This is a genomic window from Rhodopseudomonas pseudopalustris (genome assembly GCF_900110435.1).
Lineage (GTDB): Bacteria > Pseudomonadota > Alphaproteobacteria > Rhizobiales > Xanthobacteraceae > Rhodopseudomonas > Rhodopseudomonas pseudopalustris.
Genome location: NZ_FODT01000017.1, coordinates 1 through 55,723, shown reverse-complemented (window position 1 = coordinate 55,723; position 55,723 = coordinate 1). Strand labels below are relative to the sequence as shown.

The following is a 55,723-nucleotide window of genomic DNA, read 5'->3' as shown; positions in this document are numbered from 1 at the left end:
ATTGTGGTCGCGCCGATCCCTCGCTCGGCGTTATTCTTGGCCGGAAAAGCTTTTGTTCAGTATCGCCGGAGCGGCGGCGTCAAGACGCGCGTGCTTTCCGATTTCCTGATCGGCGCGCATGCGGCGACCGAGCATTTGTCTCTGTTGACCCGCGATGCTCGGCACTATCGCACTTACTTTCCAAACGTCGATTTGATCACGCCCGATCGCGGCTAGAGCTTTGGTACTGATTCAATCAGAACCGAAGCGATCCACTTCGCTCGAAAACGCTCTCGTGCGGAGCTAATGACTTCCTGATTCTCAGACCCGGACGCCCCGCCAAAAAGACAGGGGCCCCAGCTTGCGCTGGGACCCCTCGACGGTCCGGACATTGCCGGGGTATTTGCCCGGACCGTAGTTCCGGGCGCGGCCCCCCTGGAGGAAAAGGCCGCGCCCTTCGGGAGAGCTCACATGTTGTAGGCGCGCTCGGTGTGCTCGACGAGATCGAGGCCTTCGCGCTCGACTTCGACCGGGGCGCGCAGGCCGACGATGACGTCGACGACCTTGTAGAGGATCGCCGAGCCGATGCCGGACAGCAGCAGCGTGGTGCCGACCCCCCAGCTCTGCGAGATCATCTGGTTGACGAGGTCATATTCGGCGACCTTGCCCAGCGTGTAGTCGTACACGCCGGTGCCGCCGAGCGCCGGGTTCACCACGATGCCGGTGCCGAGCGCGCCGACGATGCCGCCGACGGCGTGGACGCCGAACACGTCGAGCGAGTCGTCATATTTCAGCGCGTTCTTGATCACGGTGCAGAAGAACAGGCAGACCACGCCGGCGACCAGGCCGAGCACGATCGCGCCCATCGGGCCGGAGTAGCCCGCCGCGGGGGTGACCGCGACCAGGCCCGCCACCGCACCGGACAGCGCGCCGAGCAGCGAGGGGTGGCCCTTGAAGATCCACTCCGCGAACATCCACGACAGCGCCGCCGCCGCGGTGGCGACGAAGGTGTTGGCCATCGCGAGCCCGGCGCCGCCGGAAGCTTCGAGCGCCGAACCGGCGTTGAAGCCGAACCAGCCGACCCACAGCAGCGAGGCGCCGATCATGGTCATGGTCAGCGAGTGCGGAGCCATCAGCTCCTTGCCGTAGCCGGTGCGACGGCCGACCAGCAGGGCGCCGACCAGGCCGGCGATGCCGGCGTTGATGTGCACCACGGTGCCGCCTGCGAAGTCGAGCGCGCCCTTCTTGAACAGGAAGCCGGCGTCGGCGTTGACCTCGTCGAGCTTGGCCTGCGCCGCAGCCTTGGTGGCTTCGTCGGTCGCAGCGGCGAGCGCCTTGACGGCGTCACTGATCGCGTCCGGACCGGCCCAGTACCAGACCATATGCGCCATCGGCAGGTAGATCAGGGTGATCCACAGCGGGATGAACAGCGCCACCGCGGCGAAGCGGGTGCGCTCGGCGAAGGCGCCGACGATCAGCGCCGGGGTGAGTGTGCAGAACGTCATCTGGAAGCAGACGTAGATCAGCTCCGAGATGTTGGCGTCGACCGAGAACGTGGCGGCCTTCGAATCGGGGGTGATGCCGGCGAGGAACGCCTTGGAGAAGCCACCGATGAAATCCGAGCCGCCGGTGAAGGCGAGGCTATAGCCGTACACCGCCCAGATGATGCTGCCGACGCAGACGGTGTAGAACACCTGCGCCAGCACCGAGAGCATGTTCTTGGAGCGAACCAGACCGCCGTAGAACAGCGCGAGGCCCGGGATGGTCATCAGCAGGACGAGAATCGTCGAGGTCATCATCCAGGCGTTGTCGCCCTTGTTGACGGTGGGCTCGGCGTAGGCGGCAGTCGCGGCGAACAGGCCGGCTGCGAGCACGGCCAATCCCGCGCCGTAGGGACGTTTGAACGTCATGTGTCGTCTCCTGAGTGAAGGAAGTGGGGTGAGCGCGAAATCAGAGAGCCGCAGCGTCGGCTTCGCCGGTGCGGATGCGCACCGCGTGGTCGAGGCCGAGGACGAAGATCTTGCCGTCGCCGATCTGGCCGGTCTTGGCGGCGGTGGTGATCGCCTCGATGGTCTTCTCGACCTGATCGGTCGCGATCGCGACCTCGATCTTGATCTTGGGCAGGAAGCTCACCGCGTATTCGGCGCCACGATAGATTTCCGTGTGGCCCTTCTGCCGGCCATATCCCTTGACTTCCGTCACCGTCAGACCGTGCACGCCAATGGCAGTCAGGGCGTCACGGACTTCTTCGAGTTTGAATGGCTTGATGATCGCCATAACAATTTTCATGGGTCTTATCCCCGCTAAGGGCCCGGCCAAACTGGCTGGGCTTGATCTCGACTGAAAATCCCCACGCGGAGGGCATCACTACGCGGGCACAGCCTCGCCCCTTAGAATCAAATGCCGTGCCAGTCGGGTGGCGCGCTGAAATCGTTCAGGAAATCGAAACCTTCGCGGAAAACCGCACTGCAGCACCGGCTGCGCTATTCGGTCGCGCCCAACACATGGGCAAATCGTGGGCAGGTCAGATCAAAAAGCGAGCACGACAGGGTGCGAACACAATCGTGCTCAGGAGGCGGGCGTGCGCTCGGTAATATAATAAGGTTGGTGGCTATTGGAGCGCCTCGCCATGCTGCGAAATGTCGAGACTCTTGATCTTGTGCTCGCGAAATACGCGCAGCGCGACGAACACACCAACCAGTTTCAGCGGCACATAGGCGGTCCCTGAAGGCCGCTGATCCACCCCGCCGGCATCGCCGTGAACCGCCCCCGGTTTGCCGGAGCTCCAACTCCTGAGAGGATGGAGCCATGACAAGCAAGACGACGAACAAGTTTTCACGCGAGGTCCAGGCCCGCGCGGTTCGGATGGTGCTGGATCACGCGAGTGAGCATCCGTCGCGCTGGGCGGCAGAGACGTCGAGCGCGGCCAAGATCGGCTGCACGCCGCAGACGCTGCATGACTGGGTCAAGAAGGCGGAAGTCGACAGCGGCACAAACAGGACCGCCAACCCGAGCGCCTTCAACGGGTGCGCCACTAGGGCATTTTCTGGAGGTGATATGACACCTGCAGGCATGAGCGCAGAGTGCGCGTGGCCGTCATGGTGCGCAAATCATCCTCGTGCCATTGTTGGGCTAACCGCCTGCCGGCCGCGGGAGAGATCGCGCCGGCAATGCAGGCCCATTTCGCCTTGCCCATAATTCCTTGGCAATGAAGAACGCGGAAGCGCTTCTCGATGGTTGCCAGGGACTGCTCTGCGAAGGGGTGCTCCCAGGCAGCATCGGTCTGGAAGGGGCGAAAGGCGGCCCTGAGTAGTCGAGCGCCCCACCACACCTTCACCGGGTCATAGGTGATCACCTGCCCGCCGGGGGCGAGCTTCCGCTCCACTACGTCAAGGAGGGCGTCGAGGTGTTTGAAATGGTGGAACACCGCCATAGCGTAGATCAGGTCGAACTTTTCCTCGGGAAACGCTTCTGCCGAAAGAAAGTCCGTCGCGTAGAGCTTGACGTTTTCAGCGGTCCCTACCTTCTTGCGCAGCTCGTCAATGCGGGACTGACTGAGGTCAATAGCAACGTATTCTCGCGCGCTGTGGGCCATCTCTCTCGAAAAAGGACTCCCGTTACCCACGCCCAGTTCCAGAACCTTCTTGCCGCTTAGGTCGCCCATCCACTGGCGGTGCAAGTCATCAATGGATTTGGCGACAGCCGTTCCATCGAACACGCCCAGAACTCTGCTTCTGAGACGCCGCCATGTATTTGTTGCGGCGCTGTTAACCTCGTGGGTGGAGCCGCCAGATGCTACCTCGTAGTAGTTCTTCTGGTCCTTGTTGATTTCCAGCATCTCGCTGATTTTTTGCGCTTCCAACGGATTGCCTCCCCGCAATTTAGGGCCGCAGTTGTCGCTTAGAAGGCGGCAAGTCTGCAAGGCTAAACTTGCGGTAGTGGCCATCATCCAGGCGGTGTCGGCGGCGCTGATGGCGGGCGCCGGCCCGTCCTGCGCCAGGGCGGGGGCCAACAAGCGCTCGCGCTCGCGCCGAGCGCCGGAAGGATGAAGCCAGGCGCGACCGGTGCCGAGGGGCGTGTCGCCCGGATCATGAGGCCTGCCCCGTCGTGTCGCGGCGCCCCGGCACCGCCGCTAGAGCTCCGGTTCTGATAGAATCAGAACCGGAGCTCTAACTTTCTGTTCTGACGCGTTTTCTTCACGCGAACCGGTTCCCACTTCGCTCGAAACGCTCCAGGATTGCGGTGATATGTGCTCAGAGCGCGTCGGCGTCCGTCTCTCCGGTGCGGATCCGCAGCGCATGGTCGAGCGGCGTGACGAAGATCTTGCCGTCGCCGATCTGGCCGGTGCGGGCGCTGCGGGTGATGACCTCGACCGCCTTTTCGGCGAGCGCGCTGTCGACGGCGATCTCGATCCGCAGCTTCGGCAGGAAATTCACGATGTATTCGGCGCCGCGATAGATTTCAGTGTGGCCGCGCTGGCGGCCGTAACCCTTGACCTCGGTCACGGTCATGCCGTGGACGCCGATCTCGGTCAGCGCCTGGCGCACCTCGTCGAGCTTGAAGGGTTTGATGATAGCGACGACGAGTTTCATACGGCAGCCCCAAATAATCGCGCAAACACAAGAAGCACCGCGAAGTATGGTGCTCCGCCCATGTATATGCCGGGTTTGTCGGCAGTGCGCGCAGAAAATAAGCTGATTGATTGCCCACGGAAACGTCTCTCTGCGGGCGTTCGGTCAAACCTACGAACTAGACCCGATGACGGATCTTGGAATCGTCATCCGGCTCTCACGTCATGCTTGAGCATGATGTCTTCCGAGAGCCGGCGTCGATTTGTCGGGCTCATGCCCGACAGGTAACAAGCCGCTCAATCCTTCGGCGTGTCGCGGCGCTGGCGGATCGAGCCTTCCTGGGCGACGGAGGCGACCAGGGTACCGTCGGGCTTGAAGATCTGCCCCCTCGTCAGGCCGCGGCCACCTTGGGCGGACGGGCTGTCCTGCGCGTAGAGCAGCCATTCGTCGGCCCGGAACGGGCGGTGAAACCACATCGCATGGTCGAGGCTCGCCGGCATCATCCGCTTGTCGAACAGGGTGCGGCCGTAGCGCGCCATCACCGCGTCGAGCAGCGAAAAGTCGGACGCGTAGGCCAGCGCGCACATATGCAGCGCCGGATCGTCCGGAAGCTTGGCCGCGGTGCGGATCCAGACGTGGATGCGGCCGTCCTCGATCTTCTTGCCGAAATAGCGCGACAGCTCGACCGGACGTAGCTCGATCGGCCGATCGGCTTCGTAGTAGCGCTTGATGAAGTCCGGCATCTCCTTGAAGAACGGCTGCTTGGAAATCTCCTCCGCGGTCAGCGCCTCCGGCGGCGGCACGTCGGGCATCTTGTCCTGGTGGTCGAACGCGGTCTCCTCGTCGTCGTGGAACGACATCATCACCGAGAAGATCGCCTGGCCGTGCTGGATCGCCGTCACCCTGCGGGTGGAGTAGCTCTTGCCGTCGCGCAGCCGCTCCACCTGATAGATGATCGGCACCTGCGGGTCGCCCGGCAAGATGAAATAGCAATGGATCGAATGCGGCAGCCGGTTCTCGACGGTGCGGCAGCCGGCGACCATCGCCTGGCCGATCACCTGGCCGCCGAACACCCGCTGCCAGCTCGTCTTCGGGCTGGTGCCGCGGAACAGGTTCACCTCGATCGGTTCGAGATCGAGAATCGAAATCAGGTCGATCAGGCTCTTGGACAACGGCATGGCGCTCCTTCAATTCGTTTTCAAGCGAAGCGGGTCGCGGTTCGCGTGATGAAAACGCGTAAAAACAAAATCCAGGGCTCCGGCTCTGGTTGGAACGGAGGCTGTCCGTCGGCGGCGGGTGATTTCCCACCGCCTTCGATGTCTGGTAGAACCGCGGCGGTAATCACCACGGCTGTTCCAGCCTGTTTCGCCCAGCTCCGGCATGGGCGCAAGAACTCTGGCGCAAGAGCGAGAAAAATGACGGCACCGCGAAGCATTGTCATCGGAGGCGGCGCATTCGCCGGGCTGGCGCTGGCGCTGGCGCTGCGCCAGGGGCTCGGCCCCGAGGTCCCGGTGATCGTCGCCGATCCGGCGCTGGCGCTGCGGCCGTCGCGCGATCCGCGCGCCACCGCGATCGTCGCCGCCTGCCGGCGGCTGTTCGAGGCGCTCGGCGTCTGGGACGAGGTCGCGCCGACGGCGCAGCCGATCATCGACATGGTGGTGACGGATTCGGCGCTCGAAGACGCGACGCGGCCGGTGTTCCTGACCTTTGCCGGCGAGGTGCAGCCGGGCGAGCCGTTCGCCCATATGGTCGAGAACAAATATCTGATCGAGGCGCTGGCCAAGCGCGCCGAGGCCGAGGGCGTCGAATTGCGCGCCACGCCGGTGACTTCGTACCAGTCTCGCGCCGAGGCCACGATGGTGACGCTCGGCGACGGCAGCGTGATCGAGGCGAGCCTGCTGGTCGCCGCCGACGGCGCCAAGTCGAAGCTGCGCGAACGCGCCGGCATCAGCACCTATGGCTGGGACTATGACCAGACCGGCATCGTCGTCACCGTCGCGCACGAGCGCGACCACAATGGCTGCGCCGAGGAGCACTTCCTGCCGGCGGGGCCGTTCGCGATCCTGCCGCTGACCGGCAAACGCTCCTCGCTGGTGTGGTCCGAGAGCCGCGCCGACGCTGCGAAGATCATGGCGCTGCCCGACGCGCAGTTCCAGGCCGAGCTGGAGAAGCGGTTCGGACTGCGGCTCGGCGAGGTCAAGCCGCTCGACAAGCCGAAGGCGTTTCCGCTCGGTTACTTCGTCGCGCAATCCTTCATCGCGCCGCGTCTGGCGCTGATCGGCGACGCCGCCCATGTGATCCACCCGATCGCCGGCCAGGGCCTCAATATGGGTCTGAAGGACGTCGCGGCGCTGGCCGAAGTGGTGGTTGATGCGGCGCGGCTCGGGATCGATCCCGGCCAGGTCGACGTGCTGGAGCGCTACCAGCGCTGGCGGCGGTTCGACACCATGGCGATGGGCGTCGCCACCAACGGGCTGAACCTGCTGTTCTCCAACAAGTCGCCGCTGCTGCGCAGCGTCCGCGACATCGGGCTCGGCATCGTGGACCGTCTGCCGCCGCTGAAAGAGGTCTTCATCCGCCAGGCCGCCGGTCTCGGCGGCGAAACCCCGCGGCTGCTGAAGGGCGAGGCGCTGTAGCCTGCAAAAGGTCGCCGCTGCTGTGCGCCAGATCGCAGCGCGCTCCCTCTCCCGCCTGCGGGAGAGGGCTGGGTGAGGGCGACGCAAGCACTGACTCGGCAAGCGCGGAGCGGAGTGCCCTCACCCGGATCGCTGCGCGATCCGACCTCTCCCGCGGGCGGGAGAGGTTACGCGGTGCTCGGGGGCAGGCTGCCGGTCCCTCGAGCGATCTTCCAGCTCACCCCAGCTTGCGGGCTTCTTCCGGGAGCATGATCGGGATGCCGTCGCGGATCGGGTAGGCCAGCTTGGCGCCGCGCGAGATCAGCTCCTGGCGGGCCGCGTCGAATTCCAGCGGCCCTTTGGTGACCGGGCAGACCAGGATTTCCAGCAGCTTGCGATCGACGCTGGTCTCGGGGCGCTCGGAGGATGTCGTCATGTTCCACGGACCGGATTGCAATTGAAGATGTCGCGGGATTGAAAGACCAGGTCGACGCCGTCGTCAACGCGGCTGCGCAAATCGCCCGAAGGCTCACTGCAACGGCGGATCGCCGCTGGTGCGCTTCTTGGCGAGGTCCATCTCGGTGACCGCGATCAGGATCTCGGCGCGGGTCTTGAGGTCGGGCGCTTCCAGCAACGCCTGCTTCTCCGGCGCGCCGTAGGGCGACATCATCGCCAGCGCGTTGACCAGCGCCTCGTTCGGCGCGGTTTCGACGCCGTCCCAATCGACCTTCAGATTGTTCGCCTTGAGGAAATCGGTCAGCACGGTCAGCAGCGCCTCGCGATCGACCTCGTCCTCGCCCTTGCGGGCGGTGAAATCGTCGAGATAGGGGAAGTAGTCGACCCTGCACTGCCGATACGGGGTCTTCACCGACAATTCCTCGACCAGCTTGAAGCGCGATACGCCGGTGAGTTCGAGGATGTAGCGACCGTCGCCGGATTCGGCGAGCTGGGTGATTCGGCCGACGCAGCCGACCTGAAACAGTTTGGGCGTCCCGTCCTTTTCCGAATGCGTCGCGTCGGGCTGGATCATTCCGATCAGCCGGTGGCCGTCGCGGAACGCGTCGTCGATCATCGCCAGATAGCGCGGCTCGAAGATATTGAGCGGCATCTGGCCGCGCGGCAGCAACAGCGCGCCCGGCAGCGGAAACAGCGCGATCACTTCGGGAAGATCCGCGGGTCCGCGATAGTCGGCATTGATCGGCATCGGCGGATCCCGCGATTAGAGGCGATTATTGCGTTGTCGAGCGAAGTGGATACCGGTTCGCATGAAAGAAAACGCGACAGAGTATCAAGTTAGAGCTTCGGTTCCGATGCAATCAGAACCGAAAAAGCTCTAGGCGAACAGGATGGTCGAGAGCCGCTTGCGGCCCTCGACGGTGGCGTCGTCGGTCGGACCCCAGGCCTCGAACAGCTGCACCAGCTGCTTGCGGGCGCCGTCCTCGTTCCATTTGCGGTCGCGCTTGACGATCTCCAGCAGATGCGCGGTCGCCTCGTCGCGCCGCCCCGCGGCATTAAGAGCGGTGGCGAGGTCGAAACGCGCCTGATGGTCGAGCGGGTCGGCGGCGACTTTCTGCTCCAGCTCGGCGATCGGCCCGAGCTGCTCGGCCTGCTCGGCCAGATCGATCATCGCCTGGACCGCCTTGACGGCGGCGTCCTCTCGACGGTTCTCCGGCACCTGGTCCAGCAACTGCTTGGCCTGATCGACCGCGCCGGACTGCATATAGCAGCGCGCCAGCCCCGCCATCGCCTCGACATTGGCGGCGTCGGCCTGCAGCACTTCGGCGTAGATCGCGCCCGCGGTCGCGGGATCGCCCTCGGCCAGAACCGCCTCGGCTTCCTGCAGCAATTCGGCTGCGCTCGGCGCTCCGCCGGGAACGCCGGCGGTCAATTTCTCGATGAAGGTGGCGACCTGGCTCTCCGGAACCGCGCCCATGAAGCCATCGGCCGGGCGGCCGTCGACAAAGGCGATCACCGCGGGGATCGACTGGATGCCCATCTGGCCGGGGATCGACGGATGCTCGTCGATATTCATCTTGACCAGCTTGACCTTGCCGCCGGCGGCGCGGACCGCCTTTTCCAGCATCGGCGTGAGCTGGCGGCACGGGCCGCACCACGGCGCCCAGAAGTCGATCAGCACCGGCTGGCGCTTGGATTCCTCGATCACGTCACGGACGAAACTCTGCGTCGTCGTGTCCTTGATCAGATCGGGCGCCGCCTGGGGGGCCGCAGCGCTGCCCTGCTCGATGATTGTCACGTGATCCTCGCCTGATGTCCGGAAGAGCGCTGTTCTAGCACCCCATGTAAATGGAGCGCGAAGTTTGGTTTTTCAACTGGAACCGGCCGCGATGTCGGCCGGCGGCGGCGGTCTTTTCGGGGCCTTTGCGCCAGTTTGCCAGCAGATGAAGCAGGATAGCGCGCGCGGCGCCGGGTCTCGGGGCGGCGCGGTCGTTTTGCCGCCCCCCCGCCAAACGGATGCATCAAAGCCGCCAACGGCTGTTGCATTCGCCTGCGGCATTTGGCATAGGTCTGCGCACACCGCGGCGTGAGCTTCGGTGTTTCTCGGATGCGGGTGTAGCTCAGGGGTAGAGCACAACCTTGCCAAGGTTGGGGTCGAGGGTTCGAATCCCTTCGCCCGCTCCAGAATTTTCCCGGTCGTGCAGGTTTCAACGCTGAGTTCGAGCTTGCCGCCCGCGAGGGCCTGACGGCTGTCAGGGCGACTGCGGTCCCGCCGTGACCGGGCTTGGTCCCAGGTGATCGTCCAGCTTTCCCGCCTGACGCTGAAGCTCCTCGACCAGCAGCCGGGCATGGGTCGTCAATTCTCCAAAGTCGGTCGCGCAAACCAGCAATTGGCGTTGCGACCAGGCGTCCGTTAGCGCAATTGCCGTGACGCCATCCGCGGGATGGCGGTCGATCGCGGACATCGGCAGGATCGCCAGGCCGACGCCCGCCTCGACCAGACGCGCAACGGCCTCGAAGCTGCTCAGGCGCACCCGGTAGGCGATGCGGCGGCCGAGCTGTGCGGCATGTTGTTGCAGATGGTCGTGGAGTGCTCCGGCGCCGAGCCCGACAAATCGCTCGTCGAGCAGTTCGGCAAAGCCGACCGCCTGGCGCGCCGCCAGCGGGTGAGCTCGCGCGGCGAGCACCGCCAGCCGGTCGACAATCAGCGTTCGAATGTCCAACGCGCCGGGATCGGCGGTGCCGGCGATCACGCCGAACTCCGCCTGCCCCTCCGCAACGGCCTGCACGATCTCCATGCTGGTCCGCTCCTCGAGATCGACATCGACATTCGGATGGGCGGTGAGAAACCTGCGCAGCGCGGCGGGCACCAGATCGACCAAGCCGGCCGTATTGGACAGCATTCGAACCTCGCCCCTCACTCCCGCAGAGAAGGCGCGCAAATCGCCGCGCATCCGCTCGATCTGCAGGGTGACGGATCTGGCATGATGCAGCAGCGCCCGGCCGGCCGCGGTCGGCGCGACTCCGCGGCGCTCGCGCCGCAGCAGCGGCGTCCCAAGCAGGCTCTCCATCCCGCTGACCCGCTCGCTCGCGGAGGCGAGCGCCATGTGAGAGGCTTCGGCGCCCCGGGTGATGCTGCCGGACTGGACGATGTTGACGAACAGCCGCAGGTCGATCAGGTCGAAGCGCATCGCTCGTCCTTTCGGGTTTTCCGAAAGCTAGCACCGAAGCTTCCGAATTGTCAGCGACCCGTGCGCGGCCCATCAAGGGCGATGAGCGAAGTATTCCTGCTGATAGGAGCCGGCGCGCTCGCCGGCGCCATGAATGCGACGGCCGGAGGCGGCAGCTTCGTCACTTTGCCGGCCCTGATCGGCGTCGGCGTGCCTTCGGTCTTGGCGAATGCATCCAGCACCATCGCGCTCTATCCGGGCGGTTTGGCGAGCGCCTGGGTGTATCGCGACGGCTTCAGCCGGGTCGCGGGTGTGCCGCTGGGAACGATGCTGCTCACCACCCTGTTCGGCGGCCTGATCGGCGCGCTGCTGCTGCTATGGACCCCGACGTCATTGTTCGACCGCGTGCTTCCCTGGCTGCTGCTGCTGGCCACGCTGGCGCTCGCCTTCGGCCGCAGGCTCGGGCCGGCCTTGCGGGCGCGCTTCCGCACGGGGATCGTCACGCTGCTGGTGATCCAGTTTCTGCTCGGCGTCTATGGCGGCTACTTTGGCGGAGCCGTCGGCTTGATGATGATGGCGGCGTGGAATCTGCTTGATGGCGCCGATGTGAAGGCGCTCAATCCGCCGCGGACGCTGCTGGTCAGCGCCGCCAACACCGTGGCGGTGATCTGTTTCATCGTCGCTGGGGCGGTTCGCTGGCCGGAAGCGTTGCTGGTCGGCGCCGGCGCATTCCTCGGCGGCTATTTCGGGGCGATCCTGGGCAAGGCGCTCCCCTCATCGGTCGTCAAATCTGCGACCGTGCTGCTCGCCGCCGCGATGACGATCCACTTCTTCCTGCGCGCCTACGCGTGATCCACCCGACAAAAAAAAAGCCCGCGGCGAGCGCGGGCTTTTGGAATTTGATCGAGGTCTGCTCGTTGCCTGCGCCCCGTTCTGTCGAACGAGGCGCGGCGGGTTTTGCGTCAGGCGCGCTTCGGGACGCCGAGGCCGTTATGCACCCAATCGTTCCATGACCGCGTCAGCGTCTCGCCGACCGTCCTGCCGTCCGTGAACAGCATCTCGCGGGCGTTGCGCGCAGCCGATTTCAGATCGCCCCACATCTCCTTGAGATTCTCCATCACCGAGGTCGCGCCGCCGACGACCTTCTGGGTCTTCAGCCTGGCGAGCTCGATCAGCGATTCCTGGATCTTGGCGATCGAACGGGCGATCCGGCCGATTTCGTCGGAGCGGCTCAGAGCGTGAATGCGGATGCTGGTGTCACCGCTGGCGAGACGGGCAACGTCCTTCTCGAGTTCGCCCAGCGGAGCGAGCAGGCCGCGGGAAATCCGGGTGCCGACCAGGCCGACCACTGCGAAGACCACGATACCGGCGAGCAACAGCATGGTGTGAGCGGCGCTGAGCGCGTAATCCGCAGCCGGCGCCGCGACGGTCTCCGCGGCCTGGACCACAAGGCCCTGACCCTCATAGGACGCTGGCATCACCACGGGACCCGCGTCCTGTTGCATCACCAGCATGCCCACAATGCTTCCGTCAGCCGCCCGGACAGGCGACAGCGTCGCGCCTCCCAGTCCGACGAGGCGGTCCAGCGAGGCGACGCTGGCCGACTGCTTGGCCTGGTCCGCCCCCACTTTATGCAAAATCATCTCGCCGACGCCGCCGATCGCGAGCGCCACGAAGAAGGTAATTCCCAACACCAGGATCGAGATCTTCTGAGACAGGTTCCGGTTTGAAAGGTCGAACTGCATTGTTTTTCTCCAGCTTTCTTCAATTAGGGGCGGCTTGCCCCCTAAGGTGAACAGCGTGATCAACGCTTTACTCATTAAGGTTAACGAAACCTCTAACTGCGGCGCAATCGATTGTCGGTTACGCCAGAAAAGCGCCTCACGTTGGAACGGTGAACGAGCGCTGGTAGCCAGGCACTCGTTCTTCAGAATCGCGAATCACCTGTGAGCCAAATACCGGTCTAACACTTTGATTAAACGAGATAGTTGCTCAGCTTTGATCGACTCATCGATTCAGTTTTGCGCTGATTCGCACAACTGTAAATATACGCGCTCACTAACTGTATCGATTGATGCAGGACAAAGACGCAACTGTGCTTCAGTCCTTTGCGACTAGTGGTCGCGTCTCTGCCTGTGCGGCGGTACTACTGAAGCTACGCCAGTTACCGCTCACGGGTATTCCAGATACTCCTGTCGATCCCCGCTCATTCACCGAGCGACGATCGGCTCACTGGGACCTAATATCAGGAATCCCGATTCGCTGGAATGATCCATTCATAATCCACCGGCCCAATCGTACGACCTTCGCCGCCTCGGGAGCGGTACCTAGGCCCTGCTGCGACCGATTGCTGCCGCGACACCAGAGCGACGCTATGCCGCTGCATCATCGCGCCTGTCGCCCCGGCTTGGCCGCCCCCTTGAGCGATCGCCCGGGGCGTTTTGATCCAGAGCAAAGACGGGCTCTCGTTTCCGGGGCTCCCTAGGCGATGCGGCAACGGCGCTGCCGGTTTTGCTACGAGCCGTAACCGTAGAACTGGCGCGCCAGGAACCCCGATCTGCTTCCCCCTCGGCAGCTTCGCAGGACCTGGCCAATCATCATTTCCTTTCCCTGCCATCCGAGGGCAACCAGATCGAGTGCGTGCCGTGCATCCAGAAAGCATTGTCTCGACGGTCATCCCGCATCTCCTCGTCAAGCACAGCGCGGCTCCCAAGCGAGTCCGTATCGCCAAGGATCCGGCGGAGGCGCGCGCTGACGAACTGGCCCGGCTGCTGATTGCGCCCAATCTCGCGGACGCGTTCGATCTGATCGACAGCTCGCTGACGCGCGCATCGTCGCCGACCGCATTGTTCACCGGTCTGTTCGAGCCGACCGCGCGCAAGCTCGGCGATCTGTGGAGCGAAGACGCCTGCAGCGAATTCGAGGTCACGATCGGCCTGTGCCAATTGCAGACCGCGATGCGCCGCATCAGCTTCGATCTGCTCTCCGCACCGCTGACGCGCTCGCAGCCGCGCACCGTGCTGGTGATTTCGCAGCCCGGCGAGCCGCATTCGTTCTTCCCGGCGCTGCACTCCGAGCTGCTGCGTCAGGCCGGCTGGAATACGGTCAGCGAATTCCCCGACACCGACAAGGCGCTGTCCGATCTGGTCGCCAATGGCTGGTTCGATGCGGTCAACCTGTCGCTCAGTCCGGCGCTGCGCCGCGAGCACTGGCTGCCGCGCGTCGCCGAGACCATCCGCAAGGTTCGCCGCGCCTCGCGCAATCCGGCGCTCGCCGTGGTGGCCAGCGGTCGCGTGTTCGCCGAGCGCGCCGATGCCTGCACGATGGTCGGCGCCGACGCCGCGACGGTCTCCTCCGTGCAGATCGAGCGCTGCCTGATGCGCTCGCTGCTCAACCGCACCGCGCGCCCGGCGGCGAATTTCGCCTGGATCTGAGCTCCCGTCCGTCTCTCTTGTCTTTAACATGTGTCGCGACGTCCAGATGTCGTGACGCCGGCGTGTCGTAACGCCCATGTGTCGCGCCTCCCACTTCGCCGCGACCAACGGGCGCAGCGCGGCGCGGCGCGTTCGTGCTAGTGCGGATCGCTGCGGCGTCCACACTTTGGCGTGCGCCGATTGATGGACGTCAATGCATCGCTGCGCATTCGGAAATCGCATGGGCCGCGCTGCGTCGGACCGGCTGCGCAATGCCGCGCGCCGCGATCCCGCGGGACATCGCCGTATTGCTATCTCGCGCGATGCGATGCCGCCAACCATAGTCCGCATTTGCTGTCTATGGGATTCGTGAGCTTATGGAGGGGCAGGTCATGCCACCCGAAGGAAAGTCCTATCCGTTCGATCATCTGCCGGCGATCGACTACGACGCCCATCCGGCCTATGGCCGCGTGATGTCGATGCCGATGCTCGGCGCCCGGCTGAAGGCGCTGAGCATTTTCGGTTACGGCTTCCTGCTGACCTCGGCGCAGCGCGCCATCGACGTCGAGCACCTGCCGCGCCCCGCCCAGGGCGGCAAACCTTTGATCACGGTGCTGCGCGGCCTGCCGACCTATCTGCGCCTGATCCTGCTGCAGAGGCTCTCGCGCTTCACCGCCGGCCGCGCCTATGCGCCGAAAACCGAGCGCGGCACGGCGGTGTTCGTGCCGCTTCAGGGCGACGGCTTCGCGGTGGTCCGCCTCGGCAACGATGTGATCGCGCAGATCCGCACGCAACTCGCCCCGCAACTGAAGACGCTGGAGCAGCGCGCAACGCCGGCCGGCGATCCCGACAGCAGCCGGATCTGGGTCGATCCCGCGTCGGCCCCGGATCTCTATCGCTGGTTCAACCAGACCGCGGCCGATCTCGGCCTGACCGAGGCCGCGAGCGCCTATCTCAAGCGCCCGGTGGGCGTCGGTCACATCGCCGCGGAAGTCGTCGATGCGCCCGGCGCGCCGCCGGCCAGCCCGTTCGCCGATGTCGGCGTCGACGCCTCGCCCTGCGACGGCTTCAAGGTCGACCTCGGCTACAATGCGATGAAGCTGGTGATCTATCTCGACGAAGTCGGCCCGGCTAACGGCCCGCTGACCTATGTGGCCGGCAGCAACCGCGCCGCGACGCGGTTCGGCGACGCGTTGATCCGCCGCGCCAACGACCTCTGCGGCCTGTCGTCGAGGCTACAGGCCTGGCGCGAGACCTTCTACGCGCTGCCTGCCGGCCTGCAGCGCAAAGCGTCGTTCGGCGCCGACCTCGTCGCCGACAGCAACTTCGCCACCGCGATCCAGAGCCATCAGGTGGCGGTGACGAGCAGCGAGGGCAACGCCGTGCTGTACGATCCGGCCGGCATCCATCGCGACGCGGCGCCGACGCAGGGCCGCCGCACCGCGGTGATCGTCAGGTTCACCGAACTTTCGCGCTGACCGCGGCGGCTCCGCCGAGACTTAATTCTATCGCGTTTTCGAGCGAAGTGGGTACCGGTTCGCGTCAAGAAAACGCGTCAGAACAAAAAGTCAGAGCTCCGGTTCTGATTCGATCAGAACCGGAAAAGCTCTTGCGGCCGCTGAAGCTCAGCGGCCGCCGAACGCCCGCAACGCCGCCGCCAGTTCCGGATGGCTGGCGGCATGGTCGCTGACCGCAATGCCTGAGGCGATCGCGTCCCAGGCCTGACGGATCGAGGCCGCGCCCGCCGCCGGTCCCATCGGATGGCCGAACACGCCGCGGCCCGGCACGAAACCGAAATCGGCGCAGCCGACCTTGCGATACACCGACTCCAGCGTCGCCGCGGAATCGCTGCCGCCCGGGACCGGCAGGCACGGCTTGATCGGTCCCATCGGCTCCAGACAGGCCCGCACGCAGTCCATCACCTCGTGCTCCGGCGTCATCATCCGTGGCCCGAAGCCCGGCATGATCACCACGTCGAAACCCGCCAGCCGCTGCAGCCGCGTCATCACCCGCGAATGAATGCCGTAATTGGCGAGCCGGCTGAACGCCGCGATGAACGGGAAATGCGCGATCAGCGGCACGGTGGCGTGCTTGCGCAGCATCCGCACCGCCGAAAGGCCGACCGGCATCGCATTGACCAGCAGCGCGCCGGCGCCGTTGCTGACCGCGAGATCGTGCAGCTCGATCAGCCGGTCGACCTCGTCGGTGATGTTGGCCAGATAGATCTTCGGCACGCCGGTCTCGGCTTCCGCGCGCCGGCAGGCGTCGCCGAGCAATGCCGCGCGCTCGGCGAGCGGACACCAGTCGACGTCGGCGAGCATCTCGTCGTCCTTGGCGATATCGAGCCCGCCGAGCCAGCTCTGATAGCCGAGTTCGGCGAACGGCTCTGCCGACAACCCGATATTCGGCTTGATCACGCCGAAGAAGATCGGCCGATCGAAAGCCTTCAGCCGTTCGCGCAATCCGGCGACGCCGAATTGCGGGCCGGCAAAGGCGGCCAGATAGCTGTCGGGAAACCGGATGTCCTGCAGCCGGATCAGCGGAATGCCGGGCGAGAAGAACACGCCCTCGCCGCAGACGGCCGACAGCAGATTCGGAATCTTCGGGCCGAAATTGCCGTGCGGATGCGCGATCGTCACGCGGCAGGCATGCACCTCGCCGCGCACCGCGCATTCGACCGGCGTGCTGAACCCCGACGGCCGCGGCTCGGCGTGAAGCTCCAGCACTTTCGCGGCGAAGCGCGGCCGGAAGTCCTCGTCGACGCCGACGCGGCGCCATTGCGCGGTGGATTGCTCGCTGCACAGATGCGCCGCGGCCTCGCGCGGATCGCCGGCGCATTCGAAATCGAAATCCAGCTCGATGTAGTCGTCGAGATTGAGATCCGAGCGCTTCGCGTAGAAGCCCGCAATGTCGTCCGGAGTCATTGCCGATCACCCGCTGACAGATGGATACAAGGGCCGTCATACGCGGGCGCGATCCGCGTATCCATCGCAAAGACGCTATTCTTTTGATGGAGGTCGTTTGACGCAGGGGCCGGCCGACCTGCCGTACCGCAACAGCGACGTCTGCTCAGACCTGTCCGATGATCTGCAGCTCGACGCCGCGGCGCTCGCGCGGGCCGTCGAGTTCGATGAAGAAGATCGACTGCCATTCGCCCAGCACCATCGCGCCGCCCGCCAGCGGGATCGTCTCCGACGAATTCATGAACAGCCCGATCAGATGCGAATGCGCGTTGTCGCGGCCGTCGATCGGCGCGAGATTGTGCAGATAGTCGCCGTCGCGCGGCGCGAAGCGCTTGAGGAACGTCAGCATGTCGCGCTCGAGCTGCGGCTCGCGCTCGTTGACGTTGATCCGCGCGGTGGTGTGCAGGCAGCTCACGGTGACGAGCCCATCCCCGAGCCCGCTGCCGGCGACGAAGCCGCGGACCTGTTCGGTGATGTCGATGATCTGGATCGGCGCGGTGGTGGCGAGTTCGATCCGGTGTCTGACAATGTTCATACGGCGTCCGGCGCTGGGGAATCAGGCGAAGCCCGACCTGTGGACCTTTGCGAGTGTATGCGCGCCGGCGATATCCCGGCAAACACGATCCGCGCGTCCTTCGCGCTATTTTATGATGAGAACCGATCGCGACGCCGCTTGCGCGCACTGGTCGCTTGACAGAGCCGCCCGGCTTCGCGATGGGACGCGGTCGATTGATCCGGTTCAGCCGGCGTCGGCGGCAACCGCGCGGCCCTGTTTTGCCGAAATCCAATCTCGCGAGCCGGGGAACGCATCAGCGCAATGAGGCCGACCTACCGCAGCGATATCGACGGATTGCGGGCCATCGCCGTGCTGCTGGTGGTCGCGTTCCACGCCTTCCCGAATTCGGTTCGGGGCGGCTTCGTCGGCGTCGACGTGTTCTTCGTGATCTCCGGATTCCTGATCACCTCGATCATCTGCCAGGCGCAACACAGCGACGGCTTCAGCTTCCGGACCTTCTACGCGCGCCGCATCAACCGGATCTTTCCGGCGCTGGCGCTGGTGCTGACGGTCTGCGCGATCGCCGGCTGGTTCATGCTGTTCCCGGTGGATTATCGCGACGCCGGCAAGGCGATCGGCTTCGGCGCAGCGTTTCTCTCCAACCTCGCGCTGCTCCACGACGCCGGCTATTTCGCGACAACGTCCGAACTCAATCCGCTGCTGCATCTGTGGTCGCTCGGCGTCGAGGAGCAGTTCTACATCCTGTGGCCGCCGGTGATCGTGCTGGCGTGGCGATGGAAGCGCGGCGCGCTGATCGCGGCGCTCGTCATCCTGCTGGCGTCGTTCGCCGCCAACATCCTGCTGACGCCCCGCAACGCGCTCGCCGCCTTCTATCTGCCGGTGACGCGGTTCTGGGAACTGATGACCGGCTGCCTGCTCGCGATCATCGCGACCGCGGGACCCGGCCGTGATATCAGTTCGATCGCAGCGCTCGATCGCCTGCGCGCGATGCTCGAACGCCATGAGGCGCTGCTCCGCGCCGGCTGCGCCTGGTTCGGCCTGTTGCTTCTCGCCGCCGGCGCCGTGCTGATCAGCAGCGATCGCGGCTTTCCCGGTTGGTGGGCGGCGCTGCCGGTGCTCGGCGCGGCGTTGTTGATCTTCGCCGGCCCGTCGCCATGGGTCAGCCGGCGGCTGCTCGGCAACCGCGCGATGGTCTATGTCGGGCTGATCAGCTATCCGCTGTATCTGTGGCACTGGCCGCTGCTCGCCGCGATCCGGATCGTCCGGTTCGGCGAGGAGCCGCCGCCGCTGATGAAGGCGATCGCGATCCTGCTCGCTTTCGCGCTGGCGGATATCACCTGGCGATTCGTCGAGCGGCCGTTCCGCTTCCGGCCGACGCGATCGAAGACCGCCGCCGCCTTCGCGTCGGTCGCTGTGATCGGCGCGGTCGGCGCCGGCATCTACGCGGCCGATGGATTTCCCTCGCGCTTCGGCCCCGAACTGCAGGCCATCACCCGCGATCTGACCGCCGAGGCTTCGACCGCATATCGGGCCGGCGCCTGCTTCCTGACATCGGAGTCGCACTTTGCCGAGGCTTGCGACGACAATGCGCCGGCCGACGCGCCGCGATTGCTGCTGTGGGGCGATTCCCACGCGGCGCATCTCTATCCCGGCCTGCGCGCGCTGCAGATCGTCGATGGAAATATCCGCCTGTCGCAATACACCACAGCGGGTTGCCCGCCGATGTTCGGCTTTGCGAGCGAGAAGTCGCCGGCCTGCGCCGCCAACAACGCCATCGTTCGCGCTCGTCTGCGCAGCCTGAAGCCCGACACCGTGATCATGGTGGCGCGGCAATGGCGCGACTACGACGGCCCCGATCGCGACCCGCAAGCCAGTGATGCGATGATCCGCGCGACGATTGCCGAGGTTCGGGCCACCGGCGTCCGGCGCATTGTCGTGGTCGGGATGTTTCCGAGCTGGCGGACGCCGCCGCGGCGAATCCTCGCGCAATCCTATCGCCAGCACGCCGCCGGACTGATCACCGCCGACGCGATTCCGATCCGGGATCGCAGCGGCCATCTGGATTCGTCGCGCGCCGACGACAACGAGCGCCTGCGCCGAATCTTCGAAGCCGAAGGCGCGACGTTCATTTCGCCGACTCCGGTGTTCTGCAATCCGGACGGCTGCCTGCTCGCAGCGCCGGACAGCGGCGGCACGCCGGTCGTCCACGACGGCAGCCACCTCACCGCGGCGGGCTCGGTGTTCTTCGCGCGCGAGACGGCGCCGGCGATTCTCGGGCGGTGAAGCAACATTCCGTCCGGCCACGACCGGCCGCGCCGAACGCCTGGGGATTTCATGTCGTAAGGTGGTCGATCAAGGCACGCCTATTTGTCGGTCACGATATGATGTAGCAGCGTCAGATATCCTTGGCGGCCGATCGCGCTTTCGTTCTCTTCGAGTAGCATGATGTCGACGTCGCGCAGCCGCTGCAGGTCGGAGTCGGACAGATTCTCCTGAATCAATTGCCGGCGCGCGCCGCCATAGCGACCGAGTTTGAGGTAGAAATACTGGCTGAGTCGCGCCATGCACGCACTCTCGGTCAGCACCTCACCGACCCCGTCCATGAAACTGCCGCCGACAATCGCGGCGTCAATAGTCCGCGCAGGTTGGCCCGCACACGACGGATTCGAGAAGGTCAACTTCGGCGTGGCGTAGTCGAGCGGCGAGACGAGTAGGTTAATGAGCTCGGCGAGATCGCGATCGCGGCCTTCCGGTGGCAGGTTCACCGTCGAGGTGAAGTCGAATTGCGGCAGCAGCTCACGCCCGGCCTGCCGATTGACCGCTTCGACGATTTGCTGCGACGCCCGCGCCATTGCCTGGTCGTTCCAGTGGATCCCACCCCTTGGGAACAACTCGACCGGATATTGGCCCTTCAGCGCATGGGTAGAGGTCGCTGCATCGACCACATCGATGCCAGCCGCGCGCAGCCGCGCAACGTAGCGCGGCACAAGCTCGACGCGGGCAGCGTCCGTGCTGCGGCAGGAGATCAGATGCACGAAGTGTTGTGGCAGATGCGCGACCTTTGATGGCGTCACGACATAGAGAAAAATCGCTCCGCGGTCGCGATAGTAGGCTTGAAGGTTGCGCAGCAGCGGGACCACCGTATCCGCCAGCCGGTCGGCGTCGCCGTCGCTGCGCGTGCAATACTCTTCGAGATAGCTGCGCTCCACCAACTGGCCGCCGACGCCTGCCAGTATCCCCGGCGCATTGACCTCGCCGAACAGCGAATAGGCGATCTGGTTGTTGAGCCGGATCAGCGTCCGCCGCAGCGGCATCGCCTCGGCGATCCGGATCGCCGCGGTCTTCTGCAGGGTGCCGTCGAGAAAGGCGCGCAGCGACAGGTCGAGCGGCGTCTGCTTGGTGACGCCGATCAGCGACGGCCCGATATTGAAGGCGCGCGAGGGGACGGCGATGTTCCACAGCGTCAGCACCGGCATCAGCAGGACTGCCGCCGCCGCCAACCGCCGCAGCCATTGCCCCGCCCGTGTGGTTGCCGCCGCCATCGTCAGAACCGGAAGTAGATGAACGGCTGGAACGGAATCGCCACCGCCCGGGCGATGGCGACGATGCCGAGCAGGCCGAGGCCGATATTGCCGGCCAAGCGCAGCACGGCGCCGCCCTGCCATGCCGCGCGCAAGGCGGCGAAACCGGGCAACGCCGGGATCAGGCTCAGCGCCGCGCCGAGCGCGGCGGTCCAGATCACCGACGCGGCCGGCGTCAGCGTCGTGGTCGATTGGCCAAGGCCGGCGAGCGCGGCGAAGAAGGAGCCGAGATGCGCAGCGCTCGGCGAGCGGAAGATCACCCAGCCGATCATCACGATCAGCAGCGTCAGGAGGGTGGCGACCACCGCCCCGCTGCGCTTCAGCGCCCGCTCCAGGAACAGCCGGTCGAGCGTCAGGAACAGGCCGTTATAGGCTCCCCACAGCACGAAGTTCCAGCTTGCCCCGTGCCACAGTCCGGACAGCAGGAAGCAGATCCACAGATTGCGAGTGGTGACGAGGTCGCTCACCCGATTGCCGCCGAGCGGGATGTACAGATAGTCGCGAATCCAGGTGGTCAGCGAAATGTGCCAGCGCCGCCAGAAGTCGGTGATCGAGCGGGCGATGTAGGGCAGGTTGAAATTCTCGCGCAGGCTGAAGCCGAGCATCCGCGCGATCCCGATCGCCATGTCGGAATAGCCGGAGAAGTCGAAATAGATCTGCAGCGTGAAGCACGCCACGCCGAACCAGGCGGTGGCGGCGGACAGGCCGGCCGGGTCGGCGCCGAACACTTGATCGGCGTAGCCGCCGAGCGGATCGGCGATCATCAGCTTCTTGAAGATGCCGCGCGAAAAACGCAGCAGGCCGTAGCCGAAATCATTCCAGGCGAAGCCGCGCGGCGCGGCGATCTGGCCGTCGATCTCGTGATATTTCAGGATCGGACCGGCGAGCAGCTTGGGAAAGAAGAACACGAACAGGCAGTAGTCGGAAAACCGCCGCGCCGGCTTGGAGACGCCGCGGTAGCTGTCGACCAGATAGGTGATCTTCTCGAAGGCGACGAACGACACGCCGATCGGCAGCGCGATCTGCCACAGCGGCAGCGCGCCGAGGCGGCCGGCCGCAAGCAGCAGGTTGAGGCTCTCGATGGCGAAGCTGGTGTATTTGTAGATGACCAGGATCGCCAGGTTCTGCACCACGCCGAGCGTCAGCAGCGCCCGCCGCGTCGCCGCGTTCGGCGTGCGGGCGATCCGCAGCGCCAAAAGGTGATCGACGAGGGCCGAGACCACCACCACCGGCACGAACAGCGGCTCGCCCCAGAGATAGAACAGGCCGCTGCCGGTCAGCAGGATCCAGCGTTTCGACCGCGCGTCGCCGGCGGCGAAGTACAGCACCAGCAGAAACGGAAAGCAGGTCAGGAACAGGGGTTCGTAAAATAGCATGGGCGGGCCGGCGCTCCGTGATGCCCTGTTTCCGCAATCTTCCGGAACCTATTTCAGATTCTCATGTGGCGGCACAGCACGCTCAGCGGTGGTCGATCAGACCAGTCTCGTCGGTGGGGCGGGAGGGAATGTCTTGCGAACAAGAACGGTCGCAGGAAAATGGTGCCGCAAGAGGGATTCGAACCCCCGACCCCGTCATTACGAATGACGTGCTCTACCAGCTGAGCTATTGCGGCGACCGCGGGCGGGTGATGCACCGCCCGAAAACGCTGGCTTCTGATATCGACCGGCGGGCGGATTGGCAAGAACCACCGCCGGCCGGACCCGGAAATCCGGGTTGTTGCGCGCAACGCCTTGCGGCGTTCCGCGAATTCGACCGGTTCGCGCCGTCCGGAGCCTGTTCGGTTCCGATCGAATCAGAACCGAAGCTCGAGATTCCAGCTACGACGCATGTTCTTCAAGCCAGTCGGCCAGTGTGCCGGATGACGCGCCAGAACAGGATGACGATCTCCGAAACGTCATTCTGTTCCAAGTTCTTATTTGAGCGTGATCTTTCCCGAAAGCCGGTGTCCCCTTTCGGGATCAATGCTCTATCGCGGCGGTCGGTAGCCGCGCCAGTTGCCGGTCTGGCCGGCGGGCGCGGCCGATTGTTCGGTAAAATCCCCCGGCGCGGCCTCTTCGTCGACGCCCGGATCGTCCGGGGCGCGGACGATCGGGATCACCGGCGGCGTGGCCTGGCTCGGGCGGCGATGGAACAGCGGCGTTGACGGCATCGCGATCACGGTCTCCGACGCGGCGACCGGCGCTTCCGGCGCGCTCTTGCCGGCATCCTTGGTTGCGCCTCCCCGGGAGCTGCCCTTCTGGTCCTTCGGCTTGTCGGCGGCGGCCTCGGGCTCGACCGTCACCACGGTCGCCTCCGCCTGCTTCGGCGCCACCACCGTGGTCTCGACGACCGACTCGATCGTCACCGTCACCGGATCATGGGCGTTGGCCGCCGGCAGCGCCTCGGTCGCCGAGGAGGCGATCAGGGCGTCGTGAAACGGGTTGTCCTCGATCACCACCGCCTTCCTCGCCGGCAGCGCGGCGATCGGCACCTGCCACTGGAACGCATCGAGCCGGCCGGTCACGGGCGACACCGGGCGCCAATGATCCGAAATATAGCCGTCGGCGGTCCACATCGCATCCGGCAGCGCGCGCACCGCGCGCAGCGTCCAGGCGCGCGCTTTCGCGGTGTCGCCGCGTTCGCCGTGCTCGATCTCGGCCATCAGCATCGCGACGCGCTGGGTCGGATTGTCGATGAACGGCTGCAGCGCCCGGCGCGCGCGCGCAAATTCGCCGGCGTCGATCCCGGCGCGGGCGATCGCCAGCGCGCTTTCGAAATCGGCCGGGTTCTTGGCGATCAGGTTCTGCACCCGCGCCAGCCGGATATTGGCCGGATCGCCCGGTTTGATGTTCGCATAGGCGGCGGCCAGATCGGGATGCGGCTGGGCCTGCCAGGCCGCCTCGATCACCTTCATGGCGCGGCGCACCTGATGGGTCTCGGCGAGACATTTCGCGGCCAGCACCGCGGCCGGGATCAGCGTCGGCGCCAGCTTGTTGGCCTCGAGCGCGCTGTCGCGCGCCAGGCTCTCGTCGCTGTCCTCGAGGTCGATCGCGCGCGCCGTCAGCAGCACCGCGCGCTGCCGGCGAAAGACCTTCTTGTCGACCAGCCCGGAGGACAGGTTGGTTTCGAGAATATCCAGCGCCCCGGACCAGTCGGCGCGGGCGCAGCGGAAGCCGAGCACCGCCTGCGACGCCCAGGTCGAATTCGGCTGCAGCCGCAGCGCTTCCTCGGCGATCGCCAGCGCGCCGTAGGGATCGTCGGCGCGCTGCGCCTCGATATAGAGGCCGCGCATCCCGAGCGATTTGGTGTCGTCGCGCCCGGCCATCGCCAGGAAAGCGCGGCGGGCGCCGTCGCGGTCGCCTTCGAGCTGCGCCGATTGCGCCTGCAGCAGCAGCGCCAGCGGATCGTGCGGCGCGTGCCGCCGCGCGGCGCTGGCGTGGTTGCGCGCCGCCGCGGCGTCGCCATGGCCGACCGCGAGCAGTCCCTGGGTGATGGCGTGGCGGGCCCGGCCGCTGCGACGTTCGAAGCGGCCGCGCTTCATCCGGCTCGGCGCACGCCACAGCCCGGTGATGATCGCCCAGGCGAGCACGATCGAGACGATCGCGGCGCCGAGCCCGAGGACGAAGACCGGCAGACGCATCTCGGCGCGCCAGTCGTTCCACGACAGCACGACATCGCCGGGCTGTTCGGCCACCCAGGCTGCGCCCGCGGCCGCGAGCGCGATGATCACGAGAAACAGGATGATGCGCAGCATGGGAATCCTATGGCGACGGTTTCTGCAGCGCGGCTAGCGCAGCGGTGGCGAAGGAATGCGAGGCGACGAGAGCTTGGTCGCGCGCCTCGGATTTGTCGATCCAGGATTGAACAGGAGCGCGGTCGGCCGGCGCAAGCGCTTTCAGCTCGCGCCGCGCCTCGGCAAGGTCGCCGCGCTGCGCCGCCGCGGTAATGCGGCCGACGATCGCGGTGCGATCGATCCCGGCGGTGGCGTCGGAACGCTGGATCCGGATCAGACGTTCCGCATTGGACTGGAAGCGGTCGATGAAATTCGCGTTGCTGGCGCCCTCGGCGCCCGACAACAGCTTCGGCAGCAGGGCGATCAGCTCGCGGCCGAGGGCGGCGGCGGCGGGAACCCCGGTCGCCGCGAACGGCTCCAGCGGCTTCAGCGCTCCCGTTTCGGTGGCGAGCGGCTCGGCGGCCTTCAGGATCGCCGCATAGGGCGCGCCCTGCTTCACCGTCAGATCGAGCATGGTCGCGGTGACGAGACGGCGCAGCGGCGCGTCGTCGGACACGACCGCGGGCTGCGGCGCTTGCGGGGCGGCCTCGGTCGCGGTCTTGGCGGCGTGTTCGAGCTCGGTCAGGCGGGCGTTGATCGCGGCCAGCGCCGCCGCCGAATCGGTCGCGGCCTTGTCGGCAGCGGCCTTGTCGGGCGGGGTCTTGTCGGTCGAGGCCATCGCCGGCGGTTCGCTTGCGGTCGCGGCAGGCTCGGACGGCGCGGCCTTGACCTCCTTCAACGCGCTGGCGAGCTGTTCGGATCGGTCGCGGAGCGTGGCGAGGTCGTCGCGCAGCGCGGCGACGGTCTTCTCCAGCGCGTCGACCTTGCCGGCCAGCGCCGGATCGGCTGCAGCGGCAGGCGTTGTGGCGGTGGTCGAACCGGTCGGCGCCGGCCGCGCTTCGAGGTCGGCGATCCGCGCCTTCAGCGCATCGATCGCCGCAACGTCGCCCTCCGGCGCGCTCACGCTGGTCGAGGACAGGAACTGCGGCAGCAGCCCGGTCTTGGCGGCGCCGACAACCACCGCGGCGGCGATCGCGACCGCCAGCACCGGCGGCAGCATCGCCGCGACGATGCCTGGCCGGCGCGGCTCGGCGGCGGCCGCAGACCGCGCCGCGGCTTCCTCGGCTTTGTCCGATGTGGAGGCGAACCGGGTCTCGGGAGGATCGTCAGTCGCCGTCTCCGGCAGCGGCTCGGCGTCGATCACGTCCTGCTGCCGATGCTCTGCGGATGGCTCCAGCGCCGGATCGTCGCGAATCTCCTCCGCGGTCGGCTCGACGGGGTTCAGGGCCAGCGCCTCGATCGGCGCGTCCACATCCACCTCGGCGGCTTGTTCCGGATGCGCATCACTTGCGCCAACGGACGCCGCGTTCTCGCGCGGGTCCTTTTCGTGCTGCGTATTTTCGTGTCCGGGCCTGTTCTTGACCATCCGCAACCGTTCCTCGTCACCTGTCCAGCCGAATCCGTTTTCGGTCCGGGGCGTTGTTACTTAGCGCGCCGGCGCGCCGATCGCACGGTCCAGCGCTTCGAACAGCGCCGGCTCGTCGGGCGTGCGCGCCACCGTCACCTGTGTGGCGCCAGCCTCGCGCACCACCTCGGAGACTGTCTCCGACAGGCAGCATTGCGGGATCGCCAGCGCCGAGATCTCGATTCCCGACTCCCGCGTCGCGTCGATGAAGGCGCGCGCGCTGCGTCGCGAATAATGTAGCACCGCCTCGATGCGATGAGCTGCGAAAGCGTCGCAGACACTCACCGGCAGGGTCGGCACCGGCGCCATCCGATAAGTGGTCTGCATCACGACGTTGAAGCCGTCTTCGCGCAATTCGCCGGCGAGGTCGCGCGACAGGTCGGCGCCGGCCAGATACAGCAACGTGCCTTCGGTCTTCTTTTTACCGCGGACGCTGTCGGAGACCTTCAGCCGCAGCCGGGCGGCGTCGCCGTCGGCGACCACGACATCCTGGAACCCAGCGTCGCGTGCGGCGCGTGCGGTATGTTTGCCGACCGCGAACAGCGGCAGCTTCAGCAGTCGCGCAAAGCCCGGCTGATGCTCGATCGCCCGCAGCGCATTGGCGCTGGTGACGATCACGCCGGTGGTGATCGTGTCCTGATCATCCGGAAACGGCAGCGGTTCGAACCGCAGCATCGGCGCCAGCAACACGTCGTAACCTTTCGCGCGCAGCGCCGCTGCGGTCGCGTCATTATCGGGTTGCGGGCGGGTGACGAGCATAGCCACGCCTGACGTCCTCGCATGCGAGAGGGAAACAGGAGCCGATGCGGCCGCCGGAACAAGCGGGCCATCAGACTTTGCCGGAGCCGCGGGGAGCCGACCGGATGATTGCATTCCGCGACCCCGCAATGCTACGCGAAGCAAGGAGAACGCTGGTTCGGCCGCAAACGCAAGGGCTCAATTTGACTAGTGAACAAACCTTGCTGGTGCTCGGAATCGAGACAACCTGCGATGAAACCGCCGCCGCCGTGGTCGAACGCCGCGCCGACGGCAGCGGCCGGATTCTCTCCAACATCGTGCGCTCGCAAATCGACGAACACGCGCCGTTCGGTGGCGTTGTACCGGAGATCGCCGCGCGGGCGCATGTCGATCTGCTCGACGGCATCGTCGCAAATGCCATGCGGGAAGCGGGAACCGGTTTCGCGCAGCTCTCGGGCGTCGCCGCGGCGGCAGGGCCGGGGCTGATCGGCGGCGTCATCGTCGGGCTGACCACCGCGAAGGCGATCGCGCTGGTGCACAATACGCCGCTGATCGCGGTCAATCACCTCGAGGCGCACGCGCTGACGCCGCGGCTGACGGATGCGACCGAGTTTCCTTACTGCCTGTTCCTCGCCTCCGGCGGCCACACCCAGATTGTCGCCGTGCTCGGCGTCGGCGACTACGTCCGGCTCGGCACCACGGTGGACGATGCGATCGGCGAGGCGTTCGACAAGATCGCCAAGATGCTGGGGCTGCCTTATCCGGGCGGGCCGCAGGTCGAGCGCGCAGCGGCGTCCGGCGACGCCGCGCGGTTCGCGTTCCCGCGGCCGATGCTGGGGCGGCCCGACGCCAATTTCTCGCTGTCCGGCCTCAAGACCGCGGTGCGCAACGAGGCCAGCCGGCTGACGCCGCTGGAGCCGCAGGACATCAACGATCTGTGCGCCGGCTTCCAGGCCGCGGTGCTGGACTCGATGGCCGACCGGCTGGGCGCCGGGCTGCGGTTGTTCCGCGAGCGCTTCGGCGCGCCGAAGGCGCTGGTCGCGGCCGGCGGGGTCGCCGCCAATCAGGCGATCCGCCGGCCTTTGCGCGAGGTCGCCGCGAAGGCGCAGACCACGCTGATGGTGCCGCCGCCGGCGCTGTGCACCGACAACGGCGCGATGATCGCCTGGGCCGGCGCCGAGCGTCTCGCGCTCGGCCTGACCGACACCATGGACGCGGCGCCCCGCGCCCGCTGGCTGCTCGACGCCAACGCGACCGCGCCGGGAAAATTCGCCAATACGCGCGCGGGATTCTGAAACCGATGATGGCTCATTCGATTGTGCGAGGCGTCCGTGTCAGCATTTAACTCGATCGCCGTGCTCGGCGGCGGCGCGTGGGGAACCGCGCTGGCGCTGACGGCGGCGCGCGCCGGCCGCAGCGTCACGCTGTGGGAGCACGATCCCGGCCATGCGCAGCATCTCGAACAGACGCGCGAAAGCAGATTCCTGCCCGGGGTCAGGCTCGAGCCGTCGATCAAGGTGACGCGCGATCTCGCAGAAGCCGCCCGCGCCGAGGCGCTGCTGCTGGTGGTCCCGGCGCAGGTGCTGCGCTCGGTCGCCACCTCGCTGCAGCCGCTGATAGCCGCGCGCACGCCGCTGATCGCCTGCGCCAAGGGGATCGAGCACGGCACCCACCGCTTCATGACCGAGATCATCGCCGAATGCGCGCCGAACGCGATTCCGGCGATCCTGTCCGGCCCGAGCTTCGCCGCCGACGTCGCGCGCGGCCTGCCGACCGCGGTGACGATTGCGGCGAGCGACGCCGCGATCGCGCAGGCGCTGGCGCAGGCGATGAATTCCGGCAGCTTCCGCCCCTATCACTCGACCGACGTGCGCGGCGTCGAACTCGGCGGCGCCACCAAGAACGTGATGGCGATCGCGGCCGGCATCGTCGCGGGCCGCAAGCTCGGCGCCTCGGCGCTGGCGGCGATGACGACGCGCGGCTTCGTCGAGCTGGTGCGGTTCGGCAAGGCCTATGGGGCGCGGATCGAGACCATGCACGGCCTGTCGGGCCTCGGCGATCTGACGATGTGCTGCTCGACGCCGCAATCGCGCAATTTCTCGTTCGGCATGGCGCTCGGCCGCGGCGAGAGCATCGATGAGGCCGCCCACGGCAAGCTCGCCGAGGGCTACTACACCGCGCCGGTGCTGCTGGAGATGGCGCAGGCCAAGGGCGTCGAGATGCCGATCTCGACCGCGGTCGCGGCGATCCTCCAAGGCCAGCTCGGCGTAGATGCTGCGATCGAAGGCCTGCTGACGCGGCCGTTGAAGGCTGAGGAATAGACGATGGCGTACTGGCTGGTGAAATCCGAGCCCTCGGTGTGGTCGTGGGACCAGCAGGTGGCCAAGGGCGCCAAGGGCGAGGCCTGGACCGGCGTCCGCAACCACTCCGCCAAGCTGCATATGATCGCGATGAAGAAAGGCGACAGCGCCTTCTTCTATCACTCCAACGAGGGCAAGGAGATCGTCGGCATCGCCGAGATCATCCGCGAGGCCTATCCCGACCCGACCGACGAAAGCGGCAAATTCGTCTGCGTCGACCTCAAGGCCGACAAGAAGCTGAAGACGCCGGTGACGCTGGTCGCCGTCAAGGCCGAACCGAAGCTCGCCGAAATGGCGCTGCTGAAATACTCGCGCCTGTCGGTGCAGCCGGTGATGGCGGACGAATGGAAGCTGATCTGCAAGATGGGCGGGGTTTAGTACTCAGCGCCTGCGCCGGGAACTGACGTCATCCCGGGCGAAAGCGGGGGACCCAGTATCCCAGAGCGCTCGCGTTCAACCTCTGACTCTCTGCAATACTGGATCGCCCGCCTTCGCGGGCGATGACAGTTGGGCGTGGACATCGCTGCGGTATCCGCGCATCACCGGCTGATGAGCAGCACCTCCGCCATCGCCGATCCGATCGCTTTCATTCGCGCCAATACGCGGCTGCGTCCTGTGCCGCTGGTGCCGGAGGTGATGCTGCATGTCGCCGACGAGGCGTTGCCGCTGTGGAGCAAGACCGAGGAGGAGCTCGGCGAGGCCGGGTTGCCGCCGCCGTTCTGGGCGTTCGCCTGGGCGGGCGGGCAGGCGCTGGCGCGCTATCTGCTCGATCATCCCGAAACCGTCGCCGGCCGCGACGTGATCGATTTCGCCTCCGGTTCGGGGCTGGTGGCGATCGCGGCGATGAAGGCCGGCGCGCGGCGCGTGACCGCGTTCGACATCGACGGCTTTGCGCGCGAGGCGATCGCGGTCAACGCGGCGGCAAATGGCGTGGCGATCGCGGTCAGCGGCGACGATCTGCTCGCCGCGCCCCATGTGGCGCCGGCCGAGACCGTGCTCGCCGGCGACATTTTCTATCAGAGCGACATCGCCGACCTGGCCTTCGGGTTTCTGCAGAACCGGGCAGACGGCGGCGCGTTCGTGCTGATCGGCGATCCGGGGCGCTATTATCTGCCGAAGGACAAGCTCACCCAGCTCGCCAGCTACGGCGTGCCGGTGACGCGCGAGCTCGAAGACGCCGAGATCAAGGCGACCGGCGTATGGACGCTGAAGCAGCCAGTCCGATAGCCGGCATCCCCGTCGTCGGCCGGCGGCATCGCCAGCGCGTCGGGGAGGCGGATGGCGCCTGCCGCTTCCCAGCCTCGCCGGCCGCCCCGGCGTATCGAAATTCTGTCGATCGATCATTGGTTTGCGGGCGGCGGGGCAGCCGCCGGCAGCTTCCGCGCCAGGCCGCTCCCGGTTGCTCGACACGCCGCGCCGGCCGGACCGGCGACAATCAGCGCCAAAAGTCGGATGGACGCCGGCTTGTCGTTACCGGGCACGCCGACGCATAATCGCCCGAACAACAACGGCCGGAATGGTGAGACGATCGCACGTCTCTTCGCCGGCGACGCTCATCCATCAGCGGTTTTCGCGATTTCGCCCGATCGGCAGTGTACGATCCGGCGAAGCGGGATGTGCTGACAGGTGGGCCGCCGGTCTTGAAGCGATTTGCGGTCCGGGCACTGACGGCGGGTGCGGCAAGGCCGCGTATTCGGGTGGAGGAAAGAATGTCCGAGAAAATCTACGACGTGCCCTCGGAATGGGCGAGCCGCGCCTTCGTGGACGATGCGAAGTATCGCGAGATGTACGCCCGCTCGGTCAGCGACCCGAACGGCTTCTGGGCCGAGCAGGCCAAGCGCCTCGACTGGATCAAGCCGCCGCACAAGATCGAGAACTGCTCCTTCGCGCCCGGCAACGTCTCGATCAAATGGTTCGAGGACGGCGTCCTCAACGTCGCGCATAATTGCATCGACCGGCATCTACACACCCGCGGCGATCAGGTCGCGATCATCTGGGAGGGCGACGATCCCTCGCAGTCGCGCAAAATCACCTATCGCGAGCTGCACGACGAGGTCTGCAAATTCGCCAACATCCTGCGCAACCGCAATGTCGGCAAGGGCGACCGCGTCACCATCTATCTGCCGATGATTCCGGAAGCCGCCTTCGCGATGCTGGCTTGCGCCCGGATCGGCGCGATCCATTCGGTGGTGTTCGCCGGCTTCTCGCCAGACAGTCTCGCCCAACGCATCACCGACTGTCAGTCCAAGGTGGTGATCACCGCCGACGAGGGCCTGCGCGGCGGCCGTAAGGTGCCGCTGAAGGCCAATGTGGATGCCGCGCTCGCCAAATGCGGCGGCGTCGACTGGGTGGTCGTGGTGAAGCGCACCGGCGCTGCGGTCGAAATGGATGACGTCCGCGACTTCTGGTACCACGAGGCCGCCGAAATGGTGACCACGGAGTGCCCGATCGAGCCGATGCACGCCGAAGACCCGCTGTTCATCCTCTACACCTCGGGGTCGACCGGCCAGCCCAAGGGCGTGCTGCACACCACCGGTGGCTATCTGGTGTTCGCCGGGATGACGCACCAATACGTGTTCGATTATCACGACGGCGACGTCTACTGGTGCACCGCCGACGTCGGCTGGGTCACCGGTCACAGCTACATCCTGTACGGGCCGCTCGCCAACGGCGCGACCACGCTGATGTTCGAAGGCGTGCCGAACTACCCGACCAATTCGCGGTTCTGGGAAGTGATCGACAAGCACCAGGTCAACATCTTCTACACCGCGCCGACCGCGATCCGCGCGCTGATGCAGGCCGGCGACGAGCCGGTGAAGAAGACGTCGCGCAAGAGCCTGCGGCTGCTCGGTTCGGTCGGCGAGCCGATCAATCCGGAAGCCTGGGAGTGGTATCACCGCGTCGTCGGCGACGACCGTTGCCCGATCGTCGACACCTGGTGGCAGACCGAGACGGGCGGCATCCTGATCACGCCGCTGCCCGGCGCGACCAAGCTCAAGCCCGGCTCGGCGACGCGGCCGTTCTTCGGCGTGGTGCCGGAGATCCTCGATCCGGAAGGCGTGGTGCTGGAGGGCGAATGCACCGGCAATCTCTGCCTTGCGCGCTCCTGGCCGGGCCAGATGCGCACGGTGTACGGCGATCACGCCAGGTTCGAGCAGACCTACTTCTCGGCCTATAAGGGCAAGTACTTCACCGGCGACGGCTGCCGCCGCGACGCCGACGGCTATTACTGGATCACCGGCCGGGTCGACGACGTCATCAACGTCTCTGGACACCGCATGGGCACCGCCGAGGTCGAAAGCTCGCTGGTCGCGCATCCCAAGGTGTCGGAAGCCGCCGTGGTCGGCTATCCGCACGACATCAAGGGCCAGGGCATCTACGCCTATGTGACGCTGATGGCCGGGATCGAGCCCAGCGAGGAGCTGCGCAAGGAGCTGGTCGCCTGGGTCCGCAAGGACATCGGCCCGATCGCCTCGCCGGACCTGATCCAGTTCGCGCCCGGCCTGCCGAAGACCCGCTCCGGCAAGATCATGCGCCGCATCCTGCGCAAGATCGCCGAGGACGAGCCCTCGACGCTCGGCGACACCTCGACGCTGGCCGATCCCGCGGTGGTCGACGATCTCGTCGAGCATCGCCAGAACAAGCACCACAAGGCGGTCTGACCGCGATTGCGACAGCGCCCTGCCTCCTTCGGGGGCAGGGCGCTTCGTTTTGCGGAGACCCTCCCCCAGCCGCCCGGTCCGGCTGCGTCAAATCCCCTCAATTTGGGCGACGGATAGTCGCGGCTCAGGCGGCCGCCCGCGACTGTTTGTGCCCGTTCAACAACATGTGTGAGGCCGATCGGCGCCGACAGCCACTTTGCGACCGAGTGTTGTTTCCCAGCTATTTACTTTGTTGAACGGATTTTCTTTGAATGCCGCGTCCAATCCCCGTCCCTGTTACCGGTCAGAATCACTCGGTTAATCTGCGGCGCTACAATGGCGAGGCATGTGGGCGGCCGGGTCGGGCACGATGAGACCGGCAGAGGAAACTGGAGAGACGGAATGTCTTTTGGATTTCGTTCGGCGAAGACCGCGGGTGCGGTGGCGGCTCTGGCCTCGGCCTTCGTGCTGACGGCGCCTGATGCCCAGGCGCGGCCCGATCTGGTGAGCTTCCGTGGCGACTATTCGCCGGGGACCATCGTGGTCAAGACCAACGAGCGCCGGCTTTATCTAGTGGTCGAACCGGGCCAAGCGGTGCGCTATCCGGTCGGCGTCGGCAAGGCCGGCAAGCGCTGGGAAGGCGTCACCAAGATCGACGGCAAGTACCGCAATCCGGCATGGTCGCCGCCGGCGGACGTGAAGCGCGACAATCCGGCGATACCCGATGTGATCCCGGGCGGCACGCCGGAAAACCCGATGGGCGTCGCTGCGATGACGCTGGCCGGCGGCGAATACGCGATCCACGGCACCAACCGTCCGAACTCGGTCGGCGGCTTCGTCTCCTACGGCTGCATCCGGATGCTGAACGACGATATCAGTGATCTGTATCAGCGCGTTTCGGTCGGCACCCAGGTCCTCGTCACCCGCTGAGGCGCTTGAGCGCTTGAAAGCGAGCTCGTATCGTCTCGCACCGGATCAATCAGCTCGTAAAAAAGCCGCGCACGAAGCGCGGCTTTTTCGTTGGTGTGACGCTGACCTTCAGCGCCGCGGTGCGGTGCCGGGGGGCGGCGGCGGCAGCGAGGCCTGACCGCCGTTCAGCAGCGGCGTGATGCGGCGGACGGTGACGCGGCGGTTCTGCCGCTCCGGTCCGTCGGTCTGCACCTTGAGGTACTGCTCGCCATAACCCTGCGAGGTCAGGTTCTCGGCCGGCACCGCGAATTGCTGGGTGAGCAGCGCGGCGGCGGATTCGGCGCGGCGGTCCGACAGCGACAGATTGTCGGTGTCGTTGCCGGTCGCGTCGGTGTGGCCCTCGATCAGGAACACCTCGCGCGGGTTGCGCGAGATCGACCGGTTCAGACCGTCGGCGATCGCCTGCAGCTTGGACGCCTGATCCGGCGAAATGTCCCACGAACCGAGCTCGAATGTGATCGTGTTGAGATCGATCGAGGGCATCCGCTGCCGCACCGACGGGCTGTAGCGGATCTCGTCCATGGAGTAGCGGCGCTGGATCCGCTCTACCGGCGGGGCGTCGAGGGTTTCGTAGATCAGCTCCGGCGAGGCGTCCTCGTAATCGACGATGTAACGGTCGCGCGGCATACGAAGCACCGGCGGCGGCAGGTCGACGTAGAAATTCGCCCGGTCACGCGGACCGAAGCTGTTGTCGATGATGATGATCTCGCGGCCTTGGCGGTCGCGGCGGATACGGCGGAGCAACTGGCCGTCGCCACCGGTCACGTTGATGATCTCCGAGCCATCAGGACGGACCACGATGGTGCGGGTGTCGCCGCCGCGGATCTTCTCGGTCCGGATGTTGCGCGCGCCGTAGCGGAACCGATCCATCTCGTTATGGCGGATGAACTCCTGCCCGTTCGGGTCGCGCACGATGATGCGGCCGGGCTCGGTGATCACAGTGCGGCCGCCTTGCTGGACCTCACGGCGTTCGCTGCGGAAGTCGGTGATGTTGCGCGGACCTTGCGGCGCGGCGCCCGGGGCGATCGGGGTGAGCGCCTGTGCGGGCGGCGGCGCGGCGGGGATCGGCGCGGTCACCGTCGGCGGTGGCGTGCGTGCGACCGGGGCGCCCGGCGGCAGAGCGCCGGCAGCGCCGGGTTGCGCGCCCTGCGGACCGATCGTGCCGGGAACCGGCGCGGTGGTTTGTCCGGCCGGCGGCTGTGTCGGGGTGGCAGGCGTCGGCGTGGCCGGCGTCGGCGCGCCGATCTGGCCGGCGGCCGGCGGCGGAGGCGTCACATCCTTCTGAGCGACCGGCGGCTGTCCTGCCGGGGGCTGAGCCGGTGCGCCGGTCTGCGCGGCAGGCGGCTGCCCGGCCGGCGGAGGTGTTGTCGGCGCACTGGTCTGCCCGGCTGCCGGGGGCGGAGTCTGTGCAGCCGGCGGAGGCGAGCCGGCCGCCGGTGGCGCGCCGATCTGGCCGGCCGCAGGCGGGGTCGGGCGCTGGCTCGGCGCTCCACCCTTGTCGGCGGGCGCGAGCCTGTCGGCAGGCGCGGGCTGTCGCTGCGGCGCCGCGGCGGGCGGCGGCGTGGGGGCTGCTCCCTTGTCGGCGGCGGGCGGCACGGACGGCCTTGGCGGAGTCGCAGCGGGGGGCGGCGGCGGCGTAGCTCCCTTCTCGGCAGCGGGCGGCGCGGATGGCTTTGGCGGAGCCGCTGCAGGGGGAGGCGGCGGCGGAGCCGCACGCGGGGGTGCTGGCGGCTCGACGCGCGGCGCACTCTTTTCAGCCGGAGGTGCGGGCGGGCGCGGCGGTGCAGCCGCTGGAGGCGGCGGAGGCGGCGGCGGCGCAGCGCGCGGGGCTGCAGGGGGCTCGGCACGGGGCGCCGGCGGCGGAGCGGGACGCGGCGGCGGCTCCGCGCGCGGGGCGGCCGGCGGCTCGGCGCGTGGCGCGGGGGCAGCAGCGGGGGGCGGCGCGGGACGCGGCTGAGGCGCTGCGGCGGGAGGCGGCGCCTGGCTCGGGGCGGCGCCCGGAGGCGGACCTTTGCGCTCGCCTGGCGGCGGACCCTTGCGGTCTTTCTCGTCACCCTTGTCCGGAGCCGGAGCGGCCTGCGCCATCAGCATCAGCGCGGTGTCGGCGCGTGCCGGCAAGCTCGCCGCTTGCCAGAGGGTGATTGCAGTGGTGGCGAGCAATGCTAGTCGAAGTCTTCTCATCGGAAATCCCCGCGAATCAAACGCTGCGAACCAAACTATCCGTTCCAGGGCGGAACCGGTTCGTGAATGCGATCAACGATGACCCGTGGGGCCGGATTGTGGCGGTCCGCCGTGAGTCGCCGCTAATTATTTCGCTGCGCGCCGCCGCGCGATGCGCTGCTATTCATTGCGCATTCAGGCGGCTGGTTCGCGAAGCGAATGATGGTGATCAATTGCGCACGCGATCAGCAGTAAAGGCGGCGCTGCTCGCGCCGCCTCCCGCTGATCATCGAACTACGCGCCGCCTCACATCACCGCCGGGTTCGGAGCGCCGGGTCCGGGCGAGGGCGGCATTGGTACTTCGTCCGGCGTGTTGCCGGGCAATTCCTCCGGACGCGGCGGTGCGCCGGGCTCGGTGATCGGCGGCGGGATATCCGGATTGGGATTTCCCGGGGGTGATTCCGGCGGCGGCTCTGTCGGCGTGCCGGGCGTGCTCGGCGGCACTTCGGGCGGCGGCTCCGACGGGCCCGGCCTGTTCGGATCTTCCTGCGGCTCGGGCGTCATCAGATTGCGACCTTGCGGTTTTCGCCCAGATCGGGACGCGAGCCGGTCGCGGCCGCCACAGCCATCTTCACATAGCTGACGAGGGTGCCGGGCGAATCCCAGTATTCGGCCTCTTCCGGGGTGACCTTGAGAATGCGGATATTCGGATCGTCGGGACTGTCCCACCACGCTTTCGCGGCGGTGCCGAACAGCTCCTTGATCTTGGCGCGGTCGTTCGAGATGGCGCCATAGCCCGATACAGAAACGTATTTCTGCGCGCTCGCATCCGCAAAGCCGAGATTGACGTGGTGATCCTGCGCGATCTCGTCGTCCTTGTGCCGGCGAACATCAGTCAGGAAATAGATCGCGCCTTCCTCGGGGCGAATATAGGCCGCCATCGGCCGGGACCGAAGCTTTTCGCCGTCCCGTGTCGCCAGCATCGCGAAGGTAATCTTCTTCATCAGGTCCCAGGCGTGCTGCGCATCGCCCTGGTTGGTATCTGCCGCCATTGCGTAATCTCCATGCCAGAGGCGGCATAACGATCCGTTGGCGGCGATGTTCCTGTTCCGCGACACATCGGTAGGGCGAAAAGCAAATGGCCGGGACGAGCCCGGCCATTGCAACGCGAAACAGATGCGGCGCGCTCAGATCTGGCGTTCGACCAGCTTGAGCTTGAGACTGGCGATCGCTTCCGACGGGTTGAGGCCCTTCGGGCACGCCTTGGCGCAGTTCATGATGGTGTGGCAGCGATAGATCCGGAACGGATCCTCGAGATTGTCGAGCCGTTCGCCGGTGGCCTCGTCGCGGCTGTCCTCGACCCAGCGGGTCGCCTGCAGCAGCGCCGCCGGTCCGAGGAAGCGGTCGGAATTCCACCAATAGCTCGGGCACGAGGTCGAGCAGCAGGCGCACAGGATGCATTCGTACAGGCCGTCGAGCTTCTCGCGGTCGTCGTGGCTCTGCCGCCATTCCTTCTGCGGCGTCGGCGTCACGGTCTGCAGCCAGGGCTGGATCGAGGCGTATTGCGCGTAGAAATTGGTGAGGTCGGGCACCAGATCCTTCACCACCGGCTGATGCGGCAGCGGCGTGACCTTGACCGCGTCGCCGCGGACGTCGTCCATCGCCTTGGTGCAGGCCAGCGTGTTCTCGCCGTCGATGTTCATCGCGCAGGAGCCGCAGACGCCTTCGCGGCAGGAGCGGCGGAAGGTCAGCGTCGGATCGATGTTGTTCTTGATCCAGATCAGGCCGTCGAGAACCATCGGGCCGCAATCGTGCTTGTCGACATAATAGGTGTCGATGCTCGGATTGTTGCCGTCGTCGGGATTCCAGCGATAGACGCGGAATTCGCGGACTTCGGTCGCGCCTTCCGGCTTCGGCCAGGCCTTGCCGCCGACAATCTTCGAATTCTTCGGAAGTGCGAATTCAACCATCTCGTCTGCCTTTCGTCATTCCGGGAGGCGCGCTTGCGCGCAGACCCGGAATCTCTGGTCCTTGCTCGGTCTCAGATTCCGGGTTCGCGCTTGCGCGCGCCCCGGAATGACGGGCCGTTTGCCTTCGCTCAATACACCCGCGGCTTCGGCGGGATGTACTGGACGTCGTTGGTCATCGTGTAGTCGTGCACCGGGCGGTAATCGATCGTGGTGTCGCCGTCGTCGCCGATCCAGGCCAGCGTGTGCTTCATCCACTGCTTGTCGTCGCGATCCGGGAAGTCCTCGCGCGCATGGGCGCCGCGGCTCTCGGTGCGGTTGGCGGCCGAGTTCATCGTCACCACCGCCTGGATGATCAGATTGTCGAATTCCAGCGTCTCGACCAGGTCGGAATTCCACACCAGCGAGCGGTCGGATACGCCGATATCGCCGACGCCGCCATGCACCTTGCGGATCAGGTCCTTGCCCTCGCTCAGCACCTCGCCGGTGCGGAACACCGCGCAATTGTTCTGCATCACCTGCTGCATGCTCTCGCGCAGCTTGGCGGTCGGGGTGCCGCCCGAGGCGTAGCGATATCTGTCGAGCCGCGACAGCGTGGCATCGGCGGAATCCGCCGGCAGCTCCGGCTGCTTGCCGTTGATCGTCAGCTTCTCGGCGCAGCGCAGCGCCGCGGCGCGGCCGAACACCACGAGGTCGATCAGCGAGTTGGAGCCGAGGCGGTTGGCGCCGTGCACGGAGACGCAGGCGGCCTCGCCGATCGCCATCAGGCCCGGCACCACGGCGTTGTCGTCGCCTTCCTTCTTGGTGACGACCTCGCCGCGGAAATTGGTCGGGATGCCGCCCATGTTGTAGTGCACGGTCGGCAGGATCGGGATCGGCTCGCGGGTGACGTCGACGCCGGCGAAGATCCGCGCCGATTCCGAGATGCCGGGCAGCCGCTCCGCCAGCACTTCCGGCGCGAGATGGTCGAGATGCAGGAAGATGTGGTCTTTCTTCTTGCCGACGCCGCGGCCCTCGCGCATTTCGATCGTCATCGCGCGCGATACCACGTCGCGCGAGGCGAGATCCTTGGCGGACGGCGCGTAGCGCTCCATGAAGCGCTCGCCTTCGGAATTGACCAGATAGCCGCCCTCACCGCGGGCGCCCTCGGTGACGAGGCAGCCCGAACCGTAGATGCCGGTCGGATGGAACTGGACGAACTCCATGTCCTGCAGCGGCAGACCGGCGCGCAGCGCCATCGCGCCGCCGTCGCCGGTGCAGGTATGCGCCGAGGTGCAGGAGGCGTAGGCGCGGCCGTAGCCGCCAGTGGCCAGAATGGTGGTCTGGGCGCGGAAACGATGCAGCGTGCCGTCGTCGAGTTTCAGGGCGATCACGCCGCGGCAACAGCCCTGATCGTCCATGATCAGGTCGATCGCGAAGAACTCGATGTAGAATTCGGCGGAGTGGCGCAGCGCCTGGCCGTACATCGTGTGCAGCATCGCATGGCCGGTGCGGTCGGCGGCGGCGCAGGTGCGCTGCGCCTGGCCCTTGCCGAATTCCATCGTCATGCCGCCGAACGGGCGCTGATAGATCTTGCCTTCTTCGGTGCGCGAGAACGGCACGCCCCAATGTTCGAGCTCGTAGACCGCCTCGGGTGCGTTGCGCACCATGTATTCGATCGAATCCTGATCGCCGAGCCAGTCCGACCCCTTCACGGTGTCATACATGTGCCAGCGCCAGTCGTCCTTGTGCATGTTGCCGAGCGCGGCCGAGATGCCGCCCTGCGCTGCCACGGTGTGGGAGCGGGTCGGAAACACCTTGGTGATGCAGGCGGTGCGAAGCCCCGCCTCGCTGCAGCCCACCACCGCGCGCAAACCTGCGCCGCCGGCGCCGACCACGACGACATCATAGACGTGGTCTTCGATCGGATAGGCGTGGCCGTTCACGGCCGGTGCGCCGTTGCCGTTCGCCGCCATGCGTTACACTCCGGATGCGAGTTTGAAGATCGCGAAGATCGCGGCCAGCGCCACGGCGATCGTGAAGAAATTGTTGGCCATCACCGTGACGAGCTTCAGCTTCTCGTTCTGGATGTAGTCCTCGATCACCACCTGCATGCCGATCTTCATGTGGATCGCGCTGGCGATGATGAACAGGATCATGGTCAGTGAGATCAGCGGCGAGCCGAGGATCTGCGCCGCGCCGGCCTGATTGCGGCCGAGCAGCATCATGACCACCACCACCACAGGCAGGGTCAGCAGGGTCATCGCCACGCCGGTGATGCGCTGCTGCCAGAAATCAGAGGTGCCGGATCCGGCAGGGCCGAGCTTGCGCACCTTGCCCATCGGCGTGCGCATCGAGGCGACCGGGCGCCGGGCGCCGCCGTGGGATTCCTCGCCGCTCATCGTGCGACTCCCATCGAGAACGCGATCACCCAGAACAGCACCGTCAGCACGACGCCGCCGATCAAGGCGGCCCAGGTCAGCCATTCGCGGTCGGCGGTCTTGAAGCCGTAGCCGAGATCCCAGACGAAATGCCTGACGCCGCTGAGTAGATGGTGCATCAGCGACCAAGTGTAGCCGAACAGGATCAGCCGGCCGATCCAACTGCCGGTGAAGGCCTGCAGATTGGCGTAGGAGGCCGGTCCCGCGGCGCAGGCGATCAGCCACCAGGCCAGCAGAAGGGTTCCAAAATAGAGGGCGATGCCGGTGGCGCGATGGACGATGGACAGGGCCATCGTCAGGCTCCAGCGGTAAGCCTGCATGTGCGGAGATAGCGGTCTGTCGATCATCGGCTGCTATGGGTTGGCTGCGAGCGGACAGGGCCCGGGCAGGGCTCGCGAAGGTGTCCCTATTTACGAAGGACATTCAACGAGTGCAACGGCGAATTCACATTATCGGAATTTGGGTTCATCTCTTGAAGATCGCGGCAGGCCAAGGCGATGCCGCAACCCGCCGTTAATATCGACCGCCGCCAAATGAAACTAGATTCAGAACTCCATGCATGTCGCGCGGAGCCCCCATGTCACTCAGCAAAGGTATTGAGTTGCTGCAAGCTCGAACAAAGCGAGCGCCGCGGCATTCCCCCGGACCACTACTGCGTGCCATCCTCTCGACCACTGCATTCGCGCCGCATCGCAATGAAGCGGTCGCCCCGCATCCGAGCCCGATGACCCAAATCCACGATCACGATCATCACGCCAGCGCGCCCGAGCAGGGCCACAACCACGGTCATGCCCATGGCCCCGGCGGTCACGTCCATGCACCCAAGGATTTCGGCCGCGCATTTGCGCTGGGCATCGGGCTCAACATTGCCTTCGTGATCACCGAGGCGGCGTTCGGCTGGCTCGGCAATTCAATGGCGCTGCTCGCCGACGCCGGGCACAATCTGTCCGATGTACTCGGCCTCGCCGTCGCATGGATTGCGGCGGAGCTGTCGAAACGACCGCCGTCGCCGCGCTACACTTACGGGCTGCGCGGTTCGTCGATCCTCGCGGCGCTGTTCAATGCGGTGTTTCTGTTGATTGCCGTCGGGGCGATCGGCTGGGAAGCGATCGCCCGGCTGTTTGCGCCCGAGCCGGTCGGCAGCGTCACCATGATGGTCGTGGCCGGGATCGGCATCCTCATCAATGGCGCGACCGCCTGGCTGTTCTTCTCCGGCCGCGATAACGACCTCAACATTCGCGGCGCCTATCTGCACATGGTCGCCGACGCCGGCGTATCGGCCGCAGTGGTCGTCGCGGGCGTCGTGATCCTGTTCACCGGCTGGAACTGGATCGACCCGGCGGTCAGCCTCGCGGTCGCCTTCGTGATCATCTGGGGCACCTGGGGCCTGCTACGCGACTCGACCGCGATGTCGCTCGACGCGGTGCCGCCCGGCATCGATCCGGTCGCGGTGCGCGCCTTCCTCGAAAGTCGCCCCGGCGTGGCGCAAGTGCACGATCTGCACATCTGGCCGATGTCGACCACCGAGGTGGCGCTGACCTGTCATCTGGTGATGCCGGGCGGCTCGCCGGGCGATCCCTTCCTGATCGAGATCGCGCACGAACTGCAGCACGATTTCGGCATTGCGCACGCCACGGTGCAGGTCGAAACCGATCCGGCCTCGTGCGCGCTCGCGCCGGATCATGTGGTGTAGGCGAGATTTCGTAGTGCCCCCGTGTTACCGCACCTCGATTTCTGATGAATAGCGGTTAATCGCTCGTATCGCACTCAGGATACAGCCACTAACTCAGTAGTCTAGCTGCGTTAGCGATCACCAACACGCTGTGAATAGCGGTGGCAGCTCGGCGGAATATTACTAACAACACCAAACCCGTTAGCATTGGAGCGCCTAGTCAACGCTCCTTCGCTCGGATGAATCTTTCTAAATATATCAGCGGGTTAGCGTCAGAAGTTAAATTCAGCCCCCGTTTTTCCACCCGAATCCACCACATTTAGTATTTGATTCAGGAGCCCGCACTATTGCTTGACGGGTCGGACGAGGTTCCCATACCTTCGCCAACAACCGAAACTAAGAAGCCGCCGAGCCCTTGCACGGCTCGACGGCTCCGAAGTTTCGGCCCGCTGCCCACCCAGGAGACGGGCAAGCGGGACACTGCGCAGTAGACAGCACGCCGATAGAATCGGAGTTATTGCCGGTGGTCAAGCCCGTCCCCACATTGTTAACGGAGATGGATAATGAACACTGCTACAGGAATCAAAACCTGTCAGATTAAGTGCATCCGCAAATCTGATCGGTTCAACCCCCACGAACGAATCACCCATGTAGGCGGTTACGAGGACGCGCCATGGCGCATCACTCAAGAGGACGCCATCCGTCTTATTGAAGCGCGCGAATGGCGCTTCTGGGTCAAGCCTTCTAACGGGGATGCTGTTTGGGTTACCGTCGCCGTGAGCCGTTTCGGTAACAAGTATCTAAAAACTGAAGCCGACGGAGAGCATCCCAACAACCTACTCTCCCTCCCCGAATGCCCGTGATCGGACATAGCTGAAACTAACGGGGCCGCCTCTATCGTTTGGGGCGGCTCCCTCCTCCTCCACCTCGGAATCTCCTAAACTACGCATCTTGAAACCTCGCGTCGAACTTACAGGCGCTCGATATGTCCGCGAATCGCGTTTTCTCCTCCCTCTTGCGGGGAGGGTCGCTTAGGTGGCCTTCGGCCACTGTCACCTAGAATTACGCCGATGCGCTGCATCGGCTGTGGCGAAGCAGAGACCGAGTGGGAGTGCCGCGGGCACTGCGACTCGTGGACCCCCACCCCCGAACCTTCTCCACAAGGGGGAGGGGAGAAGTAAGTGCCCCCTGGCCTATCCACGAGTCATTCCGGGGCGCTCGCGCCAGCGAGCGAACCCGGAATCCCGCGGTGATGAAACGATCGGGTGCTTATCAGCTCGGGATTCCGGGTTCGCGCGCTTTGCGCGCGCCCCGGAATGACGCTTGTTACTTGTAGATATCCGCGTAGGTGTCGCGCAGGACGTTCTTCTGCACCTTGCCCATGGTGTTGCGCGGCAGGTCGTCGACGAAGATCACCTTCTTGGGCATCTTGAACTTGGCGATCTGGCCCTCGAGCCCGCTCAGCACCTGCGCTTCGTCGATGGCGGCGCCCTTGTCGCGCACCACCACGGCGGTGACGCCTTCGCCGAAATCGGCATGCGGCACGCCGATCACCGCGGATTCGACCACCCCCGGCATGGCGTCGATCTCGCTCTCGATTTCCTTCGGATAGACGTTGAAGCCGCCGGTGATCACCAGATCCTTGCCGCGGCCGAGGATGTGGACATAGCCGCGCTCGTCGATCTTGCCGAGATCGCCGGTGATGAAGAAGCCGTCGTCGCGGAATTCCGACCTGGTCTTCTCCGGCATCCGCCAATAGCCCTTGAACACGTTCGGGCCCTTCACCTCGATCATGCCGATCTCACCTTGCGCCAGTTCGCGGCCGGTCTCCGGATCGGTGACGCGGGCGGACACGCCGGGCAGCGGGAAGCCGACCGCGCCGGGCACGCGCTCGCCCTCATAGGGATTCGAGGTGTTCATGTTGGTCTCGGTCATGCCGTAGCGCTCGAGCACGGCGTGGCCGGTGCGCGCCGCCCATTCGCGATGGGTGTCTGCCAGCAGCGGCGCCGAGCCGGAAATGAACAGCCGCATCTGGCTGGTCGCATCCTTGGTCAGCCGCGGGCTCTGCAGCAAGCGCGTGTAGAACGTCGGCACGCCCATCAGCACGGTCGCGCGCGGCATCAGATCGATGATCCTGTCGGGGTCGAGCTTGGGCAGGAAGATCATCGCCGCCCGCGCGAACAGCGTGACGTTGCTGGCCACGAACAGACCATGCGTGTGATAGATCGGCAGCGCGTGGATCAGCACGTCGTCCGGCGTGAACCGCCAGTAGTCGACCAGCGTCAGCGAGTTGGACGCCAGATTGTCGTGGCTCAGCATCGCGCCCTTGGAGCGGCCGGTGGTGCCCGAGGTGTAGAGGATCGCGGCGAGATCGTCGGCGCTGCGCGGCACGGTGGCGAATTCGGCGCTGGCCTGCGCGGCCGCGTCGGTCAGCGAGCCCTGTCCGTCGCCGCCGAGCGTCTCGACCGCGGCCTTGACCTTGGCGGCGATCGCCGCGATGCCGTCGCGCTTCGACGGGTCGCACACCACCAGCGACGGCTCGGCGTCGGTGATGAAGTAATCGAGTTCATGCAGCGTGTAGGCGGTGTTGAGCGGCAGATACACCGCGCCGGCGCGCACCGTCGCCAGATACAGCACCAGCGCCTCGACCGACTTCTCGGTTTGGGCCGCAACACGATCGCCGGTCTTCACCCCGCGCGCCACCAGCACATTGGCGACGCGGCCGGCGCGCGCGATCAGATCGCCGTAGCTGATCGTCTCGCCCGTCGCGGTCTCGATCGCGAGTTTGTTCGGGTTATCGAGCGCATCGAACAGGCGGGCAAACAGATTGGCGTTCATGATGGTGTTCCGCGCGCGTTCATGCATCATTCGGGAAGGGCGATTGCATAGCAAGAACGCCCGCATCAAAGCAACGGAGACAGTTTGCATGACAAAAAGCGGGAAACGCGTCGCCTGGATCACCGGCGGGGGCAGCGGCATCGGCGAGGCCGGCGCGGAAGCGCTCGCCGCGGACGGCTTCACCGTGGTGGTCTCGGGACGGCGGGCCGACGCGCTCGACGCGGTGGTCGCGAAGATCAGGGCCCAAGGCGGCGCCGCCGAAGCGATCGCGCTCGATGTCAGCAGCTCCGATGCGGTGATCGCCGCCGCCGACAAGATCCTCGCCGCGCATGGCCGCATCGACTGTCTGGTCAATTCTGCCGGCATCAACGTGCCGAAACGCTCATGGGCCGACATGGAGCTCGACGGCTGGGAAAAGCTCGTCGAGATCAATCTCAACGGCGTGCTGTATTGTATGCGCGCGGTGCTGCCGGCGATGCGCGCGCAGAAGGACGGCTGCATCATCAACGTATCGTCCTGGGCCGGACGTCACGTCTCGAAGATGCCGGGCCCGGCCTACACCACGACCAAGCACGCGGTGCTGGCCCTGACGCATTCGTTCAACATGGACGAATGCGTCCATGGCCTGCGCGCCTGCTGCCTGATGCCGGCCGAGGTCGCCACGCCGATCCTGAAACTGCGGCCGGTGGTGCCGAGCGCCGAGGATCAGGCGCGGATGCTGCAGCCCGACGACCTCGGCCGCACCATCGCCTTCGTCGCATCGATGCCGCCGCATGTCTGCGTCAACGAGATCCTGATCAGCCCGACCTGGAACCGCTCCTTCGTGGGCGGGCTGTGAGTTGAGTTACCTCTTCCGCTTGCGGGGAGGCGCGGATCGCGAAGCGATCCGGGTGGGGGAAGGGCTCTCGGTTGATTACTGAGTTGGTGCTCGGCTCGCCCTCACCCCAGCCCTCTCCCGCAAGCGGGAGAGGGAGTTCGACAGCGGTTGAGGAGACGTTGATTTTCAATTTGATGATCAATGAAGTAGCAAAAGCCGGAGTTCATCTCCATCGCTTGCATGCGATCAGCGCGCTCCCTCTCCCGCTTGCGGGGGAGGGTTGGGGTGGGGGAAACGGCGCTCGCGACTATTCGTCACCCTATCATCACGATCGCATACATCGCTCGCGGACGCGCGCAAACGTCGATCGTCGCGTTTGGTTTCACGGTGCGACAAAAAAGATAGTCTGAAACTGCCCCGATAAACTCCCGTAGCTCGCTGCAACGACGGCACCCAGCAGCCCTCACCCGTGCCGTCGTTGTGAACCTCGCCCCGCGCGCCTGGCAGCGGGCTTTCAACCGATTGGGAGACGAAACATGTCAAAGCGAATTGCCTATCTGTCCGCCGCGGCGCTGAGCGCGCTGGCCCTCACCGCGACCGCGATGGCGCCCGCCAATGCCGAAGACAAGAAGATGATGAAGAGCGAGATGAGCGGCGAGAAGACGGTGATGGTCGGCGGCGCGCCGATGTATCCGTCGAAGAACATCGTCGAGAACGCCGTCAATTCGAAGGATCACTCCACGCTGGTCGCCGCTGTGAAGGCCGCCGGCCTCGTCAAGACGCTGGAAGGCAAGGGTCCGTTCACGGTGTTCGCGCCGACCAACGCCGCCTTCGGCAAGCTGCCCGCCGGCACCGTCGACACGCTGGTGAAGCCGGAAAGCAAGGCCACGCTGACCAAGATCCTCACCTATCACGTGGTCCCGGGCAAGCTCGCGGCGGCCGATCTCACCGACGGCAAGAAACTGACCACCGTCGAGGGCGCGACCCTCACCGTGAAGCGCTCCGGCGATCAGGTGATGCTGGTCGACGCCAAGGGCGGCAGCTCGACCGTGACGATCCCCAACGTCAACCAGTCGAACGGTGTGATTCATGTGGTCGACACCGTGCTGATGCCGTCCTGATGATCACATCCGCCGTTTCGATCGTCCCCCACGGCGGCGGATGAGGCGGCGACCATCACGCCGCCTCACGAGGGCGCGGGCCGGGAAACCGGCTCGCGCTTTCGTGATCGGGATTGCCGTTCCGATCCAGCGACGAAACGGAAGCGGGCGTAACGGGGCGGGGTTATGATGCGTAACGTCGAAGGCAGCCGCCTTCACGACGAATCGCTTCAGGATGTCCACCGATGTCGAGCATGACAGTCAGCGAACAGGCCAACGCCGGACAAGCCGGCGAGGAGACTGTGCGCAAAGTGATCCAGCCGGCCTGGGTGCGGATCATGCACTGGATCAACGCGGTCGCGATGATCGTGATGATCATGTCCGGCTGGCAGATCTACAACGCCTCGCCGTTGTTCGACTTTCAGTTTTCGCGCAGCGTCACGCTGGGCGGCTGGCTCGGCGGCGGGCTGTTGTGGCACTTCGCGGCGATGTGGGTGCTGATGATCAACGGCCTGTTGTATCTCGTCGTCGGTCTCGCAACCGGTCGGTTTCGCCGCAAGCTGTTGCCGATCACGCCGTCGGGCGTCGCCTCCGATCTCGCCAAGGCCGCGACCTTCCGGCTGTCGCACCGCGATCTCACCACCTACAACTACGTCCAGAAGCTGCTCTACGCCGGGATCATCCTGGTCGGCATCGTCGTTGTGCTCTCCGGCCTGTCGATCTGGAAGCCGGTGCAGTTCCAGCTGCTCACGGCGGTGTTCGGCGGCTACGACACCGCGCGCTACGTGCATTTCTTTGCGATGGCTTCGATCGTGGCGTTCCTGATCGTCCATATCGCGCTGGCGGTGCTGGTGCCGAAGAGCCTTCGCGCGATGATCATCGGGAGATAATCATGCTGCGTATCAAATCCCTGCTGATCCCCGGCGTCGACAAGACGTTGCTGGTCAAGGACGCCGCCAAACTGATGCCTGATCCGACGCGGCGGCGCTTCCTCGCCGGCGGCGCCAGCCTCGGCGCGCTGACGCTGCTGACCGGCTGCGACGTCGTCGACGGCATGTCGGCGGAGAATCTGCTCGTCAAGGTCTCGAAATTCAACGATGCGGTGCAGGCCGCGATCTTCAATCCGAACACGCTGGCGCCGACCTACAGCGAAAAGGACATCACCCGGCCGTTCCCGTTCAACGCATTCTACTCGCTCGACGAGGCGCCCGATATCGACGGCAAGGAATGGAAGCTCGAAGTCGCGGGGCTGGTCGACAACAAAAAGAGCTGGACGCTCGACGAACTCGGCGCACTGCCCGAGGTCAAGCAGATCACCCGCCACATCTGCGTCGAGGGCTGGAGTGCGATCGGCTCGTGGAGCGGCGTGCGGCTGAGCGATTTCCTCAAGCTGGTCGGCGCCGACACCCGCGCGAAATATGTCTGGTTCCGCTGCGCCGACGACTACACCTCGCCGATCGACATGCCGACCGCGCTGCACCCGCAGACCCAGATGACCCTCAAATATGACGGCCAGGTGCTGCCGCGCGCCTATGGCTATCCGATGAAGATCCGGATCCCGACCAAGCTCGGCTTCAAGAACCCGAAATACGTCGTCGCGATGGAAGTCACCAACGACTACAAAGGCGGCTATTGGGAAGACCAGGGCTACAACTCGTTCAGCGGCAGCTGATTTTCCACGAAGGGGGACCGGTCTACGCGGACAGGACGGTTTGCCGCTGCAACTTCGCCGCGGAGACGCCGTTGTCCGCCGGAGAGGCCGTTCCTAGATGCTCCGGAGCGGCCATTTCGTATGACACTGCCGCATCAGGGAGGCCCCGAATGATCGTCCGCTCCATGCTCACCGCCGCCGCATTGCTGGCGCTCTCCACCACCGCGTTTGCCGCCGAGACCGCCAAGGCGTCGATGAAGAATGCCGAAGGCGCCGACGTCGGTATCGCCACGCTGACCCAGGGGTCGAAGGGCGTCACCATCAAGCTGTCGCTGAAGGGGCTGCCGCCGGGCGAGAAAGCCTTCCACGTCCACGCTGTCGGGAAATGCGAGCCGCCGTTCACCTCCGCGGGCGGGCATTTCAATCCGGACAACAAGAAGCACGGCAAGATGGCGCCGGACGGCGCCCATGCGGGCGACATGCCGAACCTGACCATCCCGGATTCGGGCCGGCTCGACATCGACGTCGTCAACGAGGCGGTGACGCTCGACAAGGGCAAGCCGAATTCGGTGTTCAAGCCGGAAGGCACGGCGCTGGTGATCCACGCCAAGGCCGATGACTACAAGTCCGATCCTGCCGGCAACGCCGGCGACCGCATCGTCTGCGGCGTGATCGAAGAGGTGAAGTAGGTCGACCTTCTCGCGGTCATTCCGGGGCACGCGCAACGCGCGTGAACCCGGAATCCCGAGCTGTTCTGCCGCGCTCATCACCTCGAGATTCCGGGCTCGCTCGCTATCGCGAGCGCCCCGGAATGACGTGCTCTACCGTTTCAACGGCCGCTGGAATCCCGACAGCAGCGCGCCGAGCGCCAGTGTGGCGGCGGAGACGGCGAGCGCCGAGGACAGGCTGCCGACCGCGTCGGTGATGGCGCCGACCGCAAGGGGGCCGAGCGTCTGGCCGATCCCGAACGCAATCGTCATCGCGGCGATCGCGCTCGGCCACGCCGCCTGCGCATAGTTGAAGCGGACGAAGGCGGTGGTCGACGCCACCACGGCGAAGAACGACACGCCGAACACCAGCGCCGAGATCGCCAGGATCAGCGGCGACAGTCCGAACAGCGGCAGCGCCGCGCCGAGCGCGTTGACGGCGAGGATGATCGTGGTCGACACCCCGCCGCGGTCGAGCGCCATGATCCGGCGCCACACCCACGGGGTGACGAAGGCGCTCGCCCCGATCAGGCACCAGAACGCGCTCTGCGCCGCCGGTCCGCCGCCAGCGTCGCGCACATAGGCGATCATGAAGGTCATGTAGGCGATGTAGCCGGCGCCGAACATGAAATAGCCGACCAGATAGATCAGCACCGGCCGGATCGAGAATGTCGTCGCCGGTCCGCCGCTCATGCTGGCATGGCTGTCGAGCGGCGCGAGCAGAAGCGGCAGCGTCATCACGGCCGACAGCGCCGCCATCACCAGCCAGCCGATCCACCACGAGCCGGGGCCCGCCGCCTGCAACAGAAACGGGGTGATCAGCCCCGACGACAGGATGCCGAGGCCGGGGCCGGCATAGAACAGGCTGAGCAGAAACGCCGAGCGCTGTGGCTGCGACTGCGCGATCGTGGTCGCCAGCGCTCCGCCGGCGACGAAAGCCAGCGCCGCGCCGATCCCGGCGATCAGCCGCGCCGCCGACAGCAGCACGAAATTGCCCGACAGCGCACACAGCGCCAGCGACAGCACGCAGCCGAGCGTTCCGACCCGCACGATCGCCGACAATCCGTAACGCCGAACCAGCTGCGAGGTGATCAGCGCGCCGGCGAGATAGCCGGCGGCATTGATGGTGTTCATGAAGCCGGCGGCCGAATACGACCATTGCAGGCTGTCCCGCATGTCGGGCAGCAGCAGCGAATAGGCGAAGCGGCCGATCCCAAGTCCCACTGTGGGGGCGAGCGACAGGATCAGGATCAGGCGCGCGGGATGGACCGGCGCCTCGGTGCGGTCGAGCAGGGTCAAGCGTTTCTCCCGCCGCCATTGTGGCAGCCCTTGCGCCGTTTGGGCAACACAGCCCGCCGCAACACTGTCTTGCCAATCCGGCAACGGCGCTTTAGCACTCGGCCGCTTTCCATTTTCCGGCCAGTCATGCCCGGGCCTGACCCGGGCATCCATCGCCTTCGAAAGAGCTGGATTGCCGGGTCAAGCCCGGCAATGACGGTCTGTAAGATCTGAGGACCTCCAATCATGGCGACGCATAAACTGCTGCTTCTCCCCGGCGACGGCATCGGCACCGAAGTGATGGCCGAGGTGAGCCGGTTGATCGACTGGCTCAACAAGGCCGGCATCGCCAGCTTCGAGACCGAGCACGGCCTGGTCGGCGGCGCCGCCTATGACGCCGACAAGGTCGCGATCACCGACGCCACCATGGCGAAGGCGCAGGCCTGCGACGCGGTGATCTTCGGCGCCGTCGGCGGGCCGAAATGGGACGCGGTGCCGTATGACGCGCGGCCCGAGGCCGGCCTGCTGCGGCTGCGCAAGGATCTGGCGCTGTTCGCCAATCTGCGTCCCGCGGTGTGCTACCCGGCGCTCGCCTCCGCCTCCAGCCTGAAGCCCGAGGTGGTCGAAGGCCTCGACATCATGATCGTGCGCGAGCTCACCGGCGGCGTGTATTTCGGCGAGCCGAAGACCATCACCGATCTCGGAGGCGGCCAGAAGCGCGCGATCGACACCCAGATCTACGACACCTACGAAATCGAGCGGATCGGCCGCGTCGCCTTCGACCTGGCCCGCAAGCGCCGCAACAAGGTCACCTCGATGGAGAAGCGCAACGTCATGAAGACGGGCGTGCTCTGGAACGAGGTGATCACCCAGGTGCATCAGCGCGAATACAAGGACGTTCAGCTCGAGCACCAGCTCGCCGATTCCGGCGGCATGAATCTGGTGAAGTGGCCGAAGCAGTTCGACGTCATCGTCACCGACAATCTGTTCGGCGACATGCTGTCCGACATCGCCGCGATGCTGACCGGCTCGCTCGGGATGTTGCCGTCGGCCTCGCTCGGCGAAGTCGACAGCAAGACCGGCAAGCGCAAGGCGATGTACGAGCCGGTGCACGGCTCGGCACCCGATATCGCCGGCAAGGGCATGGCCAATCCGGTGGCGATGCTCGCCTCGTTCGGGATGGCGCTGCGCTATTCGCTCGAGATGGGCGATCTCGCCGACAAGCTCGATGAAGCCATCGCCGCCGTGCTGGCCAAGGGCCTGCGCACCGCCGACATCAAGTCGGACGGCTCGACCGTGGTCTCGACCAGCCAGATGGGCGAAGCCATCGTGCAGGAGCTGCAGGCGCTGCACGGGTAAGCGACGGGGCTGATTTCCTCCCCGCCGCGAACACCTTCCGCGTCATCCTTGGAGGCGCGCCAGACACCCACCCCCGGATCAAGTCCGGGGCAGGCTCTGAGGAAGACGAGCAAAACAAAAAATGCCCGGCTTTGGCCGGGCATTTTCGTAAGGGATGGACGCTTTCGCTGCTCAGTACAGCGGGAAACGCTCCGGATAGCCTCCGAGGTCGGAAGCCGGGTTGAGCGGAGCGCGGTCGATCGTGCGCTGGCCGTTCTGTCGGGAGAACGATGTGCCCGGCGGGAAGGCGTAGTCGGTGAACTTGCGGTCGCCCGGCAGAACTTCGGTGCCGGCGTCGAGCCAGGAGCGCTTGGTCACGTAGACGCGGGTGCGCGGGCCAGCCTGATACGAGGCGTTCGGGCCGCGGGCGCCGTAACGAGCCTGATCGTTGGTCTGGTAGACGCGCTTGGTGGGCTGCTGCTGCGCATTCGCGGTGTCGAGGCCGATCGCGACCACGGCCGCCGACGCGAGCAGCACCGCAAACGTTCTGGCGGCAGGGAATTTCAAGGTCATCGGGTCCTCATCGGCAGGCGCATTGCGGATTTCACCTCTTTGTAGCCGTCGCCGCAGCCGCGCCACAAGGTCAAACAGGCAACACCGCGCGCAATAATGCAATCCCGGGCTTGCCAAAATGTTGCATGGAATCAAGCGCCTTGAACGGCTCGCGCGAATCGCCGTCAGAATGTGCCACGGAGTCGCGGATTCTGCGCGCCGAGCACCCAGTCGGCGCCGGCGTCCTGCTGGCTCTGGCCGTCCTTGCAGCCCTGGCGGCGTAGTTCGGCGCGGGCGAAAGTTTCGGCGAGCGCGGTGTCGCCGCCGGCACTCAGCAGCACCAGCCGGTCGAGCATGCAGCCGGCCGCGGCGCGGCGCTGCGGCAGGCTGTCGCCCCGGCAGGTCCAGCCGGAAATCCGCAGCGACGCCTCGTCGATCCGCTTGAAGAAGCCGAAGCAGCGGTTTGCGCGACCGCCGAGGTCGAACAGCGCCACCGTTCCGAATTTGCTGTCGATCAGGCCGGCGGGTTGGGCCGCGCCGCCGCCGCCGGGATCGAGCCGGGCAGCGATGTCGGCGACGATGTCGGGCAAGCCCTGAACCTCGGCTCGAGCCTCGTTGCCGGGCCGGTAGAGCGTGATTTCCGCAACCGGCGGCTGCCCCGGAAGCGCCCAGCGCAGAATGTCCTTGCGGCCGCCATCGGGATGCCGGAGGATTTCAGTGCTCGCGGTGGCGCCGGGCAGGTCGATCTGGCTGACCGCGAAGGCGGGATGCGATCGCATCGCGCCGCTCCAGCCGGCGCGCGCGGCCGGTTCGGCGGCGGCGGTGATCGCGGCGTCGGTCAAGGGATTGGCGGCGTAGAATACGATCAGGCCGATCAGCGCCAGCGCCCCGACATAGGCCAGCAGCCGCACCACGGTCTCGCGGCATTCGTCGGCGAAGCTGCGCAGGGCCGGGTGGATCCGGCCCCGATGAGGCTTAGCCCGCAGGGCCGGGTTCGATCGCATCGGCAAGACTCCGGGCAAGCGGCGCGCGGAAGGGCTGAAATGACGGGGATAGCGCGGGCAGGTATCAAGTTGTGTCAGCGGCGTTTCTCGCATAGAAGCGCTGACTTCTCCTTGCTGCGGCGTGCCGCGGCGGAGCAAATTCCTTCGGAGAGTGAACGATGGGTTACAAAGTCGCGGTAGTAGGTGCGACCGGTAATGTCGGGCGCGAAATGCTCGCCATTCTGGACGAACGCAAGTTCCCGGCGGACGAGGTGGTGGCGCTGGCGTCGCGCCGCTCGATCGGCGTCGAGGTCAGCTACGGCGACAAGACCCTGAAATGCAAGGCGCTGGAGCACTACGACTTCAGCGACGTCGACATCTGCCTGATGTCGGCCGGTGGCACTGTGTCGAAGGAATGGTCGCCGCAGATCGGCGCGCAGGGCGCAGTGGTGATCGACAATTCGAGCGCCTGGCGGATGGATCCGGACGTGCCGCTGATCGTGCCGGAAGTGAATGCCGCCGCCGCCGCGGGCTTCACCAAGAAGAACATCATCGCCAATCCGAACTGCTCGACCGCTCAGCTCGTAGTGGCGCTGAAGCCGCTGCATGATCACGCCAAGATCACCCGCGTCGTGGTGTCGACCTATCAGTCGGTGTCAGGTGCCGGCAAAGAGGGGATGGACGAGCTGTTCTCGCAGACCAAGGCCGTCTACACCAACTCGGAGCTGGTGAATAAGAAGTTCCCGAAGCGGATCGCGTTCAACGTGATCCCCGAGATCGACGTCTTCATGGAGGATGGCTACACCAAGGAAGAGTGGAAGATGATGGTCGAGACCAAGAAGATTCTCGACCCCGCCATCAAGCTCTCCGCCACCTGCGTGCGGGTGCCGGTGTTCGTCGGCCATTCCGAAGCGGTCAATATCGAGTTCGAGAACCCGATCACCGCCGACGAGGCGCGCGATATCCTGCGCCGCTCGCCGGGCTGCCTCGTGATCGACAAGCACGAGCCCGGCGGCTACGTCACGCCGTATGAAGCCGCCGGTGAGGACGCCACCTATATCAGTCGCATCCGCACCGATCCGACGGTCGACAACGGTCTGGTGCTGTGGTGCGTCTCCGACAATCTGCGCAAGGGCGCAGCGCTCAACGCGATCCAGATCGCCGAAGTGCTGATCAACCGCAAGCTGATCACCGCCAAGAAGAAAGCGGCGTAAGCACCGCCGCTGTCGTCCGTCGTCATCTGTAGGGTGGGCAAAGGCGCGAAGCCGTGCCCACTCGGTTGCATGGGACTTGAATTCTGCAGGTCGCGTGGGCACGCTTGGCTTTGCCCGCCCTACATTTTGACGGTTTGATATGACCGACCAGCCCGATCTGCCGAAATCCCCATCGCCGGTCAAACGCGTCGAGCGCGGCTTCGAGACGCTGTTGTTCAACAGCCGCTGGCTGATGGCGCCGTTCTATTTCGGTCTCGTCCTCAGTCTGCTGGTGCTGCTCTACAAATTCGTGGTGCTGCTCGCGGAACTGATCCTGCACGCCTCGCTCGCCAAGGAATCCGACATCATCCTCGGCGTGCTCAGCCTGATCGACGTCTCGCTGACCGGCAATCTGGTGTTGATCGTGGTGTTCTCCGGCTACGAGAACTTTGTCTCACGGATCGATCCGCGCGATCATCCCGACTGGCCGGAATGGATGACGAAAGTCGACTTCGCCGGGCTCAAGCAGAAGCTGCTGGCCTCGATCGTGGCGATCTCGGCGATCCAGGTGCTGAAGGCGTTCATGAATCTCGACGCCGGCTACGATCCGACCCGGCTCGGCTGGCTGGTCGGCATCCATCTGGTGTTCGTGGTCTCGACCCTGCTGATGGCGCTGTCCGACCGCTGGAGCGGCGACCACGGCAGCGGCGACAAGGCCGGGCATTAAAGCTTTTTCGGTTCTGATTGAATCGGAGCGGAAGCTCTAGGTGGTGTGGACACTTATCGCATCCATAAGATGATGGCCGCGAGGGTGACGACGGCGAGGAAGTTTCGGGCGGTCTTTTCGAAGCGGGTTGC

Annotated in this window: 50 protein-coding genes, 2 tRNA genes and 2 pseudogenes (1 of these 54 cut by a window edge); 24 read left to right on the top strand and 30 right to left on the bottom strand. The window is 65.9% G+C overall.

From position 1 onward, the window contains the following. On the top strand, window positions 1-216 hold the 3' portion of the coding sequence (locus BMY71_RS23190) for a type II toxin-antitoxin system VapC family toxin (protein WP_011500873.1). It extends 192 nt beyond the left edge of the window; 216 of the gene's 408 nt are visible here — the last part of the coding sequence; its start codon lies off the left edge, out of view; its stop codon occupies window positions 214-216. Window positions 217-446: 230 nt separating this feature from the next. Here the strand turns inward: BMY71_RS23190 and BMY71_RS23185 are convergent, their stop codons facing one another. Next, complete coding sequence (locus BMY71_RS23185) at window positions 447-1,889, bottom strand: ammonium transporter (protein ID WP_011500874.1); 1,443 nt, start codon at window positions 1,887-1,889, stop codon at window positions 447-449. A gap of 40 nt (window positions 1,890-1,929) precedes the next feature. Next, window positions 1,930-2,268 (bottom strand): P-II family nitrogen regulator, encoded by a 339-nt coding sequence (locus tag BMY71_RS23180; protein WP_011500875.1) that lies wholly within the window; start codon window positions 2,266-2,268, stop codon window positions 1,930-1,932. Between the two features lie 519 nt (window positions 2,269-2,787). Here BMY71_RS23180 and BMY71_RS23175 point away from each other — a divergent pair. After that, window positions 2,788-2,970 (top strand): annotated as a pseudogene (locus tag BMY71_RS23175) (transposase); the annotation flags it as partial. Between the two features lie 43 nt (window positions 2,971-3,013). Here the strand turns inward: BMY71_RS23175 and BMY71_RS23170 are convergent. The 3 genes from BMY71_RS23170 to tesB form a co-directional block, all read right to left on the bottom strand. Beyond that, window positions 3,014-3,991 carry a class I SAM-dependent methyltransferase gene (locus tag BMY71_RS23170; RefSeq protein ID WP_139202715.1) on the bottom strand — a complete coding sequence of 326 codons (978 nt, stop codon included), beginning with the start codon at window positions 3,989-3,991 and terminating at the stop codon, window positions 3,014-3,016. Window positions 3,992-4,232: 241 nt separating this feature from the next. Beyond that, on the bottom strand, window positions 4,233-4,571 hold the full coding sequence (locus BMY71_RS23165; protein ID WP_011500877.1) for a P-II family nitrogen regulator: 339 nt from the start codon (window positions 4,569-4,571) through the stop codon (window positions 4,233-4,235). Between the two features lie 275 nt (window positions 4,572-4,846). Further along, a complete protein-coding gene (gene tesB / locus BMY71_RS23160; RefSeq protein ID WP_175557766.1) occupies window positions 4,847-5,722 on the bottom strand; it encodes an acyl-CoA thioesterase II in 876 nt (291 codons plus the stop codon). A gap of 144 nt (window positions 5,723-5,866) precedes the next feature. Here tesB and BMY71_RS23155 point away from each other — a divergent pair, with 144 nt between their 5' ends. Continuing rightward, entirely contained in the window at window positions 5,867-7,186 is a 1,320-nt protein-coding gene (locus BMY71_RS23155) for a ubiquinone biosynthesis hydroxylase (RefSeq protein WP_011500879.1), read from the top strand. 217 nt (window positions 7,187-7,403) lie between these two features. Here the strand turns inward: BMY71_RS23155 and BMY71_RS23150 are convergent, their stop codons facing one another. The 3 genes from BMY71_RS23150 to trxA all read right to left on the bottom strand — a co-directional run bounded on the left by BMY71_RS23150 (window position 7,404) and on the right by trxA (window position 9,419). Next, window positions 7,404-7,601 (bottom strand): Trm112 family protein, encoded by a 198-nt coding sequence (locus tag BMY71_RS23150; RefSeq protein ID WP_011500880.1) that lies wholly within the window; start codon window positions 7,599-7,601, stop codon window positions 7,404-7,406. Between the two features lie 93 nt (window positions 7,602-7,694). Continuing rightward, complete coding sequence (locus tag BMY71_RS23145; protein ID WP_092686262.1) at window positions 7,695-8,369, bottom strand: LON peptidase substrate-binding domain-containing protein; 675 nt, start codon at window positions 8,367-8,369, stop codon at window positions 7,695-7,697. 129 nt (window positions 8,370-8,498) lie between these two features. Further along, window positions 8,499-9,419, bottom strand: coding sequence for a thioredoxin (gene trxA, locus BMY71_RS23140; RefSeq protein WP_011500882.1), 921 nt, complete (start codon window positions 9,417-9,419; stop codon window positions 8,499-8,501). A 311-nt stretch (window positions 9,420-9,730) separates the two neighbouring features. Here trxA and BMY71_RS23135 point away from each other — a divergent pair. After that, window positions 9,731-9,805: transfer RNA gene (locus tag BMY71_RS23135), tRNA-Gly, on the top strand. Between the two features lie 68 nt (window positions 9,806-9,873). Here BMY71_RS23135 and BMY71_RS23130 read toward each other — a convergent pair. Further along, the gene (locus BMY71_RS23130) at window positions 9,874-10,812 is read right to left on the bottom strand and encodes a LysR family transcriptional regulator (protein WP_092686261.1); all 939 of its coding nucleotides are present in this window, start codon (window positions 10,810-10,812) and stop codon (window positions 9,874-9,876) included. An 81-nt stretch (window positions 10,813-10,893) separates the two neighbouring features. Here BMY71_RS23130 and BMY71_RS23125 point away from each other — a divergent pair, with 81 nt between their 5' ends. Beyond that, the gene (locus BMY71_RS23125; protein ID WP_092686260.1) at window positions 10,894-11,643 is read left to right on the top strand and encodes a sulfite exporter TauE/SafE family protein; all 750 of its coding nucleotides are present in this window, start codon (window positions 10,894-10,896) and stop codon (window positions 11,641-11,643) included. A 110-nt stretch (window positions 11,644-11,753) separates the two neighbouring features. Here the strand turns inward: BMY71_RS23125 and BMY71_RS23120 are convergent, their stop codons facing one another. After that, window positions 11,754-12,536: a methyl-accepting chemotaxis protein gene (locus BMY71_RS23120; RefSeq protein WP_011500885.1), complete on the bottom strand. Its 783-nt coding sequence runs from the start codon at window positions 12,534-12,536 to the stop codon at window positions 11,754-11,756. A gap of 900 nt (window positions 12,537-13,436) precedes the next feature. On the opposite strand from BMY71_RS23120, the gene BMY71_RS23115 reads away from it, so the two are divergent. Then, entirely contained in the window at window positions 13,437-14,225 is a 789-nt protein-coding gene (locus BMY71_RS23115) for a photosynthesis regulator (RefSeq protein ID WP_244526143.1), read from the top strand. A 371-nt stretch (window positions 14,226-14,596) separates the two neighbouring features. After that, window positions 14,597-15,682, top strand: coding sequence for a phytanoyl-CoA dioxygenase family protein (locus BMY71_RS23110; protein WP_092686277.1), 1,086 nt, complete (start codon window positions 14,597-14,599; stop codon window positions 15,680-15,682). Between the two features lie 147 nt (window positions 15,683-15,829). On the opposite strand, the gene BMY71_RS23105 is transcribed toward BMY71_RS23110, so the two are convergent. Further along, window positions 15,830-17,128 carry a RuBisCO large subunit C-terminal-like domain-containing protein gene (locus tag BMY71_RS23105; RefSeq protein ID WP_092686259.1) on the bottom strand — a complete coding sequence of 433 codons (1,299 nt, stop codon included), beginning with the start codon at window positions 17,126-17,128 and terminating at the stop codon, window positions 15,830-15,832. Window positions 17,129-17,273: 145 nt separating this feature from the next. Then, window positions 17,274-17,702: a secondary thiamine-phosphate synthase enzyme YjbQ gene (locus tag BMY71_RS23100; protein WP_011500889.1), complete on the bottom strand. Its 429-nt coding sequence runs from the start codon at window positions 17,700-17,702 to the stop codon at window positions 17,274-17,276. Window positions 17,703-17,984: 282 nt separating this feature from the next. Here BMY71_RS23100 and BMY71_RS23095 point away from each other — a divergent pair, with 282 nt between their 5' ends. Further along, window positions 17,985-19,967, top strand: coding sequence for an acyltransferase family protein (locus BMY71_RS23095; RefSeq protein ID WP_092686258.1), 1,983 nt, complete (start codon window positions 17,985-17,987; stop codon window positions 19,965-19,967). A gap of 80 nt (window positions 19,968-20,047) precedes the next feature. Here the strand turns inward: BMY71_RS23095 and BMY71_RS23090 are convergent, their stop codons facing one another. From BMY71_RS23090 to BMY71_RS23065, 6 genes are all read right to left on the bottom strand, one after another. After that, window positions 20,048-21,226 (bottom strand): alginate O-acetyltransferase AlgX-related protein, encoded by a 1,179-nt coding sequence (locus BMY71_RS23090; RefSeq protein ID WP_092686257.1) that lies wholly within the window; start codon window positions 21,224-21,226, stop codon window positions 20,048-20,050. A 2-nt stretch (window positions 21,227-21,228) separates the two neighbouring features. Next, window positions 21,229-22,641, bottom strand: a complete 1,413-nt coding sequence (locus BMY71_RS23085; protein ID WP_092686256.1) for an MBOAT family O-acyltransferase — start codon at window positions 22,639-22,641, stop codon at window positions 21,229-21,231. A gap of 160 nt (window positions 22,642-22,801) precedes the next feature. Beyond that, window positions 22,802-22,877, bottom strand: a tRNA-Thr gene (locus BMY71_RS23080). 354 nt (window positions 22,878-23,231) lie between these two features. Then, entirely contained in the window at window positions 23,232-24,998 is a 1,767-nt protein-coding gene (locus tag BMY71_RS23075) for a heme biosynthesis HemY N-terminal domain-containing protein (protein ID WP_092686255.1), read from the bottom strand. A 7-nt stretch (window positions 24,999-25,005) separates the two neighbouring features. Beyond that, the gene (locus BMY71_RS23070) at window positions 25,006-26,442 is read right to left on the bottom strand and encodes a COG4223 family protein (RefSeq protein WP_092686254.1); all 1,437 of its coding nucleotides are present in this window, start codon (window positions 26,440-26,442) and stop codon (window positions 25,006-25,008) included. Window positions 26,443-26,502: 60 nt separating this feature from the next. Further along, window positions 26,503-27,246 carry a uroporphyrinogen-III synthase gene (locus tag BMY71_RS23065; RefSeq protein WP_092686253.1) on the bottom strand — a complete coding sequence of 248 codons (744 nt, stop codon included), beginning with the start codon at window positions 27,244-27,246 and terminating at the stop codon, window positions 26,503-26,505. Window positions 27,247-27,440: 194 nt separating this feature from the next. On the opposite strand from BMY71_RS23065, the gene tsaD reads away from it, so the two are divergent. The 6 genes from tsaD (at window position 27,441) to BMY71_RS23030 (ending at window position 34,150) form a co-directional block, all read left to right on the top strand. Continuing rightward, window positions 27,441-28,514: a tRNA (adenosine(37)-N6)-threonylcarbamoyltransferase complex transferase subunit TsaD gene (gene tsaD, locus BMY71_RS23060; protein WP_092686252.1), complete on the top strand. Its 1,074-nt coding sequence runs from the start codon at window positions 27,441-27,443 to the stop codon at window positions 28,512-28,514. Window positions 28,515-28,550: 36 nt separating this feature from the next. Continuing rightward, complete coding sequence (locus BMY71_RS23055; protein WP_092686251.1) at window positions 28,551-29,540, top strand: NAD(P)H-dependent glycerol-3-phosphate dehydrogenase; 990 nt, start codon at window positions 28,551-28,553, stop codon at window positions 29,538-29,540. A gap of 3 nt (window positions 29,541-29,543) precedes the next feature. Next, window positions 29,544-29,957: an EVE domain-containing protein gene (locus BMY71_RS23050; protein WP_092686250.1), complete on the top strand. Its 414-nt coding sequence runs from the start codon at window positions 29,544-29,546 to the stop codon at window positions 29,955-29,957. A gap of 171 nt (window positions 29,958-30,128) precedes the next feature. Then, window positions 30,129-30,806, top strand: a complete 678-nt coding sequence (locus BMY71_RS23045; RefSeq protein ID WP_092686276.1) for a class I SAM-dependent methyltransferase — start codon at window positions 30,129-30,131, stop codon at window positions 30,804-30,806. Window positions 30,807-31,288: 482 nt separating this feature from the next. Beyond that, the gene (acs, locus tag BMY71_RS23035) at window positions 31,289-33,241 is read left to right on the top strand and encodes an acetate--CoA ligase (protein WP_011500900.1); all 1,953 of its coding nucleotides are present in this window, start codon (window positions 31,289-31,291) and stop codon (window positions 33,239-33,241) included. Window positions 33,242-33,622: 381 nt separating this feature from the next. Continuing rightward, window positions 33,623-34,150 (top strand): L,D-transpeptidase, encoded by a 528-nt coding sequence (locus BMY71_RS23030; RefSeq protein WP_011500901.1) that lies wholly within the window; start codon window positions 33,623-33,625, stop codon window positions 34,148-34,150. A gap of 108 nt (window positions 34,151-34,258) precedes the next feature. Here BMY71_RS23030 and BMY71_RS23025 read toward each other — a convergent pair whose 3' ends face one another. From BMY71_RS23025 to sdhC, 7 genes are all read right to left on the bottom strand, one after another. Continuing rightward, window positions 34,259-36,370 carry an OmpA family protein gene (locus tag BMY71_RS23025; protein ID WP_092686248.1) on the bottom strand — a complete coding sequence of 704 codons (2,112 nt, stop codon included), beginning with the start codon at window positions 36,368-36,370 and terminating at the stop codon, window positions 34,259-34,261. Between the two features lie 285 nt (window positions 36,371-36,655). Beyond that, the gene (locus BMY71_RS23020) at window positions 36,656-36,913 is read right to left on the bottom strand and encodes a hypothetical protein (RefSeq protein WP_041805097.1); all 258 of its coding nucleotides are present in this window, start codon (window positions 36,911-36,913) and stop codon (window positions 36,656-36,658) included. Next, a complete protein-coding gene (locus BMY71_RS23015; RefSeq protein WP_092686247.1) occupies window positions 36,913-37,401 on the bottom strand; it encodes a pyridoxamine 5'-phosphate oxidase family protein in 489 nt (162 codons plus the stop codon). Before BMY71_RS23015 ends, BMY71_RS23020 begins: the two co-directional genes overlap by 1 nt. 135 nt (window positions 37,402-37,536) lie before the next feature. Next, window positions 37,537-38,319 carry a succinate dehydrogenase iron-sulfur subunit gene (locus BMY71_RS23010; protein WP_011500904.1) on the bottom strand — a complete coding sequence of 261 codons (783 nt, stop codon included), beginning with the start codon at window positions 38,317-38,319 and terminating at the stop codon, window positions 37,537-37,539. Between the two features lie 128 nt (window positions 38,320-38,447). Next, on the bottom strand, window positions 38,448-40,271 hold the full coding sequence (gene sdhA / locus BMY71_RS23005; RefSeq protein ID WP_092686246.1) for a succinate dehydrogenase flavoprotein subunit: 1,824 nt from the start codon (window positions 40,269-40,271) through the stop codon (window positions 38,448-38,450). 3 nt (window positions 40,272-40,274) lie between these two features. After that, on the bottom strand, window positions 40,275-40,697 hold the full coding sequence (sdhD, locus tag BMY71_RS23000) for a succinate dehydrogenase, hydrophobic membrane anchor protein (RefSeq protein ID WP_092686245.1): 423 nt from the start codon (window positions 40,695-40,697) through the stop codon (window positions 40,275-40,277). Further along, on the bottom strand, window positions 40,694-41,083 hold the full coding sequence (gene sdhC, locus BMY71_RS22995; RefSeq protein WP_011500907.1) for a succinate dehydrogenase, cytochrome b556 subunit: 390 nt from the start codon (window positions 41,081-41,083) through the stop codon (window positions 40,694-40,696). Before sdhC ends, sdhD begins: the two co-directional genes overlap by 4 nt. Before the next feature lie 377 nt (window positions 41,084-41,460). On the opposite strand from sdhC, the gene BMY71_RS22990 reads away from it, so the two are divergent. Together BMY71_RS22990 and BMY71_RS22985 are read left to right on the top strand one after the other, a co-directional pair. Beyond that, window positions 41,461-42,429, top strand: coding sequence for a cation diffusion facilitator family transporter (locus tag BMY71_RS22990; protein WP_092686244.1), 969 nt, complete (start codon window positions 41,461-41,463; stop codon window positions 42,427-42,429). A gap of 542 nt (window positions 42,430-42,971) precedes the next feature. Next, the gene (locus BMY71_RS22985; protein ID WP_092686243.1) at window positions 42,972-43,271 is read left to right on the top strand and encodes a DUF3892 domain-containing protein; all 300 of its coding nucleotides are present in this window, start codon (window positions 42,972-42,974) and stop codon (window positions 43,269-43,271) included. A 463-nt stretch (window positions 43,272-43,734) separates the two neighbouring features. Here the strand turns inward: BMY71_RS22985 and BMY71_RS22980 are convergent, their stop codons facing one another. Continuing rightward, window positions 43,735-45,246: a malonate--CoA ligase gene (locus BMY71_RS22980; protein ID WP_092686275.1), complete on the bottom strand. Its 1,512-nt coding sequence runs from the start codon at window positions 45,244-45,246 to the stop codon at window positions 43,735-43,737. A gap of 88 nt (window positions 45,247-45,334) precedes the next feature. On the opposite strand from BMY71_RS22980, the gene BMY71_RS22975 reads away from it, so the two are divergent. The 5 genes from BMY71_RS22975 (at window position 45,335) to BMY71_RS22955 (ending at window position 49,503) form a co-directional block, all read left to right on the top strand. After that, window positions 45,335-46,084, top strand: a complete 750-nt coding sequence (locus BMY71_RS22975; protein ID WP_092686242.1) for an SDR family oxidoreductase — start codon at window positions 45,335-45,337, stop codon at window positions 46,082-46,084. A gap of 515 nt (window positions 46,085-46,599) precedes the next feature. Continuing rightward, a complete protein-coding gene (locus BMY71_RS22970) occupies window positions 46,600-47,184 on the top strand; it encodes a fasciclin domain-containing protein (protein WP_011500911.1) in 585 nt (194 codons plus the stop codon). A gap of 224 nt (window positions 47,185-47,408) precedes the next feature. After that, window positions 47,409-48,053 (top strand): cytochrome b/b6 domain-containing protein, encoded by a 645-nt coding sequence (locus BMY71_RS22965; RefSeq protein WP_092686241.1) that lies wholly within the window; start codon window positions 47,409-47,411, stop codon window positions 48,051-48,053. Window positions 48,054-48,055: 2 nt separating this feature from the next. Next, entirely contained in the window at window positions 48,056-48,835 is a 780-nt protein-coding gene (locus BMY71_RS22960) for a molybdopterin-dependent oxidoreductase (protein ID WP_092686240.1), read from the top strand. A 149-nt stretch (window positions 48,836-48,984) separates the two neighbouring features. Beyond that, window positions 48,985-49,503, top strand: coding sequence for a superoxide dismutase family protein (locus BMY71_RS22955; protein WP_092686239.1), 519 nt, complete (start codon window positions 48,985-48,987; stop codon window positions 49,501-49,503). 132 nt (window positions 49,504-49,635) lie between these two features. Here the strand turns inward: BMY71_RS22955 and BMY71_RS22950 are convergent, their stop codons facing one another. Next, window positions 49,636-50,820 carry a YbfB/YjiJ family MFS transporter gene (locus BMY71_RS22950; protein WP_092686238.1) on the bottom strand — a complete coding sequence of 395 codons (1,185 nt, stop codon included), beginning with the start codon at window positions 50,818-50,820 and terminating at the stop codon, window positions 49,636-49,638. Between the two features lie 225 nt (window positions 50,821-51,045). Between BMY71_RS22950 and leuB the strand changes: the two genes are divergently transcribed. Next, a complete protein-coding gene (leuB, locus tag BMY71_RS22945) occupies window positions 51,046-52,158 on the top strand; it encodes a 3-isopropylmalate dehydrogenase (RefSeq protein ID WP_092686237.1) in 1,113 nt (370 codons plus the stop codon). Window positions 52,159-52,329: 171 nt separating this feature from the next. Here the strand turns inward: leuB and BMY71_RS22940 are convergent, their stop codons facing one another. Together BMY71_RS22940 and BMY71_RS22935 are read right to left on the bottom strand one after the other, a co-directional pair. Then, window positions 52,330-52,710, bottom strand: coding sequence for a hypothetical protein (locus BMY71_RS22940; RefSeq protein WP_011500917.1), 381 nt, complete (start codon window positions 52,708-52,710; stop codon window positions 52,330-52,332). Window positions 52,711-52,874: 164 nt separating this feature from the next. Continuing rightward, window positions 52,875-53,693 carry a hypothetical protein gene (locus tag BMY71_RS22935; RefSeq protein ID WP_092686274.1) on the bottom strand — a complete coding sequence of 273 codons (819 nt, stop codon included), beginning with the start codon at window positions 53,691-53,693 and terminating at the stop codon, window positions 52,875-52,877. Window positions 53,694-53,851: 158 nt separating this feature from the next. On the opposite strand from BMY71_RS22935, the gene BMY71_RS22930 reads away from it, so the two are divergent. Together BMY71_RS22930 and BMY71_RS22925 are read left to right on the top strand one after the other, a co-directional pair. After that, window positions 53,852-54,886 (top strand): aspartate-semialdehyde dehydrogenase, encoded by a 1,035-nt coding sequence (locus BMY71_RS22930; RefSeq protein ID WP_092686236.1) that lies wholly within the window; start codon window positions 53,852-53,854, stop codon window positions 54,884-54,886. A 139-nt stretch (window positions 54,887-55,025) separates the two neighbouring features. Further along, a complete protein-coding gene (locus BMY71_RS22925; protein ID WP_092686235.1) occupies window positions 55,026-55,592 on the top strand; it encodes a TIGR00645 family protein in 567 nt (188 codons plus the stop codon). 53 nt (window positions 55,593-55,645) lie between these two features. On the opposite strand, the pseudogene BMY71_RS24600 reads toward BMY71_RS22925, so the two are convergent. Further along, window positions 55,646-55,723 (bottom strand): annotated as a pseudogene (locus tag BMY71_RS24600) (IS5/IS1182 family transposase); the annotation flags it as partial.

What these genes read in the sequence shown, in the direction of transcription:
- BMY71_RS23185 (WP_011500874.1), bottom strand. Translation starts at nt 1,889, where the DNA reads ATGACGTTCAAACGTCCCTACGGCGCGGGATTGGCCGTGCTCGCAGCC.
- BMY71_RS23180 (WP_011500875.1), bottom strand. Translation starts at nt 2,268, where the DNA reads ATGAAAATTGTTATGGCGATCATCAAGCCATTCAAACTCGAAGAAGTC.
- BMY71_RS23165 (WP_011500877.1), bottom strand. Translation starts at nt 4,571, where the DNA reads ATGAAACTCGTCGTCGCTATCATCAAACCCTTCAAGCTCGACGAGGTG.
- BMY71_RS23155 (WP_011500879.1), top strand. Translation starts at nt 5,867, where the DNA reads ATGTCTGGTAGAACCGCGGCGGTAATCACCACGGCTGTTCCAGCCTGT.
- BMY71_RS23150 (WP_011500880.1), bottom strand. Translation starts at nt 7,601, where the DNA reads ATGACGACATCCTCCGAGCGCCCCGAGACCAGCGTCGATCGCAAGCTG.
- BMY71_RS23145 (WP_092686262.1), bottom strand. Translation starts at nt 8,369, where the DNA reads ATGCCGATCAATGCCGACTATCGCGGACCCGCGGATCTTCCCGAAGTG.
- BMY71_RS23130 (WP_092686261.1), bottom strand. Translation starts at nt 10,812, where the DNA reads ATGCGCTTCGACCTGATCGACCTGCGGCTGTTCGTCAACATCGTCCAG.
- BMY71_RS23125 (WP_092686260.1), top strand. Translation starts at nt 10,894, where the DNA reads ATGAGCGAAGTATTCCTGCTGATAGGAGCCGGCGCGCTCGCCGGCGCC.
- BMY71_RS23120 (WP_011500885.1), bottom strand. Translation starts at nt 12,536, where the DNA reads ATGCAGTTCGACCTTTCAAACCGGAACCTGTCTCAGAAGATCTCGATC.
- BMY71_RS23110 (WP_092686277.1), top strand. Translation starts at nt 14,597, where the DNA reads ATGCCACCCGAAGGAAAGTCCTATCCGTTCGATCATCTGCCGGCGATC.
- BMY71_RS23105 (WP_092686259.1), bottom strand. Translation starts at nt 17,128, where the DNA reads ATGACTCCGGACGACATTGCGGGCTTCTACGCGAAGCGCTCGGATCTC.
- BMY71_RS23100 (WP_011500889.1), bottom strand. Translation starts at nt 17,702, where the DNA reads ATGAACATTGTCAGACACCGGATCGAACTCGCCACCACCGCGCCGATC.
- BMY71_RS23095 (WP_092686258.1), top strand. Translation starts at nt 17,985, where the DNA reads ATGAGGCCGACCTACCGCAGCGATATCGACGGATTGCGGGCCATCGCC.
- BMY71_RS23090 (WP_092686257.1), bottom strand. Translation starts at nt 21,226, where the DNA reads ATGGCGGCGGCAACCACACGGGCGGGGCAATGGCTGCGGCGGTTGGCG.
- BMY71_RS23085 (WP_092686256.1), bottom strand. Translation starts at nt 22,641, where the DNA reads ATGCTATTTTACGAACCCCTGTTCCTGACCTGCTTTCCGTTTCTGCTG.
- BMY71_RS23075 (WP_092686255.1), bottom strand. Translation starts at nt 24,998, where the DNA reads ATGCTGCGCATCATCCTGTTTCTCGTGATCATCGCGCTCGCGGCCGCG.
- BMY71_RS23070 (WP_092686254.1), bottom strand. Translation starts at nt 26,442, where the DNA reads ATGGTCAAGAACAGGCCCGGACACGAAAATACGCAGCACGAAAAGGAC.
- BMY71_RS23050 (WP_092686250.1), top strand. Translation starts at nt 29,544, where the DNA reads ATGGCGTACTGGCTGGTGAAATCCGAGCCCTCGGTGTGGTCGTGGGAC.
- BMY71_RS23045 (WP_092686276.1), top strand. Translation starts at nt 30,129, where the DNA reads ATGAGCAGCACCTCCGCCATCGCCGATCCGATCGCTTTCATTCGCGCC.
- acs (WP_011500900.1), top strand. Translation starts at nt 31,289, where the DNA reads ATGTCCGAGAAAATCTACGACGTGCCCTCGGAATGGGCGAGCCGCGCC.
- BMY71_RS23030 (WP_011500901.1), top strand. Translation starts at nt 33,623, where the DNA reads ATGTCTTTTGGATTTCGTTCGGCGAAGACCGCGGGTGCGGTGGCGGCT.
- BMY71_RS23025 (WP_092686248.1), bottom strand. Translation starts at nt 36,370, where the DNA reads ATGAGAAGACTTCGACTAGCATTGCTCGCCACCACTGCAATCACCCTC.
- BMY71_RS23020 (WP_041805097.1), bottom strand. Translation starts at nt 36,913, where the DNA reads ATGACGCCCGAGCCGCAGGAAGATCCGAACAGGCCGGGCCCGTCGGAG.
- BMY71_RS23015 (WP_092686247.1), bottom strand. Translation starts at nt 37,401, where the DNA reads ATGGCGGCAGATACCAACCAGGGCGATGCGCAGCACGCCTGGGACCTG.
- BMY71_RS23010 (WP_011500904.1), bottom strand. Translation starts at nt 38,319, where the DNA reads ATGGTTGAATTCGCACTTCCGAAGAATTCGAAGATTGTCGGCGGCAAG.
- sdhA (WP_092686246.1), bottom strand. Translation starts at nt 40,271, where the DNA reads ATGGCGGCGAACGGCAACGGCGCACCGGCCGTGAACGGCCACGCCTAT.
- sdhD (WP_092686245.1), bottom strand. Translation starts at nt 40,697, where the DNA reads ATGAGCGGCGAGGAATCCCACGGCGGCGCCCGGCGCCCGGTCGCCTCG.
- sdhC (WP_011500907.1), bottom strand. Translation starts at nt 41,083, where the DNA reads ATGATCGACAGACCGCTATCTCCGCACATGCAGGCTTACCGCTGGAGC.
- BMY71_RS22990 (WP_092686244.1), top strand. Translation starts at nt 41,461, where the DNA reads ATGACCCAAATCCACGATCACGATCATCACGCCAGCGCGCCCGAGCAG.
- BMY71_RS22985 (WP_092686243.1), top strand. Translation starts at nt 42,972, where the DNA reads ATGAACACTGCTACAGGAATCAAAACCTGTCAGATTAAGTGCATCCGC.
- BMY71_RS22980 (WP_092686275.1), bottom strand. Translation starts at nt 45,246, where the DNA reads ATGAACGCCAATCTGTTTGCCCGCCTGTTCGATGCGCTCGATAACCCG.
- BMY71_RS22975 (WP_092686242.1), top strand. Translation starts at nt 45,335, where the DNA reads ATGACAAAAAGCGGGAAACGCGTCGCCTGGATCACCGGCGGGGGCAGC.
- BMY71_RS22970 (WP_011500911.1), top strand. Translation starts at nt 46,600, where the DNA reads ATGTCAAAGCGAATTGCCTATCTGTCCGCCGCGGCGCTGAGCGCGCTG.
- BMY71_RS22965 (WP_092686241.1), top strand. Translation starts at nt 47,409, where the DNA reads ATGTCGAGCATGACAGTCAGCGAACAGGCCAACGCCGGACAAGCCGGC.
- BMY71_RS22960 (WP_092686240.1), top strand. Translation starts at nt 48,056, where the DNA reads ATGCTGCGTATCAAATCCCTGCTGATCCCCGGCGTCGACAAGACGTTG.
- BMY71_RS22955 (WP_092686239.1), top strand. Translation starts at nt 48,985, where the DNA reads ATGATCGTCCGCTCCATGCTCACCGCCGCCGCATTGCTGGCGCTCTCC.
- leuB (WP_092686237.1), top strand. Translation starts at nt 51,046, where the DNA reads ATGGCGACGCATAAACTGCTGCTTCTCCCCGGCGACGGCATCGGCACC.
- BMY71_RS22940 (WP_011500917.1), bottom strand. Translation starts at nt 52,710, where the DNA reads ATGACCTTGAAATTCCCTGCCGCCAGAACGTTTGCGGTGCTGCTCGCG.
- BMY71_RS22935 (WP_092686274.1), bottom strand. Translation starts at nt 53,693, where the DNA reads ATGCGATCGAACCCGGCCCTGCGGGCTAAGCCTCATCGGGGCCGGATC.
- BMY71_RS22930 (WP_092686236.1), top strand. Translation starts at nt 53,852, where the DNA reads ATGGGTTACAAAGTCGCGGTAGTAGGTGCGACCGGTAATGTCGGGCGC.
- BMY71_RS22925 (WP_092686235.1), top strand. Translation starts at nt 55,026, where the DNA reads ATGACCGACCAGCCCGATCTGCCGAAATCCCCATCGCCGGTCAAACGC.